Source organism: Bradyrhizobium sp. Ghvi (assembly GCF_900115265.1).
Lineage (GTDB): Bacteria > Pseudomonadota > Alphaproteobacteria > Rhizobiales > Xanthobacteraceae > Bradyrhizobium.
In genome coordinates, this window is record NZ_FOVU01000008.1 from 286,157 (window position 1) to 329,998 (window position 43,842).

Here is a 43,842-nt window from a genome sequence, read left to right on the forward strand (position 1 = left end):
GCCTGATCTGGCGCCCGAGCGCGGACGGCAGCATCTGGAGATGCTGCGCGGCGCGGCCGAAATGCAGCTGCTCGGCCGCCGCCACGAAGCATCGTAACTGATGCAATTCCATTCAAAAGTCCCTCTCGCCTACACGCAGTCGTCATGCCCGGGCTTGTCCCGGGCATCCACGTTTTTGCGGAGCGGGAAAGGCGTGGATGGCCGGGTCAAGCCCGGCCATGACGTCGGGGTAATTATATCATTTCTTTGTATAAACCAGCGGCGATTGAACTCGCTTTCCCGCTCCGCATAGACTCATCGGCGCGGCGGCCGCCAGATCCACCGGACGGCCGCCGCTTTGATCTTTCAAACGGAGTCCTCCCATGCGCACCCATTCGATCGCAGCCATCCCCGCCGACGGCATCGGCCCCGAGGTCATCTCGGCCGGCGTGCGCGTGCTGGAAGCGCTGGCCAAGCGCAGCGGCGACCTCGCCTTCAACGTCAAAACGTTCGACTGGGGCTCGGACTATTACAAAAAGCACGGCGTGATGATGCCGGCCGATGGCCTCGCCGAGCTCAAGAAGTTCGACGCGATCTATTTCGGAGCGGTCGGCGCCCCTGACGTGCCCGATCACATCACGCTGTGGGGCTTGCGGCTACCGATCTGCCAGGGCTTTGACCAATATGCCAATGTGCGGCCGACCAAGATCCTGCCGGGTGTCGCCTCGCCGCTGCGCAATGTCGGCGTCGGCGATCTCGACTGGGTGATCGTGCGCGAGAATTCGGAAGGCGAATATGCAGGGATGGGCGGCCGCGCGCACAAGGGCCTGCCGGAAGAGGTCGGCACGGAAGTCGCGGTGTTCACCCGCGTCGGCGTCAGCAGGATCATGCGCTATGCCTTCCAGCTGGCGCAGTCGCGCCCGCGCAAATTCCTGACCGTGGTGACAAAGTCGAACGCGCAGCGCCACGGCATGGTGATGTGGGACGAGATCGCCGCCGAGGTCGCGACCGAATTCCCCGACGTGACCTGGGACAAGATGCTGGTCGACGCCATGACGGTGCGCATGACACTGCATCCGAAGAGCCTCGATACCATTGTGGCGACCAACCTGCATGCCGACATCCTCTCCGACCTCGCCGGCGCGCTGGCCGGCAGCCTCGGCGTGGCGCCGACCGGCAACATCGATCCGCAGCGCCGCTTCCCCTCGATGTTCGAGCCGATCCACGGCTCGGCCTTCGACATCACCGGCAAGGGCATCGCCAACCCGGTCGCGACGTTCTGGACCGGCGCGCAGATGCTCGAGCATCTCGGCGAGAAAGATGCGGCCGCGCGGCTGATGAAGGCGGTCGAGCAGGTCTGCGCGGCCGGCGTGCTGACGCCTGATGTGGGCGGCAAGGCGACGACCAAGGACGTCACCGATGCCGTGATCGACGCGATCCACGGCTCGAACGTCTGAGCAAAACCTACTTCTTCCGCCCCGAAGTTGCCGCCGGTGGCGGCACCGCCATCGCAGCTGCGGCCGCAGGCTCCGGCGGCGTCAGGTGCCGCGGCACGATGAGCGACTGCCCCGTGGTGAGCGTTGCGTTTTCGGGCAGCGAGTTGCTTTGCGCGATCGCCCAGACCGGCACGCGATTGGCTGCGGCGATGCTCTCCATCGTATCTCCCGCACGTACCGGCAAACGCACGCCGCTGTCCCACAACTCGACCAGCGTATCGGCCGGCAGGACATAGCGCAGCGGCACCGCATCGGCCTCGGTCTGCGGCGATATGCGCGGCAGTTGCGTCACCATCTCGACGATCTGACGATGGATGTCGTCGGACTTCTCGATGTTGATATGACTGACGCGGCTGTTCTCCTTCAGATCGTAGCTCGCGTAATGGCCGCGGAAGCCGGGCAGGGCCACGACGTCGCCGCCGCCGAGCACGCTGTCGGAGAGGAAGATGTTGATGAAGCGTTCGACATTGAGCGGCACGTCATCGGTCGCATGGGCGGGGTCGATGGTGATGACGAGGCTGATCGGAATGTTCTCCTTGGCCGCCATCTCCGAGATGATCACCGAGCACAGCCCGCCCATGGAATGGCCGATCAGCACGATCGGCGCCGGGCTCTCCTTGTAGCTGGCGATGGCGCGATTGCCGATCAGCCGGCACAAGGTGAATTCGTAGACGTCGGCCGAAAAGCCGGCCTTGGTCAGCTTCTCGCTGAGCCGGTCAATGCCGGTCGAGAAGATCGGCCCCATGGCGCCGCGGAACAGGTAGATCTTCGGCGGCGGCAGCGGCTCGAATGGCGGAGCGGGAGGTGGCGGCGCCACGGTGGTCACCGCCGCGCGCTTCGACTTGGCAGGCGAAGCTGCAGCCAATCCGGGGGTCAAGGCGAGCAGCGCAACCGCCGCCCACACCACAAGTCGCCTTGGATCAGACATCAAGTCCCGCAGTCTCACGAGGGCAAGCGCCCTCCACCGCGGCGCTTAATGACCGCCGATTGGGTGGAATTTGGGGCACGGACCTGATCCGGCGCCGCGCGCCGCTTCAGTTCCTCGCCGGCGCTACCGCCGCTGCCGAGCGTGCGGCGCGCGGTGCTGCGCCGGGTGAAGCGATTGGGCCCGCCGGGCCGCGCGAGCGGGCGATCGCAGCGTCGATCTCGGCGATCACGCGGCGCTGGATCGCCTCGTTCTTGTCGATCGTGATGTGGCCGACGCCGCTGCCGCGCACGTCGACATTGTCGAGTTTGCCGCGCAATCCCGCCGCGGCCCGCACCGGCTCGCCCGGACCGTCGCCGATATAGATGTTGATGTAGCGCTCTGCGCCGGTCGACAGCTTGGTCTTGAACACGGAGTCGAGTCCGATCGCGAGCTTCACGGGAACGCCGAGGTGGTTGAGCTTGGCGATCATGTCGGGCAGCGCGGTCGCGCCCGAGGAGTGCCCGACCAGAACGATGGTCTTGAGCCGGCCGGCCTTGTAGTTCGCAGCTGCCTCATCGGCAAGCGAGGACCAGGAGACGAAGTTGGCGACCGTCACCGGGATGCCCTGCGCCTCGAGCCGGGCGCCGATCGTGTCGAGCCCGAGCGAGAAGATGTTGAGCACGCCGCGCAGCAGGTAGACATGCGTCGTCGCGGCAGCCTGGCTCGGCGCCGCCTTGGCGGTGGTCGGGCTCATGGCAATAGCTGACAGCAGGAGCAGGCAGATCGCCCACATGCGGAGAGCGAGCAACTGGCTGGCGCCGGCGGTGTGACGGCCGTTCGGTCTCATCGATTGTTTCCCTGGGGACATACGCTTCGCGATTGGCCGGAATCGTAGCCACGGCCTGCTCGCAGACGCAACAAAGAGGCGCGTGAACGGCGATCTTAACCGCAACCCGTGACCATCGCGCAACACTTGCCCGAAACCTGCCCCTGAAGGGCCTGTTTTGAGACCATTTTTCTCCAGCCGATTGCGGCGGGGCAAGGCCATTCCTATTTCAGGGCTCCGCCGGTCTTCCGCCCGCCAGAGGGCGGATTCGGCGCCCCCTCCCCACCCTCAACCGGCCCACATGTCCTCCATCATTTCCGTCGCCAATCTGTCGAAGACCTATGGGTCCGGCTTCAAGGCGCTCAAGAACGTCAATCTCGAGATCAGGCGCGGCGAGATCTTTGCGCTGCTCGGCCCCAACGGCGCCGGCAAGACCACGCTGATCTCGATCATCTGCGGCATCGCCAATCCCAGCGAGGGCCGCGTCCTGGTCGGCGGCGAGGACATCCAGAGCTCGTACCGCAAGGCGCGCTCGTTGATCGGCCTCGTGCCGCAGGAATTGCACACCGACGCCTTCGAGAGCGTGTGGGCGACGGTGAGCTTCTCCCGCGGCCTGTTCGGCAAGCCGAAGAACCCTGCGCATATCGAGAAGGTGCTGAAGGACCTTTCGCTCTGGGACAAGAAGGACAACAAGATCATCACGCTCTCCGGCGGAATGAAGCGCCGCGTGATGATCGCGAAAGCGCTCTCGCACGAACCGCAGATCCTGTTCCTGGACGAGCCCACCGCCGGCGTCGACGTCGAGCTGCGCAAGGGCATGTGGGAGGTGGTGCGCACCCTTCAGCAGTCCGGCGTCACCATCATCCTGACCACGCACTACATCGAGGAAGCCGAGGAGATGGCCGACCGCGTCGGCGTCATCAACAAGGGCGAGATCGTGCTGGTCGAGGACAAGACCACCCTGATGCAGAAGCTCGGCAAGAAGCGGCTGACGCTGCATTTGCAGGGCAAGCTCGCCGCGCTGCCCGACAGTCTCGCCCAATACGAGCTCGACCTCTGCGACAGCGGCGCAACGCTGGTCTACGACTATGACACCAAGGGCGATCGCACCGGCATCACCAGCCTGCTCAGCGACCTCCGCACCGCCGGCATCCGCTTCAACGATCTCGACACGACCCAATCGTCGCTCGAGGACATCTTCGTCGACCTCGTGAGGACGTCATGAATCACCGCGCCATCCGCGCCATCTACCTGTTCGAAATGGCGCGCACCTGGCGCACGCTGCTGCAAAGCATCGTCTCGCCCGTGGTCTCGACCTCGCTGTATTTCGTTGTGTTCGGCGCCGCAATCGGCTCGCGCATCAGCCAGGTCGAAGGCGTCAGCTACGGCACCTTCATAGTGCCGGGCCTGATCATGCTGTCGGTGCTGACCCAGAGCATCGCCAATGCCTCCTTCGGCATCTACTTTCCGAAATTCACCGGCACGATCTATGAGATCCTGTCGGCGCCGATTTCTTACTTCGAGATCGTGCTCGGCTATGTCGGCGCCGCCGCGACCAAGTCGATCATCCTCGGCCTGATCATCCTGGCGACAGCCGGCCTGTTCGTGCCGCTGCACATCCATCATCCGGTCTGGATGTTGGCTTTCCTGGTGCTGACGGCGGTGACGTTCAGCCTGTTCGGCTTCATCATCGGCATCTGGGCCGACGGATTCGAAAAGCTGCAGATGATCCCGATGCTGGTGGTGACGCCGCTGACCTTCCTCGGCGGCAGCTTCTATTCCATCGACATGCTGCCGCCGACCTGGCGCACGGTCGCGCTGCTCAACCCGGTCGTCTACCTGATCTCCGGCTTCCGCTGGAGCTTCTACGAGATCGCTGATGTCAGCGTCGCCGTCAGCATAGGCATGACGACGGCATTCCTGGTGATCTGCCTCGCCGCGATCTGGTGGATTTTCCGCACCGGCTATCGGCTGAAGAACTGAGCCTTCCGGTCATTCCGGGACGTGCGCAGCACGAGCCCGGAATGGCAGAAGATGGTTGCCTTCACTTGGCGGCCTCGAAGCCAGCGGCCTCGAGCGCAGCCACCGCCACGTCGTGGTCTTGCTGAGCGGTGCCGCCGGAGATGCCGATGCCGCCAACCACACGACCGCCCGCCACGATGGGAACACCGCCGCCCACCGGCATGACGCGCGGATGGTTGGCCAGCGGAGCTGTGGCCGGCTGAGCGACAACCTGGTTCCAGATCATCGTGTCCAGGCCGAAGGAGGCGGCAGTCCAAGCCTTGTTGATGGCCACTTCGGCGGCCAGGAACGGCGTGGCGTCGGCGCGCTCGAAGGCAATCAGGTGGCCGCCTTCGTCGGTGACCGCAATGGCCAGATTCAGGCCGATCCTGGTGGCCGCGTCGCGCGCAGCGATGCCCAGCGCCAGCGCGCTGTCGCGCGTGATGGAAGCCTTGGTTTGGATTTGGACAGCGTTGCTTTGAGCCATGATGAGGTTCCTTGTGTTGAAGTTGATGGAAGGGTGAAAGAGTTGAAGCTCAGCGCCTGGGTGCTTGTATGCGAAGCGCTTGAAATCAGAAGCCTTCGAGCACGATCTTGCCCACGGTCTTGCCGCTTTCGATCAGCGCATGCGCACGGATCAGGTTTTCCGCGTTGATGCGGCCGAAGGCGGCGTTGGCTGTCGTCTTGACGCGGCCGGAGTCGACCAGGTCAGCCACGCGCCGCAGCAGAACGCCCTGCTCTTGCATGTCGGGCGTCTCGAACATTGAGCGCGTGAACATCAGCTCCCAGTGCAGCGACAGCGACTTGCTCTTGAGTGCGATCGGATCCAGCCCTTCCATGTCGTCGATGACGGCGAGCGCGCCCTGCGGCTTCAGGCTTTGGATGATCTCTTGATAGTGCGAGCCGGTCTGCGTCAGCGAGGCCACATAGTCGACGTGCTCGATGCCGGCCGAGCGCAGCGCCTGCGACAGCGGCTTGGAGTGATCGATGACCGCGTGCGCGCCAAGCTCCAGGCACCATTCACGCGACTCCGGACGCGACGCCGTGGCGATGACGCGCAGCTTGGTCAGCTGCCGGGCCAGCTGGATCAGGATCGAGCCCACGCCGCCGGCGCCGCCCACGACCATCAGCGTCTGGCCTTCGCCACCGCCTTCGGCGATGCGCAGCCGATCGAACAGCAGCTCCCAGGCGGTGATAGCCGTCAGCGGCAGCGCCGCGGCTGGCGCATCCGAAAGCGACTTGGGCGCCTTCGAGACGATGCGAGCGTCCACGGCATGCAGCTCGCTGTTGGCGCCCGGACGCTTGATCGCGCCAGCATACCAGACGCGGTCGCCGACCGCGAAGCCACTGGCCTGCGGGCCAACGGCCTCGACCACGCCGACGGCATCCCAGCCGAGCACCTTGACCTCGCCGGCGGCCGGCGCGCTGGCGGCGCGCACCTTGGTGTCGACCGGATTGACCGAGACCGCGTGCACCCGCACGAGCAGGTCACGCGGACCGGGCACCGGCGCGGGCAGGTCCACGTCCTCGAGCGCCTTGGGCGCGTTGATGGGCAGGTTCTTGCGATAACCGACGGCTTTCATGGGCAAATTTTCCTTCCATGTCGATGGAAGGCAACGTAGATAACATTCCTACAATTGATAAGCCGGCATCTGGATGTATCACTTTCAAACAAGAATTGAAAATGTAGGCGACCTTCAGGTGCTGCTGCACACGGTCAGCGGAGGATCATTGACCGCAGCGGCGCAGGCACTCGGCATCACGCCAGCGGCGGCCAGTGCAACGCTTAAGCGGCTCGAGACTCAGCTGGGCACGCGGCTCTTCGAACGCTCCACACGTGCCATGCGGCTTACGCCGTCAGGTCAAATCCTTCTGGAGTATGCCCAGCGCGCGTTCGAGCTGCTTGCCGAGGGGGAATCCCAGCTCGATGCCGAACGCGGCGCGCTGGTGGGCACCGTGCGTGTCTCGGCGCCGTCGGACCTTGCTCGGACCGTGCTGATGCCAATGCTTGACGAGTTCTTGCACCTTCATCCCGGAGTGAAACTGGCGCTCAATGTTGGCGACCGCGTGCTCGACGTGCTGCGAGATGAGGTGGACTTGGCTATTCGGTACGGTGAGTTGAGCGACTCTCGTCTCGTGGCCCGTCCACTTTCGCTCGCGCACCCTGTCGTCAGCGCTTCTCCCGATTATTTGAGTCGTCATGGCAGGCCACGGACGCCGACAGACCTGGTGGATCACAACTGCATCTCATTCATTCGCGGCGGTCGCACGTCCAGCTCGTGGCGCTTCGGTCAGAACGGCCAGTGGACCATGGTAAGGGTCAGCGGCGACCGGATCGTGGATGACGCCTCGCTGGCACGCGAATGGGCTGTTTCGGGAGCCGGAATCATCTTCATGACGGAGATCGAACAACGCCGTGATCTGCAAAGCGGCAATCTTGTGCGACTACTGACCGAATGGGAGACAGATCCGTATCCGTTGCATGCTCTCTTACCTAGCGGGCGCTTCGTCCCCAATCGCGTTCGCGCGCTTCTGGACTTCATCGCTGGGCGCTTTGCCGAACTTCGGCGATCAACCACGGAGCACTGAAGAGAGTAGCCAGCCGGACAAGACCGCGGCGGCAATACGGGCTTCGTTCATCTTCAGTCTTAATGCGGCATGGCGGCGAAAAGCGCCTGTGGCAAGACAGCATCAACGTGCGAAGCGGCCAAATGGTTGCGCCTTTGTGACGAATTGTCGGCGTTATGAACTATGCCGCTCGCGAAAATGTCAGCACCGCCAGGACATACGCGGCACAAAGCGGCCTTGCTTACGCCCGGCTTCGCGTTAACGATGGCAGGCAGGTTAGCTTGGCAGGCCGCTGGAACGAAAGCCGGATTGCAGGCATAGTGCATGCCGGGGACGGAGAGCCGCGGTGAACAGGCCGGAGGCCAGACGTCAGATGCGTTCGTTTTTTATCGCTTTCACTTCGCTGATGCTTTTGAGCGCGGGCACCGCGCAGGCCAAGGTCGACATTACCATCGACAAGGACAATCAGCAGATGACCGTCGTGGTCGACGGCGTCACGCGTTACCATTGGCCGGTGTCAACGGGTATCCCCTCGCGTGAGACACCGAATGGCTCGTTCCGTGCGTTCCGCATGGAAGAGGATCACTACTCCAAGGAATTCGACGACGCGCCGATGCCGCACTCGATCTTCTTCACCAAGATCGGGCACGCCATCCACGGCACCGACTCGGTCGGACGATTGGGGACGCCCGCCTCGCACGGCTGCGTTCGACTGTCGCGCCAGAATGCCTCGACGCTCTACGCGCTGGTGCAGGAGCAGGGCGTGCTCAACACCACGGTGACGCTGACCGGCTCGGCACAGGTTGCACTCGCGCGCAATCCGCGCGGCCGTACCAACAATGCGGTCGCGCGCAGCCAGCAGCCCATTGACGAGCAGCAATACGCAACGTCAGGCGATCCCGTGAATCTGACGCCGCCGATGCAGCCGGCGCAGCGCTACATATCGCAGGATGACAACTACATCTATCCCGCGGACGGCAGCGACACCGGCACGCGCTACCCGGCGCCACGCCCGATCGCCCGGCCCTATGGCGCGCAGGTCTACCAGCAGGTGCCGCAGCCGACCTACGACCAGCATTACGGCCAGCAGGGCTCTTACTATCAGCCGCAGCCGCGTCAGTACTATCAGCCGCGCAATTATTACTACCAGAACTGAAATTATCATTTGAACGTGGCGCCGCCGCGTTCGACGATCTTCCGCACGGCATCGACGAAGGCGCGAGCGACCGGCTCGAGGATCTCGGGGCCGGTGGCGCCGAGATCGTCCGCGGGCGTGTGGAAGGTTTGATGGCGGCCGGCCATGCCGAAGAAATTGGTATAGCCGCTGGCACGCTCCACGACATATTGCCGGCCGGGCACGATGGGTTGAAACGACTGGACGAAACGAGCGTGGATTTCATATGCTTTTCTTTTCATTTGGGCCCGCGACGGGGATGCCGTCACGCATTGCGACAATTCTGGCCGTGCTCTCGGTTCTCACGACAGGACAAGCCATGACCGGAAGAGCGATGGCTTTCGATCTCGAGGCACACCGCGGCGGGCGCGCGCTGATGCCGGAAAACACGCTGCCGGCCTTTGCCAACGCGCTGACGATGGGCGTGGACACGCTGGAGCTCGACGTCGGCGTGACCGCCGACGGCGAGGTCGTCGTGTCGCATGAGCGCGGGCTCAATCCCGATCTCGCGCGGGATCCGAACGGCGCCTATGTCGCTGCGCCCGGCACACCTTTCGTGAAGCTGCGGTTCGCCGACGTCAGAACTTATGACGTCGGCCGGATCCGGCCCGACAGCGCCTATGCGAAGCAATTTCCCGACCAGCGCTCAGTGCCGGGCACCCGCATTCCCACCGTGAAGGAGCTGTTCGCGCTGGTTCGCAAATCCGGCAATGAACGCGTGCGTTTCAATATCGAGACCAAGATCGATCCGGATCACCCCGATGAATCCCTGGAGCCGCAGGCCTTCGTCACCAAGCTGCTGGGGGTGATAGCAGACGAAAACTTTTCCGACCGTGTCATGATCCAGTCGTTCGACTGGCGGACCCTGCTTCTTGTGCAGAAGCAGGCCCCGACCATTCCGACCGTGTACCTGACGATCCAGCGCGGCTCGGCACCGTCAGTCGCTCTCGACAAGGCGACCAGCTGGACGGCGGGCTTCAACCCGGCCGATCACGCCGGCTCCCTGCCGCGGACGATCAAGGCCGCAGGCGGCGCGGTGTGGTCGCCCTATTTCGGCGACGTCACCGCGGCGCTCGTCACCGAGGCCCATGCGCAGGGATTGCGCGTCGTGGTCTGGACGGTCAACAAGCCCGACGACATGGCGCGGATGATCGAGATCGGCGTCGACGGCATCATCTCCGACAGGCCGGACCTGCTGCGGCAGGTCGCTGGCGAAAAGGGCCTTGCGCTGCCGGCGGGGACGCCGGTCGAGCCATAGGAAGCGTCACTGCTCCCCGAACCGCAAGCGCCGATACAGCGCACCCAGGATATTGGAATAGTCGTCGGTCCAGACCCGCACCTTCTCGTCCGCGTCGGTCTCTTCCCACTGCTTGGAAGACGCGAGCCTGCCGATATCATCGGCCTCGCGCGCGGAGATGACGACGTCGGTTGAGAAGATGTAATCGGCGTCGCGGCCGGAATCCTCGTCAAAGACCCAGCTTTTGAGATCATTGGCATCGGCAATGCCGACCACGACGGGCTCGAGATCGAGATGCCGGTTGGAGACGTGCATCACCACAGCGCCGTGCGGGGCGAGCTTGTCCTTGTAGATCTTCATTGCCTCTTCGGTTGCCAGATGAATCGGGATCGCATCCGACGAATAGGCATCGACGATGATGAGGTCGTACACGCCGTCGGGCTCCCTGGCGAAGGTGAGGCGCGCATCGCCGATCACCGGCTTCAGATCCGGCAGGCAGCTCGAGATGTAGCGGAAGTTTTTCGGATCGCGCGCGGCATCGACCATGGACTGGTCGATCTCGAAGAACTTCCAGTCCTCGCCGGGCGCGGCGGCGCAGGCGAGCGTACCCGAGCCGACGCCGATCGCCGCAACCTTCAGCGGCGCCCCCTTGCGCTCCCGCATCGCGGTGATGGCCTGACCGATGCCGCCGTCCTTGTGATAATAGGTGATCGGCTCGGGCCGGCCGGTGACCGGCGTGCCGTCATTGTTGCGGAAGCGCTCGGCGCCGTGAATGGTGGTGCCGTGCATCAGCACGTGGAAATAGCCGCCCGGCGTCACCACGATCTTGTGCACGCCGAAGAAGCTGCGCACGGTGGTGACGCGGCCCTCGTCGGCCGGATAGATCCGCGTCAAGGCGAGCGCCAGCGCCACGGTGGCAAAGATCTTCCAGCGATCGGCATTGAGCGCGAGCGCCAACAGCGCCGCGAGCACGCCGACGGCGCCGGCAACCCAGACGCGGTGATCCTCGAACCAGGTCGAGAGATCGCCTGCCGCGTAAGACGGCGCAACCAGCGCCGCCGCCAGTACGGCAAGGGCCAGCCAGTACCATCTCACGATGCCAGCAAGACGCTCGCTCGCCGAGGGCCGGCACAGCGCGGCGAGCGCGACCAGGATCGGATATTCGGCGATCCAGGAGAAGGTGAATGGAGCGACGAGACCGGCAAAGAGGCCGCCGACCATGCCGCCAAACGACAGCGCGACATAGAAGCCGGTGAGATATCTGGCTGCGGGGCGGGTCCGCGCCAATTCGCCATGGCAGGCCATGGCGATGACGAAGAAGCAGAGTTGATGGCCGCCCAGCGTGAGTAGCAGATTCTGCTCGCCGCCAAAGGCGAGCAGAAAGATGACGCCCGCAATCGCGACAGGCTGGAGCATCAGCATCCATTTGTGCGGCAAGAGCGGCCGCGACTGAAACACCACCACCCAGGTGAGCAAATACAGCGACAGCGGCAGCACCCACAGCAGCGGCGCCGCCGCGACGTCAGTGGAGATGTGCGCCGTGACCGCGATGAGCAGCCCGGAGGGCACCGCGGCGAGGAAGATCCAGCGCAGCCGCGTCAATATGCCTGGAGCCGGCGTGTCTGCTTCTTCAATTCGCGCATCGGCCACCCCAATATCAGGCGAGCGCAGCAGCATCGCGCCGCAGGCCCCGATCAGCAGGATCAACAGGGCATAGCCCCCGGTCCACAGCCGGTTCTGCGCATGCAGCGTGAACATCGGCTCGAGCAGGAACGGATAGGACAGCAGCGCGAGGAAGCTGCCGATATTGGAGGAGGCATAGAGGAAGTACGGGTCGTGACCGTCAGGATGACCGGTCCGGACGAACCAGGCTTGCAGCAGCGGATTGTTGGCGGCGAGCGCGAAGAACGGCAGGCCGATCGAGGTCCCAAACAGACCTAGCAGCCAGAACGCGTAGCCGGACGCTGGCGGCTCGCCATAGGCGCTGGCGATGCCGAGCGGCAGCGTGACGAAGGCCGCGATCAGCAGCACGAGATGTACCACGACCGGGACCACGCGATTTCCGATCTGCATGAGCAGATGCGCGTAGGCATAGCCCGCGAGCAGCAGCGACTGGAAGAACACCATCGCCACCGACCACACCGCCGGCGAGCCGCCGAGCCGCGGCAGCACCATTTTCGTGAATAGCGGCTGCACCGAGAACAGCAGGAGCGCGCTGACGAAGATCGCGGCAGTGTAGATTGTCAGCAGCAGCCGGTTGCGCGGGGCGGACGGCTGCTCCGCGGCGGCGTGTTGCGCGATCGAATCCATGGGAGCTCCGGCTTACTTCCGGCGGGCGCCGGCCGCGCGCAATGGAGCACACCGCGCCTGAACGGACAATAAATGGACTCGTGATGTTGCCGCGGCGACTGCTTGCTATTAGACGGTCGTTCGGGGGGTGCAAAGCATCGAACCCGGAACCTCGGGATTCTCCGGTGCGGAAGCCCGCACCATAGTTCGCGCTTCGCGCCCCGGAATGACGGCAGACTGGGCTTGAATTTTCATGACAGATACCGACGTCGTCATCATCGGCGCTGGCCATAACGGCCTCACTTGCGCGGCTTATCTCGCGATGGCGGGCTTGCGCGTGCATGTGGTCGAGCGCCGCAAGGTGGTCGGCGGCGCCGCGGTCACGGAGGAGTTTCACCCCGGCTTCCGCAACTCTGTCGCGGCGTACACCGTGAGCCTGCTTAATCCTCAGGTCATCCGCGATCTCGGACTGGCCGAGCAGGGCCTGCGTGTCGTCGAACGGCGCGCGCAGAACTTTCTGCCCGCGCCCGATGGCAGTTATCTCCTCACCGGCGAAGGCCGGACGAAAGCCTCCGTTGCGCGGCTCAGTACGCGCGATGCCGACGCGCTCGACGGATTTTCGCGCGAGCTCGAGGACATCGCCGACGTGCTCAGGCAGTTCGTCCTGCGCGCGCCGCCGAATCTGCTCGCCAGTTTTGGCCTTGGCGCGATCCGCGAGGCCGCGAACGCACTGACGACAGCCAATATCCTGCGCGGCCTGACGCTGGAACAAAGCCGCAGCCTGCTCGATCTCTTCACCCGTTCGGCCGGCGAGATGCTGGATGAGCGGTTCGAGCACGATCTGGTCAAGGCGCTGTTCGGCTTCGATGCCATCGTCGGCAATTATGCGAGCCCTTATGCGGCCGGCTCGGCCTATGTGATGCTGCATCACGCCTTCGGCGAGGTGAACGGCAAGAAGGGCGTATGGGGTCACGCCATCGGCGGCATGGGCGCGATCACGCAGGCCATGGCGCGTGTCGCGCGGGCCAAGGGCGTCACGATCGAGCTTGATGCCGGCGTGCGCGAGGTGATCGTCGAACGCGATCGCGCCGTCGGCGTGGTGCTGGAGAATGGCAAGCCGATCCGCGCAAGATATGTGGCGGCCAACGTCAATCCAAAACTGCTCTACACGCGGCTGGTCGCGGCGGACGCCCTGCCCCAGGACTTCCTCGCCCGCATCCGCCACTGGAAGAACGGCTCCGGCACCTTCCGTATGAACGTGGCGCTCGACCGCCTGCCCTCCTTCACTGCGCTACCCGGTAACGGCGATCACCTCACTTCCGGCATCATCCTGGCACCAAGCCTCGGCTATATGGACCGCGCCTATCTCGATGCGCGGGCGCAGGGCTGGAGCCGTCAGCCGATCGTCGAGATGCTGATTCCCTCGACACTCGACGACACGCTCGCCCCTGCCGGACAACACGTCGCGAGCCTGTTCTGCCAACATGTGGCGCCGGAGCTGCCCGATGGAAAGTCATGGGACGACCATCGCGAGGAGGTCGCAGATCTCATGATCGCGACGGTGGACAGTTATGCGCCGGGCTTTGCGGCCAGCGTGCTTGGGCGGCAGATTCTGTCCCCGCTCGATCTCGAGCGGCAGTTCGGCTTGCTCGGCGGCGATATCTTTCACGGCGCGTTGACGCTGAACCAGCTGTTCTCGGCCCGGCCGATGCTTGGCCATGCCGATTATCGCGGGCCGCTGAAGGGCCTCTATCATTGCGGCTCCGGCGCCCATCCCGGCGGCGGCGTGACCGGCGCCCCCGGCCACAACGCGGCGCAGGCAATTCTGAGAGATCACCGCAGCCTGTTCGCAACCCGGGCATAGGTCTGTGGATGGGCTGTGGACAGGTCTGTTCGCAGGGCTGTGATGAAGCCTTGGAAGCCAGTCGCGCCCTGCAGGGTACAAGCGCGAACCAAGCTGTGGGAAGGGACTGGATAAGCCGGGTGCAGGGCGGTGGATGGCCGCCGAACTCATGAGAGGACAACCTGTGGACGCCGGCCGCGATAACCGCTTCGCGTCCCCCCAGAATGACGGCGCCCGCCAAGGGACATTTCCCCTGGCGGGCTGATCACCGAAAATGCCGTCTATGAAGAAAGCGGCCGCCGCCGGGAAATGGGAGGCAGAAATTACTTCAAGGAGGCGCTAATCGAACCGAACTTTTCGTTCATCGTGGTGCCCAGGCTGTTCACCACGGTGATGATCGCCAGAGCGATACCGGCCGCGATCAGGCCGTATTCGATCGCAGTCGCACCAGACTCATCGGACCAAAACTTCGAAACCATGCGCTTCAAGACTCGCCTCCATCTCCATTCAAGGGTGTGCCGGTTGGCTCCAACACCCGAAAATGTACGGGCAGACAGCCTACAATCGAGTTAAACTGGGAACCGCAACTTATATGGAAAATTGGGAGCAAAAGTTCCCAAAATTGAGCCCAACGGACCCTTATAATGCAGCCTTCCCCCACCCATCGCGCCAGCTTTTCGATCGGCACTGAAGCCGCAGCCAAGCGCGTTGTCGACGTGTTGACCGAGATCTTTTTCGAGGGCGATGCCGCAGTCGCCGCCTTCGAGCGGCCGGATGGGCAATGGGATGTCACGCTGCATTTTGCCGATGCGCCGGATCAGGCACTACTGCGCGAACTCGTTGGAAATTCAGCGGGAAGTGATGTGGCGGCCAAGCTTGCCTTCGACACGGTCGAGGCCAAGGACTGGGTCAAGGCGAGCCTGGAGGACCTCGTCCCGGTGCCGGCAGGACGCTTCGTCGTCCATGGCAGCCACGACCGCGACCGCGTGCCGCCCAACAAGCTCGCCATCGAGATCGAAGCGGCGCTCGCCTTCGGAACCGGACATCACGGCACCACACGTGGCTGTTTACTTTTGCTTGACCATGTCTTGAAACACGGGCGGCCGAAGCGCGTGCTCGATCTCGGCACCGGAACCGGTGTGCTGGGCATCGCCGCCGCCAAGGCGCTGCATCGCGCCGTGCTGGCCTCCGACATCGATCCGCCTTCGGTGCGTGTCGCGGCTGAGAACGCGGCCTTGAACGAAGCTGGCCATCTTGTGCGGGTGATCCGCGCCACCGGCTTCGCCGCGCCGGATTTTGCCAAAAGCGGCCCGTTCGACCTGGTGCTCGCCAACATCCTCGCCAATCCGCTGCGGCAATTGGCAGGACCGATGACCAGGCATCTCGCGCCCGGCGCTCGCGTCATCCTCTCCGGCCTGTTGACCCACCAGGCTCCAGCCGTCATCGCCGCTTACCGTGCGCGCGGCCTCGTGCCGCTTCGGCATCTGCGGATCGAGGGCTGGAGCAGCCTGTTATTGCGGAAACTCCCGTAGACCGTCACTCCGCCGCCGGCTTATCCTCCCGCCGCATCGCTTGTTCACCCTGCAACGCGCGCCTGGCACGACGCTCGGCGACGCGTTCGATCATGTGGCGGATGAGGCCGCGCGGCTTCTTCGGTGTCGTTGCGGCCGGAGCGCGGCGCGCCGGCGGCGAAATCTTCTCAAAGGTGAACGCTGGCATCGTGTGTCCCCTCGCCATTGAGACGAACCACTTGCTCGAATTTCCCTGTTATCAGGACGAAGCGCAACTGCCGCATCCACTACTCCACTCAATTCGAATGGAACATTTTCAAGCACAGTCCATGCCAGATGAGACGGCAATTGCGTCTACATTGCGGACTGATCTCCATGATCCTAAACTGAGGCATGTTCGAAGCACACTTCCAGACATTCGAGGAGCCCGAGGCCGGCGTCGCATTGACGGCGCGCCTGGCTGCGCTCCGTGAAGAACTCACCCGCCGCAAATTGACCGGCTTCGTCGTTCCACGTGCCGACCAGCAACAGAATGAATATGTGGCGCCCTCCGAAGAGCGGCTCGCCTGGCTGACCGGCTTCACCGGTTCGGCCGGGCTTGCCGTCGTGCTGGCCCAGGAAGCCGCATTGTTCGTCGACGGCCGCTACACGATCCAGGCGGCCAAGCAGATCGATGCCAGGGCGTGGGCGGTGGAATCGCTGATTGATCCGCCACCGGAGAGCTGGGTCTCGGCGCATCTCAAGTCCGGCGATCGCCTAGGATTTGATCCGTGGCTGCACACTTTTGCAGCAGCCGAACGACTCTCTGCCGCCTGCGCCAAGGTTGGCGCCGAGCTGGTGGCCGTCGAGAGCAATCCAATCGATGCGATCTGGCAGGACCGGCCGCAGCCGCCGGTCGCGCCCATCGCGATCCATGGCCTGCAATATGCCGGCGTCGCCGAGGCCGAGAAGGTGGCGCAGATCAAGGCCGAGATCGAGAAACTAGGCGCCGATGCACTGGTGCTTTCCGACAGCCATGCAGTCGCCTGGACCTTCAACATCCGCGGCGCCGACGTCGCACATACGCCGCTGCCGCTGTCCTACGCGCTGGTGCCCAAGGTCGGGCGGCCCACTGTTTTCATCGACCAGCGCAAGCTCTCGAACCTGACGCGCGATCATATCGAGCAGTCGGCCGATGTGCGCGAGCCCGATGCTCTGACGCCGACGCTGATGGCGCTCGCCAGCAGCGGCGCCGCAATTGCGCTCGACAATGCCACCGCAGCCGACGCCCTGAGCCGGCTGATCGCGGGCGGCGGTGGCAAGCCTTTGCGCGGCAGCGATCCGATCGCGCTGTTGAAGGCCGTCAAGAACGCGACCGAGATCAAGGGCACTCAGACAGCTCACCGCCGCGACGCAATCGCACTGGCGCGCTTCCTCGCCTACATCGATCGCGAGGCGGCAAGCGGCAAGCTGACGGAGATCGACGCCGTGGAAGCGCTGGAAACGTTCCGCCGCGACACCGGTGCGCTGAAGGACGTGTCGTTCCCGACCATCTCAGGCACCGGCCCCAACGGCGCCATCGTGCATTACCGCGTCACCCGCAAGAGCAACCGGCGGATCGTGCCCGGGGATCTCCTGCTGATCGATTCCGGCGCACAATATGAAGACGGCACCACCGACGTCACGCGCACCATGGCGATCGGCGAGCCGACGGAGGAGATGCGCGACCGCTTCACCCGCGTCCTGCGCGGCCATATCGCGATCGCGCGCGCCGTCTTCCCCGACGGCACCACCGGCGCGCAGCTCGACACGCTGGCGCGGCAATATCTGTGGGCTGCCGGCGTCGATTTCGAGCATGGCACCGGCCACGGCGTCGGCAGCTATTTGTCGGTGCACGAAGGACCGGCACGGATCTCAAAACTCGGTACTACGCCGCTGAAGCGCGGCATGATCCTCTCCAACGAGCCCGGCTATTACAAGACCGACGGTTTCGGTATCCGCATCGAGAACCTCGAGCTGGTGGTCGAAGCCAGTATCAAGGGCGCCGAAAAATCGATGAACGCGTTCGAGACGCTGACGCTTGCGCCGATCGACCGCCGGCTGATCGCGACCTCGATGCTGAGCAAGGAGGAACTCGCCTGGCTCAATGCCTACCACGCGCGTGTCCGCACCGAAGTGGGACCGGCGCTGGATGAGGCGACGAAGGCGTGGCTCGAGCAGGCTACGGCGGAGTTGACGGTCTAAATCGGTCACAAGACTGCTGCGCCTTGACGCCGCGTGCATAGCCGTATTCCGAAATGGCCATATTCGCTCGCGATGCGATGCGGCTAGTGTCCGGCATGCACGGCATGATCAGCAGGCCGCCGGAAGCGGCGACGAAGAGCATCGCAACCTCGCGCGTGGTGTTGCTGCTGCTGGTCGTCATGACCGGGATCGCGCCGATCTCGCTCTACATCCTGGTCCCGGCGCTGCCCGTGCTGGCGACGACATTCGGCCGGGACATCTCCATCGCGCAGATGACGGTGTCGCTCTACATGGTCGGCATCGCGCTATCGCAGCTCATCATGGGACCGCTGTCGGACAAGCTCGGCCGGCGCCCGGTGCTGCTTGGCGGCCTTGCCTTGATGGTCGCAGCGAGCGTCGCCTGCATCTTCGCCGAGACGCTGCCACAGCTGATCGCCGCACGTTTCTTCCAGGCGCTCGGCGGCGCCTCAGGCATGGTGATCAGCCGCGCCATCATCCGCGACATCTACGAGCGCGACCGCGTCGCCTCGATGATCAGCCTCGTGGTCGCGGCCCTGATGATCGGCCAGATGGTCTCGCCGCTCACCGGCGGCTTGATCGAGACGGCGTTCGGTTGGCGTGCGATCTTCTACGCCGTCACGGCCGGCGCGGTTGCGGTCGCCGTCGGCATCGCGATCGCGTTGCCGGAGACGCGTCGCGACCGCGCCGTCGGCAGCGGCGGCTTTCGCAACGACTTCGGCACCCTGATCAAGAGCCGCGCCTTCATCGGCTACGTGATGTGCCAGGTCCTGGCGTCCCAGATCATCTTCACCTTCGCCGGCGGCGGCCCGTACGTCGTCGTAACGCAGATGGGCCGCAGCAGTGCCGAATACGGCGCCTGGTTCGCCACGACCGGCTTTGCGTATCTGGTCGGCAACCTGCTCTGCGTGCGCTTTGCGCCGCGGCATTCGCTGGCGAAACTGATCTGGTTCGGGCTCGCCTTGCAGCTCTGCGGCAGCCTGTTGAACCTGGTCTGGAGCTTGAACGGCTGGAACGAAGCTCCAGGCTGGCTGTTCGGCACGCAGATGATCGTGATGGTCGGCAATGCCTTCGTGATGGCGAATTCCGCGGCCGGCGCCATCAGCATCCGCCCCGAAGCCGCCGGCACCGCCTCGGGCGCGATGGGCTTCCTTCAACAGGGCATCGGCGCGCTGATGTCGCAATTCGGCGCCTATCTCGGCGGCCACTCGGCTACTACGCTGCCGCTCACCTCGGCCATCCTCGCCATCTCGCTGCTCTGCGCGTGCATGATGATCTTCGTGGTGCCTCGGCGGGAGATGGTGGTGAGCGAGGCACTGATCGAGCAGGCGGAAGAGGAAGAGACAGGGATGATGTGACGCTTCCCCTCTCCCCTTGCGCGAGAGGGTGGCTCGCCGCAAAGCGGCGAGACGGGTGAGGGGTTTCTCTCCGCGAATGAATCTCTCGCAGTTGCATCCGCGGAGAGAAACCCCTCATCCGACGCTTCGCGCCACCTTCTCCCACAAGGGGAGAAGGAAGAAGAAGCTCACTCCCCGATCAGCTTCAACCACTCGTCCTCGGTCAACACCTTGACGCCGTGCTTGTTGGCGTCCGCGAGCTTCGAACCCGCGCCGGGACCGGCGACGACGAGATCGGTCTTCTTCGACACCGAGCCGGAGACCTTGGCGCCCAACCGCTCCGCGGTCGCCTTGGCCTCGTCGCGCGTCATCTTCTCCAGCGAGCCCGTGAACACCACGGTCTTACCGGCGACCGCCGAGTTGCTCTTCGGCTTCTCGGCGTCGACGATCTCGACCTCCCTGGTCAGCCGCTCGACAATGCCGCGGTTGTGGCTCTCGCCGAAATAATCGGCGATGCTCTTGATCACGGTGTCACCGATCTGGTCGAGCGCGTCCATCTCCGCCATCGCCTCCTCGTCGCCGTTGGCGACCTTGAGGCAGGCCTCGTGGAAGGCGTCCCAGGAGCCGTAGCCGCGCGCCAGCGCCAGGGCGGTGGTCTCGCCGACATGGCGCATGCCTAGGGCATAGACGAAGCGCTCCAGCGCGATTTTGCGCCGGCTCTCGATGGCGCCGAACAGATTGCGTACCGAGGTCGCGCCGTAGCCCTCGATGTCCTCGAGCTTGAGCTTCGCGTTGCGCTTCTCCAGCGTGAAGATGTCGGCGGGCTCCCTCACCCAACCTTCATCGAAGAAATACTGGAGCTGCTTCTCGCCGAGGCCGTCGATGTCGAAGGCGCGGCGCGACACGAACAGCTTGAGGTGCTCGATCTTCTGATAGGGGCAGGCGAACTCGCCGGTGCAGCGGGCACGCGAGCCCTCTTCGCCCGTCGCGGTCTCCTCGCGCGTGACGTCGGTGTGCAGCGGGCACGGGCATTTCTTCGGGAAGTGGAATTCCTTGGCGCTATTCGGCCGCTTGTCGAGCACGACATCGACGACCTGCGGTATGACGTCGCCGGCGCGCTGAATCACGACCGTGTCGCCGATCCTGATGTCGCGCCCCTCGCGGAGCACCTCGCCCTTGTTACCGATGCCCTTGATGTAGTCCTCGTTGTGCAGCGTGACGTTCTGCACGATCACGCCGCCGACGCCGACCGGCTCGAGCTTGCCGACCGGCGTGAACGAGCCGGTGCGGCCGACCTGGATCTCGATGTCGCGGAGCACCGTCATGGCGCGTTCGGCCGGGAATTTGTGCGCGATGCCCCAGCGCGGCGTGCGCGAGACGAAGCCGAGCCGCTCCTGCCAGTCGACGCGGTCGACCTTGTAGACGACGCCGTCGATGTCGTAATCGAGCTTCGCGCGCTGCTCCTCGATCGAATGATGGAAGGCGAGCAGCTCCTCGACGGAGTGACAGAGTTTCGTCAGTGGATTGGTCTTGAAGCCGCAGCGCTCGAACCAGTGGATCATGCTGCTCTGCGTGCCCTCCGGCATCGCGCTCATCTCGCCCCAGGCGTAGGCGAAGAAACCCAGCGGACGCGAGGCGGTGATGGTCGGATCCTTCTGCCGCAACGAGCCTGCGGCGGAGTTGCGCGGATTGGCGAAGATGGTGCTGCCTTCCGCCTTCTGCCGCTCGTTGAGCGCGAGGAAGGCTTTCTTGGTCATGTAGACCTCGCCGCGCACCTCGCAGATGTCGGGGATGTTGCGCCCCTTCAGCTTCTGCGGCACGTCTTCGAGCGTACGGATATTGGCGGTGACGTCCTCGCCCTCCGCCCCATCGCCACGCGTCGCCGCGGTGACCAACTCTCCGCCCTCATAGCGCAGCGACATCGAAAGGCCGTCGATCTTCGGCTCGGCGGAGAAATTGACCTTGTCGTCGTCGAGCTTCAGGAAGCGAACGATACGGCCGACGAAGTCGCGCACGTCCTCCTCGGCAAAGGCATTGTCGAGCGACAGCATCGGCACGGCGTGCCGCACCTTCCTGAAGCGGCCCGACGGCGCCGCGCCGACCTTCTGCGACGGCGAATCCCCGCTGACAAATTCAGGAAAGCGCTTTTCGATCGCGTTGAAACGCTGACGCAGCGCGTCGTACTCGGCGTCGGTGACGGTAGGCGCATCTTCCTGATAGTAGCGCCTGTCGTGCTCTTCGAGCTCGAGTGCGAGCCTGATGTGCTCGACCTTGGCCTGCGCCTTGGTAAGGTCGGCGACGTCACGAAGTGGTCTTGATTTTGCTGCTCTGGCCATGGTGCTTGGATACGACGGAGCGGGTGGCACGGTAAAGGCGTGTGGGAATCTCGTGCCCCGGACGCAGTGCAACGCCCCCGGCGATGCGAAGCATCGTCCGGTGCGGTGCGCTGCAGAGCCGGGGAGTTCTGGGTCTCGGCTCGCGCCGCGCGCGTCCGGGACACGAAGCCTAGCTCGCCGCCTTGAGCAGCCGGTCCGCGGCGGCCCGCGCCTCGGCCGTGATCTCGGCGCCGGCGAGCATGCGGGCGATTTCCTCGCGGCGGTGGTCGTCGGCAAGCGCATTGACGCGGGTGGCAACGCGCTTGCCCTTGTCCAGCGCATCCTTGGAGATCAACAGATGCTGGTCGGCGCGGGCGGCCACCTGAGGGGCATGGGTCACGGCCATCACCTGGACCTTGCCGGCAAGCCGCCCCAGCCGGGCTCCGATGGCATCCGCGACCGCGCCGCCGACGCCGGTGTCGATTTCGTCGAAGACGAGCGTCGGCGCGGAGCCGCGGTCGGACAGCACGACCTTGAGCGCCAAGAGGAAGCGCGAAAGCTCACCGCCGGAGGCGACCTTCATCATCGGACCCGGCTTGGTGCCTGGATTAGTCTGCACCCAGAATTCGACACGGTCGAAGCCTTGCGGGCCTGGCGCGGCCTCGTCCGATGTGACCTGGGTGATGAATTTGGCGCGCTCGAGCTTGAGCGGCGCGAGCTCGGCGTTGACGGCCTTGTTGAGCTTCTCCGCCGATTTCTGCCGCGCGGCAGAGAGCTTCTTCGCCGCTGCCGCATACCGCGCATCGGCCTCGATTGCAGCCTGCTCCAGCTTCTTCAAGCGCGACGCACCGGCATCGATCAGCACGACGTCGGCGGCGTATTTGGCGGCCAGTGCCGCCAGGCCATCGACCGGCGTCGAATATTTGCGCGAGGCGGCGCGCAGAGCGAACAGCCGCTCTTCGATGCGCTCGAGCTCGGCCGGGTCGAAATCGGTTGCGGCAAGCGCCGCCTGGAGATGCTGGTCGGCCTCCTCCAGCGCGTTGATGGCGACGTCGATCGCCTTCACGGCGGGCTCGACCAGCGCCGGCGAATTGACGCCGCGGCGCTCCAGCCGGCGCACCGCGGCCGACAGCGCAGCGACCGGCGAATGATGGCCGCCGACGACCTCCTGCGCCTCCCGCAGATCGGAGGCGATCTTCTCGCCCTGCATCATGGTGGTGCGGCGATGGGCCAGCGAGGTCTCCTCGCCGTCCTTGGGCGCGAGCTGCTTGAGCTCGTCGGAGGCGTGGCGCAGATAATCAGCTTCACGCGCGGCGCGCTCCATGCCGGCGCGATGCTCTTCCAGCTCGGTATTGGCGGAGCGGCGCGCGTCCCAGAGTGCTTCGACAGCCGCGACATCCTTTTCGAGGCCGGCAAAGGCATCGAGCAGGCGGCGATGCGTGGCGGCATCGACCAGCGCGCGCTCGTCATGCTGGCCGTGGATCTCGACCAGTGCGGCGCCGACCGCCTTCAGCGTCTGCACGCTGATCGACTGGTCATTGATGAAGGCGCGGGTACGGCCGTCGGCGAGCTGGACACGGCGGAGGATCATCTCCCCGGTATCGTCGAGCCCGTTTTCGGCCAGGATTTTCGTCGCGGGGTGATTCTTCGGGATATCGAAGACGGCGGTGACCTGACCCTGCTCCGCGCCATGGCGCACGAGGCCCGCATCGCCGCGGCCGCCGAGCGCCAGCGCAAAAGCATCGAGCAGAATGGATTTGCCCGCACCGGTCTCGCCGGTCAAAACCGCAAGTCCGGTGGCGAATTCGATATCGAGCCGTTCGATCAGGACGATGTCACGGATCGACAGACGCGCCAGCATGGAACCAAATTTCCTAGCCGAGACCTAGAGGCCTATCTTATTGAAGGTCCGGCTGATCCAGGACCCCTGATTCTCGCTCGGCTCGAGACCGCCGGATTTTACAAGATTATAGGCGTCCTTGTACCAGCGGCTGTCAGGAAAATTGTGGCCGAGCACGGCGGCGGCGGTCTGGGCCTCGCCGACGATGCCGATCGACATATAGGCCTCGGTGAGGCGGTAGAGCGCTTCCTCGACGTGGCGCGTGGTCTGGTACTGCGTCACGACGGCCTTGTAACGGTTGATCGCGGCGGTGTAGTCGCGCTTCTGCATGTAATAGCGGCCGACCGCCATTTCCTTGCCGGCGAGCTGGTCGCGGGCGCCCTCGATCTTGGCCTTGGCGGACGTCGCATATTCGGACGTCGGATATTTGCGCACCACCTCTTCCAGAGCGGCGATCGCCTTCTCGGTGCGGCCCTGGTCGCGATTGATGTCCGGGATCTGGTCGTAATGCGAGGCGGCGATCAGGTACTGCGCATAGGCAGCGTCCGGGCTGCCGGGATGCAGCGTGACGTAGCGGGTCGCAGCACCGATGCAGCTGTCATAGTCGCCGCCCTGGTAGGACGCGTAGGCCGACATCAGCAGCGATTTGCGCGCCCAGTCCGAATAAGGATGCTGGCGGTCGACTTCCTCGAACTTCTTGTTCGCCGCCTTCATGTCCTTCTTTTCGTTCATGAGGTACAAGCCCTCATTGTAGATCTTGTCGGCGGGCTCCTCGACGAAGGTGTCGTCCTTGTTGAGAAACTTGTCCCAGAGCGCGCCGGTGCCGCAGCCCGCCAGCGGCAAGGCAAGCACGAAAAGGGTCGCGGCCTGAAGCAGCCGACGTGTCCCGATCGGAGAAACCAAGAGATATCCGCGCGTCATACGCTGTGCCGACATGAATTTTAGACCTGACGCCCTGTGATGCGGTGCCCGCTAGCCCATGATCCCCATCATGGGCGCGAAATGTAACCGTGGTGCCTGCCACGCGACCACGTCGGTGTAACCGAAAATCGATTGTTAACCCATCGGATAGGCAGGCATTCCGCCCGGAATAAGGCGAAAACGCCGCAATCCTAGTCGATCATGGTTACCAGGAGTTTCCCGGAGAAAGGCCGCCGACCGCACTTGGCGTTCAGGACACGTCCGGCCCGTAGGCCGCGGCGATCCGGCCGCCAACGATACCGCTGCCAACCTCGACCACGGGACGCGTGGTGCGGCGGGCCGCCTCACCCTCGACCACCCGCCAGGCGGTACGGTCGGCGAGCATCGCGGTCAGGACAGCGTGGTTGAGCTTGTGGCCGCCGCGCACCGAGCGATAGGCACCAAGCAACGGCAGGCCGGCCAGCGCGAGATCGCCGATTACGTCCAGCACCTTGTGGCGGGCGCATTCATCGGCGTAGCGCAGGCCCTCGGCGTTGAGCAGTCGCTCGTCGTCGAACACGACGGTATTTTCGAAGGAGGCGCCAAGCGCATAGCCTGCGCTCCAGAGCCGGGCAACATCACCCATCAGACCGAAGGTCCGGGCACGGCCGACTTCGCGGCGGAAGCGTTCCGGATTGACATCGAAACCATAGCTCTGCTGGCCGATGACGGGATTGGTGAAGTCGATCTCGACCTCGGCGCGGAATCCATTGGCGTAGGGCCGGATCTCACCGAAGGCGTCACCCATCTTGACCGAGACCGGCTTCAAGACCTGGATGAACCGGCGCTGTGCCGGCTGGCTGACGATGCCGGCCTGATCGATGGCCGCGATGAAGGCCGCGGCGCTGCCGTCCATGATCGGTACTTCCGGACCATCGACTTCGATGATGGCGTTGTCGACACCCATGCCCCGCAGCGCAGCAAGCACATGCTCGGCGGTGGAGATCAGCGGACCGTTGCGGTCGCCGAGGACGGTCGCCAAATCGGTTGCAACGACCTGCTCGGCGGTCGCTTGGATCTCGCGGTCACATCCCTCAAGTCCGGTGCGGACAAAAATAAAACCCGCATCGATAGGTGCAGGTCCCAACGTGAGGGTGACGGGAAGACCGGAATGAACGCCAACGCCGGCCACGGTGGCTTGCGCACGAAGCGTTGTTTGCCGGCTAAATTTCATCAGGAACCGCCCCACTACGACCCATTGCGACTTATACTAGACCCGACTGATCGATTGAGATCGACCGTCCGAATCTCCGTATCCCCAAGTCACGCCCGAACCATAGTCACTGCCCTAAACAGCGCCAACTCACGCTTTTTTACCGATTGTTACCCCAAACCCGCCGTATTCGCGCCAAGGCTTAACCAAATTGCGCCGGGGATTTGGACCGATAGCGGCAGCTTTAGTGAAGCACCCAACAGGTAATTAATGATTTAAAATCAGTTGCTTGAGTGCGCAATCCGGGCATGCACGGGACAAAAGGAAAGGTCCCGGCGAGCGTCTCGCCGGGACCTTTTTGCGTCTGCCTTATTGTAACAATCCTCAGGTCGCCTGCCGCCGCAGGAAGGCCGGGATATCAAGATGGTCGTCTCCCTGTGGCGCCGGCGCAACAGGTGCGGGGCGGCCATGGGCGTCGAGGCCTTGTGGCGCTGGCCGGCGGGCATATTCCGATACCGGCTCGCTGGCGGCGATCTGTTGCTGCACCGTCCGCTGCGGCTTGCGCTCGGGCAACGCCGGCATGGCGGGACCGGCGGTGCGGGCAGCGATCGGGGCCTCGGTGTCCTCGTCACGACGGCCGAGGCCGACATTGGCGAGACGCTGGAGCAGCGACAGGCGGGTCTTTTGCGGGGTCTCCTCGTCCACCTCGCCACGGGCCTGACGAAGCTCGGCCTGGGCCGGCATCGGCAGCTCGTCGAGGCGCGGCATGCGTGGCGCGCGGGGCGGCGCACGCTCGGCCTGCGGCGGGATGAAGGTTTCCGGCGTCATCGGCTCATGCATGGCGAGCGGCGCCTGCTCAGGTTCCGGAAACAGCGTGGGCTTCTGCGCGATCGGACGCACGGTGACGTCGCCATAGGTCTGCGGCGCGGGTGCCGGCGGCACCTCTGAAACGGCAGCGGCAATGGCGGCAAGCGCGGCGCGCTCGACATTGGGGCGCGGAGCGACCGGTGCTGCGGCGGCCGGCGCGGGCGCCGGGACCTGGGCTTCCAGCTTGTGGGCGCGCTCCGCCAGGCGCTGGTTGTCGGCGCGAAGGCGCGCGGTCAGGTCGGCGAGACGGCTCTCGGCGGCGACGGCGGGAGCCGCGGGAGCCTGCTGCAGCTGTTGCGGCGCGGCATTCGCGACCGGAGCGGAGGTCGCCTGGCTGTTGCGGGCGATTGCGGCCTGCTCAATGCCGGTGGCAACGACCGAAACGCGGATCAGACCATCGAGCGCCTCGTCGAAGGTGGCGCCAACGATGATGTTGGCGTCCTGGTCGACTTCCTCGCGGATGCGGGTCGCGGCTTCGTCGACCTCGAACAGGGTGAGGTCCTTGCCACCGGTGATCGAGATCAGGAGGCCCTTGGCGCCCTTCATCGAGCTGTCATCGATCAGCGGGTTGGCGATCGCGGCTTCCGCGGCGGTCAGCGCGCGCTTGTCGCCGGAGGCTTCGCCGGTGCCCATCATCGCCTTACCCATCTCACGCATGACGGCGCGGACGTCGGCGAAGTCGAGGTTGATCAGGCCTTCCTTGACCATCAGGTCGGTGATGCAGGCCACACCCGAATAGAGCACCTGGTCGGCCATCGCGAAGGCGTCGGCAAAGGTGGTCTTCTCGTTGGCCACCCGGAACAGGTTCTGGTTCGGGATGATCAGGAGCGTGTCGACGACCTTGTGCAGCTCGTTGATGCCGGCTTCGGCGGTGCGCATGCGGCGGCCGCCCTCGAAGTGGAACGGCTTGGTGACGACGCCGACGGTGAGGATACCCATGTCGCGCGCGGTCTTGGCGATGACGGGAGCTGCACCGGTGCCGGTGCCGCCGCCCATGCCGGCGGTGACGAACACCATGTTGGCGCCCGAGAGATGATCGCGGAGCTCGTCGATGACTTCTTCTGCCGCGGCGGCGCCGACGTTCGGCTGCGAACCTGCGCCGAGCCCTTGCGTCACGGCGGTGCCCATCTGCACGATGCGCTGCGCCTTCGACATCGTCAGCGCCTGCGCGTCGGTGTTGGCGACCACGAAGTCGACGCCCTGCAGGCCCGCCGTGATCATGTTATTGACGGCGTTGCCGCCGGCGCCTCCGACGCCGAACACGGTGATGCGGGGCTTCAACTCGTGAATATCAGGAACGTTGATGCTGATGGTCATGTTTGCCTCTCGATCACGCGCGCGTGGGTTCGCCCCGGCCTGCGGCCGCGGGAGTTGGTGAAAATCGACATCTGTGGAAAGCGGTCATCAAAAGCCCTCGCGTAGCCATCGTCCGACCTTTCCGAAATAACCGCCGGTCCCTGTCCTGACCTGCTGCCGCGTATGCCGCGGTTCGACATGTTCGTGGTGAACATATTGCGGGTAGACGAGAAGTCCGGCCGGCACCGCGAACGCGGCGTTCTTCGCCTCGTTGGGCAACCGGCCAAAACCGAGCGGACGTCCGACCCGCACGGGCCGGCCGAGAATTTGCGTTCCAAGCTCGACGAGGCCGGTGAGCTGCGAGGCGCCGCCCGAGAGCACGACGCGGCCCTTGGGTTCTGCTGCGAAGGGCGAATCCTTCAGCTTGTCCCGAACCATTTCGAAGACTTCCTCGGCACGATGCTTGACGATATTGGCGATGGTGGCGCGCGAAACGATCTGCGGCAGATCCTGGTCGTCACCGGCCGTCGGCACAGACATCAGCTCACGCGAGTCCGATCCGCCGGTGATGACGGTTCCGTATAACGTCTTGATTCGCTCGGCATCGGCAATGGTGGCCGAGAGTCCGCGCGCGAGATCCATCGTGATGTGTTGCCCGCCGACCGCAAATCCGGCCGCGTGCACGAAGCGACCGCCGGAATAGACCGCGATCGTGGTGGTGCCCGCGCCCATCTCGACCACTGCGGCGCCGAGATCGGCCTCGTCGTCGGTCAGCACCGACAGCCCGGCCACATAGGGACTTGCCGCCATGGCCTCGACGTTGAGATGACAACGCTCTACGGCCAGCATCAGGTTGCGCGCCACGGTGGCGTCACAGGTGACGACGTTCATGTCGACGCCGAATTGATGTGCGACCATGCCGCGCGGATCGCGGATGCCCTTGACGCCGTCGAGCGTGTAGCCGACCGGCAGCGCATGCAGCACGGTACGGCCCTCGCCGGTGGCATGGCGCATGCCGGTGGAGGTGACGCGGCTGACGTCGGCCGGCGTCACCGCGCCGCCGCGAATGTCGGCGGCGGCTTCGACCAGCTGCCCCGCGAGCCGGCCGCCGGAGACCGACAGCAAAACGGATTCGACCCGCACCTTGGCCATTTTCTCGGCAATGCCGACGGCCTGTCGCACGGCCTGCTCACATTCGCCGAGATCGACCACCGCGCCGGCCTTCATGCCGCGCGACTGGATCTGGCTGTAGCCGATCAATTCCACCGCATGGGTGCGGCCGCGCAGCGCCTCGCTGGGCGCCGACGGTTTCAGCCGCGCGATCATGCAGGCGATCTTGCTGGTGCCAATGTCGAGGCATGCGACGAGGCCGCCGCGCTTGTGCGGCATCGGGCGCGTCTTCGGCGTCTGGGTGCGATCAAGACCGGTCATGCGGCGTCCCCGGCCTTCTTTTTCTTCTTGTCCTTGAACAGGTCCTCGCGCGCCTTGGCGGCGTCGTCGGACAGCTGCACCACCAGGCGGTCGGGCAGGCGCATGTCGATCGCGACGATGTCCTTCGAGAACAGCCTTTCGTCCTTGTCGAGCTTGGAGAGCGCAGCAAGCGCGTTGCCGACATCCTGCTCGGGCAGGCGGACGTCGAGACCGTCCTTCAACCTCAGATTCCAGCGCCGCTCACCGACATAGATCGCGGCTTTGGTCACCGAGTTCACCTGCGGATAACGGGCAAGCAGCGCCAGGAAGTCGCGGGCCTGGGTGTCGGCGCCCTTGCCGACCACGAGCGGCAGCGTCAGGAACCGACGCGAGACATAGGGCTCGAGCAGCGCACCATCGTCGGCGATGACGGAGAGCCGGCCGGCCTCCTGCCACAAGGCGAACGCCTTCCGCTCGGTGATTTCGATCATGAGCTGGCCCGGATAGAGCTTCAGCACGGTCGCATCCGCAATCCAGGGATTGGTCTTGAGCTTGTCGCGGACGTCGTCGGCATCGAGGAACAGCAGCGAGGAGCGGCCGCTGACGCCGCCGATCGCGAGGATCTCGTCCTGGCTGAGCTGCTTGCGGCCGTTGATCACGACGGAGGTGATGCGGAAGCCGGCTGAATTGGCCATGGCGTTGCGCGCGTCGCTGACGGCGGTGATGAAATCCTGGAGATGGCCGCCCTTGACTATGCCAAGAGCGCAGCTGCCGATCAGCAGCAGCACGGTCATGCTGATCCCGACCCGGCGCGGCAGATAGCGCTCGATCAGCGCGACAATGCGCGGCGGCGGCTCGCGCTCGACGAGGGCCTTGACCTTGATCTTCTGCCTGGCGGCGGCGCGCTTCTCTTGAAGTCTTTCCTGGCGCTTATCCTGCACCCACTCGCGCAGAAGCACGACCGCTCCGATAGCGGCCGCCTTCAGGTCAGCTTGGGGCCTCAGCGATCTCACAAACGACCGGGTGAGGCTTCCTGCACCATCCATTGCACGAGCTCGTCAACAGTTTGCCCGCGACACCGCGCGGGTCCTGGCGAACATGACGTCTCGGTCGTGCCGGGCCGGGTGATGGTCTTCGATCGAAGAAACCGCTCCCCTTCAAAGCGTTCGCCGGCCGGATACATCCGAAACGGCTCACGCGCCGGCAGCCAAAACGCCATATGCGCCGCCAGCGTTAACCTTCGGACGTCCTGGTAAACAAAAGGTAAAATTCGTTAACGCGGGATGCTTTTTGCCGAGGCAAGTGAGGCAGTTGCGCCACGATGTCCGGCATTTTACCGGTTTTGGCCGTCAAATTGGCCAATTTGGGCGGCCCGCCCGTTAACCAATCCTAATTATTTCCGCACCCGCCGCACGGCCAGCTCGATCAGGTCGCGGAGGAAGTCGACGAATGCGATGCCCTCGGCTTTCAGCGCCTTGGGGTAGAGCGAGGACTTGGTCAACCCCGGGAGCGTGTTGGTTTCGAGATAGACCAGCCCCTTCTCCGAGACGATGAAGTCGGAGCGGGAATAGCCAGAGCAGGACATGGCCCGGTGCGCCAGCATGGCCTGCCTCTTGAGCGCGGCGGTAACCTCGGGGGTGAAGCGGCCCGGGCAGATCTCCTGAGTCGTCGACAGCAGATATTTTGCGGCGTAATCGAAATTGCCCTCACCCGGAATGATCTCGATCGGGGGCAACGAGATGATCGAGCCGTCGGTGCGCTCCAGCACGCCGCAGGTCGCCTCGACCCCGGCGATGTAGGGCTCGATCACGTAGTCTTCGTGCTTGGCCGCATTGCGGACGGCGACGAGATCCTGCCTGGCGTTGACGAAGATCAGGCCGTAGCTCGATCCGTCGCGCGCAGGTTTTGCGATCAGCCTGCCATATTCGGCGAAAGCGTCATCGATGTCCTCGAGCGCGATGCCCGCAGGCGGCGTGACCCCACCGAGCGCGGCAAAGCGCTTGGCCGCGATCTTGTCGAAGGCGAGATGCGAGGAGGCCGAGCCGGAGCCGGTGAACGGCACACCACGCGCCTCGCACATCACTTGCAATTCGCCGTTCTCGGCGCAGCCGCCATGCAGGCTCAGCACCAGCACGCGGTCTTCCACCTTGGCCTGGTCGAGCGCCTGCGCCAGTGGAATGCCCCGCGTGCCGGGCTTGAACTCATCCTCGAAGGGCCGAGAATGTTCGAGCAGCTGCTTCGGCTGCACGAGGTGCACCTTGTCCTCGACATCCCAGAACCAGAGATCGGCCTCGGGCAGCGCCTGCTGCAACGCCTGGGCCGACGCGACGGAAACCAGACGCTCGCGGTTTGAGCCGCCGAAGAGGATGGTGGTGCGCATGTTCATAGCCCGAAATATCTCCAGTTCGTCATTCCGGGGCGCGACGAAGTCGCGAGCCCGGAATCCATTTCACCACCGTCACTGCCGCCCGATGGATTCCGGGTTCTCGCTTCGCGAGCCCGGTATGACGGTGACTATGAAACCCCGATCCGCTTGATTTCCCAGTGTAGCTCGATTCCGGAATTTGCCTTCACCCGTTCGCGCACGGTCTCGCCGAGCGTTTCGATGTCGTGCGCGGTGGCATCGCCGGTGTTGATCAGGAAATTGCAGTGCATCTCGGAGACCTGCGCGCCGCCGACGCGCAGGCCGCGGCAGCCGGCAGCATCCACCAGCTTCCAGGCGGAATGGCCGGGCGGATTCTTGAAGGTCGAGCCGCCGGTCTTTTCGCGGATCGGCTGCGCCGTCTCGCGGTGATTTTGCACTTCGGCCATCCGCGCGCGGATCGCTTCAGTGTCCCTGATCTCGCCGCGGAAACGCGCGGAGGTGAAGATGATCGAGGGATCGACGCCGCTGTTGCGATAGACGAATTTCATGTCGGCATTGGAAAAGACGTGCTTGGTGCCGTCGCGCCCGACGCCGCGCGCCTCGATCAGCACGTCCTTGGTCTCACCGCCATTGGCGCCCGCGTTCATGCGTAGCGCGCCGCCGATGGTGCCGGGAATACCGAAGTAGAACTCGAGCCCGCCGATATTGGCAGAAGCCGCGACCTCGGCGACGCGCTTATCGAGCGCAGCCGCGCCGGCGGTGACGACATCGCCGCCCGCAACGGCCTCACCAAAAGCGCGCGGCGAAAGGCGGATCACCACGCCCGCAATGCCGCCGTCGCGCACAATGAGATTGGAGCCGACGCCGACGACATAGACGGGAATGTCGGGTGCGAGATGCGCGAGGAAATAAGCGAGATCGTCCTCGTCCGCTGGTGTGAACAGCACCTGCGCCGGCCCCCCGACGCGAAACCAGGTCAACTCGGCCAGTGATTGGTTCGCAAGCAGCCGGCCGCGCAACTCCGGCATCGCGGCTTTGAGAGCGGGGGTGATGTCGAGAAATCCCACCGCCCTACCCCAGCGCCTTCAATTGATCCGGCAGCGCATAGGCCCATTGCGTGATGTTGCCGGCGCCGAGACACACGACGAGATCGCCCGACTTGGCCACTCCCTTAACGATGCCCGCAAGCTCCGAGGCTGTCGGCAGCGGGATCACCTCGCGGTGGCCGTGCGCGCGCAGGCCCGCGACGAAATGATCGCGATCGATGCCGTCGATCGGCGTCTCGCCTGCCGGATAAACATCTGCAGCGATCACTGTATCGGCGTCGTTGAAGCAGGTGCAGAATTCCTCGAACAGCGATTGCAGACGGGTGTAGCGATGCGGCTGCACCACGGCGATGATCTTGCCGTTGGTGGATTCGCGCGCCGCCTTCAGCACCGCCGCGATCTCGACGGGGTGATGACCGTAATCGTCGATCACGGTGACGCCGTTCCATTCGCCTGTCTTGGTGAAGCGGCGCTTGACGCCGCCGAAGCCGGTAATCGCCTTGCGGATCGCATCGTCCGACACGCCGAGCTCGCGCGCGACCGCGATCGCCGCCGTGGCGTTCGAGGCGTTATGACGCCCCGGCATCGGCAGCATGAGATCGGCGATCTCGTGCACGGCGCCGGTCTTGCGATCGCGGAACGCGACCTTGAACTTCGATCCGCCGCCCATCGGAGTGAGATCGAGCAGCCGCGCATCGGCTTGCGGATTTTCGCCGTAGGTGATGATGCGATGATCCTCGATCTTGCCGACGAGGCTTTGCACCACGGGATGATCGATGCACATCACGGCAAAGCCGTAGAACGGCAGGTTCTCGACGAAGTGCCGGAAGGCGTCCTGCACGGCATCGAACGTCTTGAAGTGGTCGAGATGCTCGGGGTCGACATTGGTGACGATCGCGACGTCCGTCGGCAGCTTCAGGAAGGTGCCGTCGCTCTCGTCGGCCTCCACCACCATCCAGTCGCCGGCACCGAGGCGCGCGTTGGAGCCGTAGGCGTTGATGATGCCGCCGTTGATCACGGTCGGATCGAGCCCGCCGGCATCGAGCAGGGTTGCGACCATCGTGGTCGTCGTGGTCTTGCCATGGGTGCCGGCGATCGCGACGCAGCTCTTCAGCCGCATCAGTTCGGCCAGCATCTCGGCGCGGCGCACCACGGGAATGCGCCGCTCACGCGCCGCCATCAATTCCGGATTGTCGCGCTTGATCGCGGTGGACACGACGACGACCTCGGCGCCATCGATGTTCTCGGCCTTGTGGCCGACCGAAACCTTCGCGCCTTTCTTGCGCAGACGGTCGAGATTGTAATTGTCCGACGCGTCCGAGCCCTGCACGGTATAGCCAAGATTGACCAGCACCTCGGCGATGCCGCTCATGCCGATCCCGCCGATCCCGACGAAGTGGATGGGTCCGATCTCGCGCGGCAGTCTCATGTGGTTTCCTTGGGGTCATCGTCCGCGAAGGCGGACGATCCAGTATTCCGCGACGCCTGAGATTCAAATCAGCTGCGTCGTGTACTGGATGCCCCGCTTTCGCGGGGCATGACAAGGGGCTTTTTTGACCATTCGGGGGCGGAACAGGCTCAGATTCCCGCGACTTTGACCACCAGATCGGCCAGCCGCTCGGCGGCGTCGAGCCGGCCTGCCCTTTTCGCCGCGGCAGCCATCGCAGCGAGGCGCACCGGTTCGGCAGCAAAGCCGGAGATCTCGGCAGCGAGGCGATCGGAGGTGAACTCGGTCTGCGGGATGCGGATGGCGCCCTCGACCTTGGCCAGCACGCCGGCATTGGCGAACTGGTCCTGGTCGATCGAGCCGGGCAGCGGCACCAGGATCGAGGGTCGGCCGATCGCGGCAAGCTCGGCCACCGTGCCGGCGCCGGAGCGCGATACCACGAGATGATTGGAGGCAAGCCGCGCCGGCAGATCCGTGAAGAATGGCGCCAGCTCGGCCTTGATCTTGAGCTTGTCGTAGACCGCGCGCACGCGGCTCATGTCCTCGTCGCGGACCTGCTGGGTCAGGATGAGCCGCCCCCACAGCGCGGGCTCAAGCCGCTCGATCGCACCGGGCACGATGTCGGCCATGATGCGCGCGCCCTGGCTGCCGCCGATGACGAGCAGGCGGAGCGGGCCATTTACTTCGGGGGCGGCGTAGGGCACGGCGGCAGCAGCGAGAACCGCCGGCCGCATCGGTGTGCCGACTGTCGTGGTTTTGCCCGCGAGCGCGGGATCACGGTCGAGCACGCCCGGCAGTGACGTCGCAATGGCTTGGACACGGCTCGACAAGAACCGGTTGGCGCGGCCGAGCACGGCGTTCGCGTCGTGGATGATCCCGGGCACGCCGGCGAACTTCGCCGCCAGCAGCGGCGGCAATGTCGGATAACCGCCGAAGCCGACGACAGCGGCCGGCTTCAATCGCTTGATCAGGCGATAGGCCGACAGCGTGCCGGTGGCGAGCGTCAAGCCGGCATAGGCGATCTGCAGCGGATTACGGCCGCGCGCGGTCTCGCTCGCGACGACGTCGATCATGTCCTTGCTGAACAGCCCGCTGTAGCGCAGCGCGCGCTCATCGGTGACGAGGCGCACGCGAAAGCCGCGCCGGATCAATTCGACGCCGAGCGCCTCGGCCGGAAACAGATGGCCGCCAGTGCCGCCCGCGGCGAGAAGAATCAGGGGGGATGGATCCATGGTGGCCGTATTTACAGGGAAAGGCCGATCATTGCGAGCCAGCTACGGCTCTGCGCTCCGCTTGTCCGGGACACGAGACCATCAAGCGTAGCTGCGCATCGCGTCGGCGCGGCCGCTGGCCTCGACCTCGGTGCGTGGACGCAGCCGCGTCAGCGCCAGCATCATGCCGACCCCGTAGGCCAGCGAGACGATCGAGGAACCGCCGTACGAAATGAACGGCAGCGTCATGCCCTTGGCAGGAATGAGCTGAAGGTTGACCGACATGTTGATCGCCGCCTGCACGCCGAACAGGATCGCTAGCCCGGAGGCCGCGAAGCGCGAGAACATGTCCTCATTGGCATAGGCCCGCGACAGCGTGCGGATCACGACGAAGGCGAACAGCGCCAACATGGCAAGACACAGGATGATGCCGAACTCTTCGGCCGCGACCGCGAACACGAAGTCGGTGTGGCTGTCCGGCAGGCTGCGCTTTGCGATGCCCTCGCCCGGCCCGAGGCCGAACCAACCGCCGTTGTAAAAGGCTTCCATCGCGGTATCGACCTGGAAGGTGTCGCCGGAGGCCGGATTCATGAAGCGCTTGATGCGGCCAGCCACGTGCGGGACGAACAAATAGGCGCTGAACAGGCCGGCCGCGCCGAGGCCCGCCAGGCCAAAGACCCAGATCATGCGCATGCCCGCGATGAAGAACAGCGAGCCCCAGACCATCAGGATCAGCATGGTCTGGCCGAAGTCCGGCTCCATCACCAAGAGCGACACCAGCATCAACAGCAGCACCAGCGCCATCGAGGTCGCCGGCATTTCCGGCCGCTTGGTCGATTCCGCGAACAGCCAGGCAGCGATGACGACGAAGGATGGTTTGGCGATTTCGGAGGCCTGGATGTTGACGCCGATGAGCGTGATCCAGCGCCGCGAGCCCTTCACCTCGGGGCCGATGGCGAGCGTCACCACGATCAGGATGATGCTGACCGCGAAGATGATCAGCGCACTACGCCGGATCGAGCGCGGCGACAGGAAGGACACCCCGATCAGCACCAGAAACGACGGCACCAGGAACATCACGTGACGATTGAAGAAGTGGAAGGGATCGAGCCCGATGCGGGTCGCGACCGGCGGGCTCGCCGCCAGCGACAGTATGACGCCGGTCAGCATCAACACCAGGATCGCGCCGAGCAGCGGCTTGTCGACGGTCCACCACCACTCGGTAAAGGGGGTGCGTTCTTCACGGGAGAGCATGGGCGGCCGCTTTCGGACAGAGGTCCGTCCATTGGTCGCCGAGGTTGGTTACCGGGGGGTTAAGGGAACGGATGAAGTTTTCGCCAGTGCGTGCCCCGGACGCAGCGCAGCGTCCCCGGCGATGCGAAGCATCGTCCGGTGCGATGCGCTGCAGAGCCGCGGCCCACCGCCTCCCGGGTCCCGGCTCTGCGGAGCGTCACTTCGTGCCGCACCGCGTCCGGGACACGAGAGCCCTATTCGTAATAGATCGCGACATCCCCCGCGCGCTGATCGCGTTTGTCGACCTGGCTTGGCTCGGGGATGAAACCGATCCTGACCGCCCGCTCGCTGCTCCAGGCAACGACCACCTCGAGATGTCCGCGCACACTGACAAAGGTCGGCGTGCTTTCGGGCGAGAACGTCCGGCCGCGCGCCACGACGCTGGCTTGCGTGCTGTCCGGAACTGACGCTCCGCATGTCTTCCAGACCACGACGACCAGTTGACTGCCGCTCGGGGACGCAAACGCACGCTGGCGAACGACGCGGCATGCGCCAAGTCCGCTCATGACGTTGTCGATGAGGACAACACAGAGGAAGCCGACCGGAACAGCAAGAGCGACGACAAGTCCGATCCAGCGTCGCCGCAACATCCTCACACCACCGGCTTCACACCCGGCAGCGCCTGCACCAGCTCGCGGAACCTGGTGCCGCGGATTTCGAAGTTGCGGTACTGGTCGAACGACGCACAGGCCGGCGACAGCAGCACGACGGCGTCGGCGAGGTCGGACGCTTCGGCATCGCGCGCCGCGTGCTCGACCGCGACGTCGAGCGTCTGGCTGATCTCGTGCGCGACTTCGCTGCCGAGCGTTCCGGAAAATTCCTCAGCAGCCTCGCCGATCAGATAGGCCTTGCGGATGCGGGGGAAGAAGCCTGTCAGGCCAGTGATGCCGCCCGCCTTCGGCTTGCCGCCGGCGATCCAGAAGATGTCGGCGAAGGACGACAGCGCGTGCGCGCTGGCATCGGCATTGGTGCCCTTGGAATCATTGACGAACAGCACGTTGCCGCGGCGGCCGACCTGCTCCATGCGGTGCGCCAGGCCCGGAAAGCTGCGCAGGCCATTTTGCAACACGTCCTGGCTGATACCCATCGCGAGTGCGGCGGCGGCGGCACACGCCGCGTTCTGCGCATTGTGCAGGCCGCGCAGCGAGCCGATGCCGCCGAGCGTGGCGATCTCGCTGCGCGCGCCGCCCGAGGTGCGCACGATGGTGCCGTGCTCGACATGAATGCCTGAAGCCAGCGGGTTCTTGACGGAAATCCGCACGACGTTCTTGCCGGTGCGGTCGAGCCGGTCCGCGATGTCGCGGCAATAGCCGTCATCGACGCCCACGATCGAGGTGCCGTTTGTCTGCACGTTGGCGACGAGGCGCTCCTTTACCGCTGCATAGTGCGCGATGGTGCCGTGACGATCGATGTGATCTTCGCTGACGTTGAGCAGGATGCCGACGGACGGGTCGAGCGAGGGCGTGAGGTCGATCTGATAGGACGACATCTCGATAACGTGGACGCGGCCCATCCGCGGCGGCTCCAGCGAAAGGATCGCGGTGCCGATATTGCCGCCCATCTGGGTATCGTAGCCGGCGACCTTCGTCAGATGCGCGATCAGGGCCGTCGTGGTCGACTTGCCGTTGGTGCCGGTGATGGCGACGAACGGCGCGTCCGGCGCATGACGGCGGCGCTCGCGGCAGAACAGCTCGATGTCGCCGATCACCTCGACGCCGGCCTCCTGCGCCTTCAGCACGCTCCAGTGCGGCACTGGATGAGTGAGCGGCACGCCGGGCGCGAGCACGAGCGCGGCGAATTTCGCCCAGGAGACATTGCGCAGATCCGCGGTGACGAAACCGGCCTGTGCCGCCTTGGCGACGTTTTCGCCATTGTCGTCGGCGGCGATCACCTCGGCGCCGCCGGCCTTCAGCGCGTGGCAGGAGGCGAGCCCCGAGCCGCCGAGGCCGAACACCGCGACCGTCTTGCCGGCGAAGGATGTGACCGGGATCATCGAGATACCGTCAGCGCAGCTTCAGCGTGGAGAGGCCGGCGAGCGCCAGCATCACCGAAATGATCCAGAAACGAATCACGATCTGCGGCTCGGTCCAGCCGAGCTGCTCGAAATGGTGATGGATCGGCGCCATGCGGAAGATGCGCTTGCCCGTCAGCTTGAACGACACCACCTGCACGATGACGGAGACCGCCTCCAGCACGAACAGCCCGCCGATCACCGCAAGCACGATCTCGTGTTTCACCGCGACAGCGATCGAACCCAGCATGCCCCCGAGCGCGAGCGAGCCGGTGTCGCCCATGAAGATCGAGGCCGGCGGCGCGTTGAACCAGAGAAAGCCGAGCCCGGCCCCGAGCAGAGCGCCGCAGAGCACCGCAAGCTCGCCGGTGCCGGCGACATATTTGATCTGGAGATAGTCGGCGAACACCGCGTTGCCGGCGAGATAGGCAATCATGGCAAAGCTTGCGGTCGCGATCATCACGGGCACGATGGCGAGGCCGTCGAGACCGTCGGTGAGGTTCACCGCATTGCCGGCGCCGACGATGACGAAGGCGCCGAACACGACGAAGAACCAGCCGAAATGCAGCACGGTGTCCTTCAGGAAGGGAATCGTCAGCGCGGTCGACGCTGGATCACGGTTCAGCCGCACCAGCGCATAGCAGGCGGCCAGCGCGATGATCGCTTCGATCAAAAGGCGCAGCTTGCCGCCGAACCCGCTCGTGGTCTGCTTGGTGACCTTGAGGTAGTCGTCATAAAATCCGACGAAGCCGAAGCCGAGGGTCACCGCCAGCACGATCCAGACATAGGGGTTGAGCGGATTGCACCACAGCACGGTGCCGACCGTGAGGCCGGACAGGATCATCAGCCCGCCCATGGTGGGCGTGCCCTTCTTGGCCAGATGCGATTGTGGGCCATCGGTGCGGATCGGCTGGCCCTTGCCCTGGCGGATGCGCAGGTGATCGATGATCCAGGGCCCGAACAGGAACACGAACAGCGCGCCGGTGACGATGGCGCCGCCGGTGCGGAAGGTGATGTAGCGGAAGACGTTGAGAACGGTGCGCACCGCACCGACGCCCGGAAATGTGTTGGAGAGGTCGATCAGCCAGTAAAACATTCAGACGGTCCTATGGCGCCTTTCGCACGCGGCCTTCGCCTGGCCTCAACGTGTCTCACGCGCATTCGCTGGTCTTGATCATGGGGTCGAGCGACCTCAAGAAACCGAACGGCGGCGCGCCGCAAAGGGTGGGATTCGGGAACTGCGCCTTCCAAGCAGTTTACGCCTTTGCCTGCAAGGCGGCCACTAGGCCCGGCACAAACTTGTTGACCCAGAACATCTTCTTGCTGCCCTTGACAACCACGACATCGCCTGCCTTCAGCAGGCTAGCTACCTCGCCCGCCTTCAGTGTGGCGGGATCGTCGTGCCAGCCGAGCCCTTTGCCGGATGGAAGCACCTCGTAAAGGTGGCGCATCAGGGGGCCGACGCAATAGATGCCGTCGATGCCGTCGAGATGAGCGGCGAGCGCGGTGTGGTAGTGAGGTGCGTTCTCGCCAAGTTCCAGCATGTCACCGAGCACCGCGATGCGGCGGCCGCCGCTCGTGTTGCGGGCCTGAAGGCTCTGCAGCGCAGCCGTCACGCTCGCCGGATTGCCGTTGAAGCTGTCGTCGATCACGGTGACACCGCCGACCGCCTGCTCCACGCCGCGGCCGGTCATGATGCCGACGCGCTCAAGCTTGATCGCAAGCGTCGCCACATCGAGATGGGCGGCATGAACAGACGCAAGGGCAGCAAGCGCATTCTGCACCCGGTGCGGCGCGCCCGGCGTCAGGCTGAAGGCGATCTCCTTCTTGCCGACGCCGGCCACGACCTGCCAGCTCTCGCCGTGCGGCGCGTGCGTGACCTCGTGCACTTCGGCCTTCTCGCCGAAGCGCACCACCTTGCCTTTCCAGTCAGGCGCCTTGATTCCAGCCGGCAGCACCAGCACGCCATCCTCAGGCAGGCCGTGCGCGATCGACACCTTCTCGCGCCTGATGGCATCGAGCGAGCCGAGCTTCTCCAGATGTACCGGCTGGACGTTGACGACCAGCGCGACCGTCGGCCGCGTCAATTCGCTGAGCCGCGCGATCTCGCCGGCCTGGTTCATGCCCATCTCGACGACCCAGAGGCTGGCGTCGGGTCGCGCATTGCACAGCGTCAGCGGCACGCCCCAGAAATTGTTGAAGCTCGAGGGGCTCGCATAGGCATTGGGATAGGCCGCGAGGAACTCCTTGGTGCTGGTCTTGCCGGCGCTGCCGGTGAGGCCGATCACCGGCCCTTTGAAGCGCGCACGTGCGGCGCGCGCGAGCCCCCAGAGGCCGTCGATCAGCGTGTCCTTCACGACGATCTGCGGAACGCGGATGCCCGCGATCTCGTGCGGCACGATCATCGCGACCGCGCCCGAGGCTTCCGCCTTATCAGCGAACTCCCAGCCGTCGCGCGCGCTGGCGAAGGCCGAAACGAAACCGCCGCTCGGCGTGCCCGATAGCGCCACGAACAGGCTGCCCGGCTTCACCAGGCGGCTGTCCTGCGTGACGAAATCGATCGTGGTGTCCGGGAATGATCCGGTCGCGCCCAGCACGCGCGCCACCTCGGCGACCGTCCATAATGGCCCGCTCATGCGTCCCTCGATGCCAATGCGGCGGCGACCGCCTCGTGATCACTGAACGGCAGAACCTTGCCGCCGACGATTTGGCCGGTCTCGTGCCCCTTGCCGGCGACGAGCAGCGCATCGCCCTCTTCGAGCTCCTCGATCGCGGCGCGGATCGCGGCGGCGCGGTCGCCGATTTCGCGCGCGCCCTTGGCGGCGGCGAGGATCGCGGCGCGAATGGCTTCCGGCTTCTCGCTGCGCGGATTGTCGTCGGTGACAATGACGCGATCGGCATTTTGAGCGGCGATCTCGCCCATGATCGGCCGCTTGCCGGCATCGCGATCACCGCCGGCGCCGAAGACGACGATCAGTCTGCGCCTGGCGTAAGGGCGCAGCGCTTGCAGCGCCTTCGCCAGCGCGTCGGGCTTGTGCGCGTAGTCGACGAAAACAGGCGCGCCGTTGCGCTCGCCGACGCGCTCGAGCCGGCCCTTGGCGCCTTCGAGATGCTCGAGGCTGGCAAACACGTCTGCCGCATCGCTGCCGGTGCCGATGGCAAGGCCGGCCGAGACCAGTGCGTTCTCGATCTGGAATTCGCCGACCAGCGGCAGCCGGACCGCATGGGCCCTGCCACGATGTTCGAGCGAAAGCTCTTGCGAGAAGCCTTCGACCGCGGCATCGACGAGACGAATGCCCTCGCCTGCCCCATCGCCGTTGCGGCCCACCGCCATCACGTGCAGACCACGTGCCTTCGCGGCATCGATCGCTTCCGCCGAGCAGTCATGATCGGCCGAGATCACGGCGGCGCCACTGGGCGGAATGAGCTCCCGGAACAGCCTGAGCTTTGCCGCGAGATAGTGCGCGACGGTCGGATGATAATCCATGTGGTCGCGCGACAGATTGGTGAAGCCGCCGGCGGAAATCCGCACGCCATCGAGGCGGTATTGATCGAGGCCGTGCGAGGACGCCTCGAACGCAAGATGCGTCACGCCCTCGCGCGCGATCTCGTCGAGCTGGCGATGCAAGGCTATCGGATCCGGCGTGGTCAGCGAGCCGTAGACGGTACGCTTCGGTGAGACGAGGCCGATGGTGCCGATGCTGGCCGAAGCATGGCCCAGCCGCTCCCATATCTGGCGGGTGAACGCGGCGACCGAGGTCTTGCCGCTGGTTCCGGTGACTGCGGCAATGGTCGCAGGCTGCGCCGGGAAAAACCTTGCCGCAGCCAGCGCCAGCGCGCGGCGTGGGTTGGCGACAGCGACGAAGGCCACCTTGCAGCCGTCAGGCGCGTGATCGCCGACCACGGCTACGGCGCCGGCGGCAACGGCTGCATCGATGAACCGCGCGCCATCGGTTTTGCTGCCTGATAGCGCGAAGAAGAGATCGCCCGGCTTGACCACGCGGCTGTCGAGCGCAACACCTGTTACATCGAGCGCCGCAACAGCGGGCTCTATTGCGGCATCATTGCCTAGAAGTTCACGCAGCTTCATGGTCTTCCGGTCGACATGCCGCGCCAGAGAGCCGAATCGTCAGGAAAAGCCGAATCAGCACCGGCGATGGCCACCCGGATTGATTACTGGGTTGTCCTGGATGCTGCAAGAATAAGGCGGTCCGCAGGCGGCAGGTCGTAGCGCGGCTCGATGCCGAGAAGCGGTCCGATACGGGTGATGACGTTGCCCGCCGTCGGAACGGCGTTCCAGCCCGAGGTGATGAAACCGTAGGTTTCCTTCAGTGGCTGCGGCTCGTCCAGCATGATCAGGAGCTGATATTTCGGCTTGTCCGCCGGCAGAATCGCGGTGAATGCCGTCAGCACCCGCTTCTTGGCATAACGGCCGTTGACCACCTTTTCCGCGGTGCCGGTCTTGCCGCCGATATAATAGCCCTTCACGTCCGCCTTGCGCGCCGTGCCGATTTCGGCGTTCAGCCGCATCAGGAAGCGCATCTTGTCCGACGTCTCGGGCTTGATCACGCGCTTGGCGATCGCCCGCGCCTCCTCCTCGGAGCGCTTGAGGAAGGTCGGCGGAATCAGAAGGCCGCCATTGGCGAGCGCGCTGACGCCCATCACGGCCTGCAGCGGCGCGACCGCGATGCCGTGACCGAACGCGATGGTGATGGTGTTGAGATCGCCCCAATGCCGCGGCACGATCGGCGAGGCGCTTTCCGGCAGCTCAGTGCGGAGCCGCTCGAGCTGGCCCATCTTGCGCAGGAACGCCTTGTGCGCTTCCACGCCCTGCGACAGCGCAATTCGCGCCGCGCCCACGTTGGAGGAGAAGGTGAACACCTCCTTCATGTTGAGGAAGCGGCCCTTCGGCTCGTCGTCATGGATGGCGAACTTGCCGTAGTGCAGCGGCCCGCGCGCATCCCACAGCGAATCGAGGCCGTATTTGCCGGTGTCGAGCGCCATCGCGAGCGTGAACGCCTTGAAGGTCGAGCCCATCTCGTAGACGCCTGTGGTCAGGCGGTTGATGCGATCAGGGTCGTGGGCTTCCTTCGGATTGTTCGGGTCGAAATCCGGAACCGAGACCATGGCCACGATCTCGCCGGTGTTGACGTTGGTGACGAGGCCGGAGGCGGCCTTGGCGTGGAATTTTTCCTTGGCCTTGAGCAGCTCGTCGCGCA

The 43,842-nt window shown here is 64.9% G+C and carries 37 protein-coding genes (1 of these 37 running past the window's edge); 10 read left to right on the forward strand and 27 right to left on the reverse strand.

Annotated features, from left to right (window positions below; genetic code table 11):
- A protein-coding gene (locus BM374_RS27880; RefSeq protein ID WP_092299769.1) for a LysR family transcriptional regulator crosses the window boundary here: on the reverse strand, positions 1 to 112 show its start. It extends 806 nt beyond the left edge of the window; 112 of the gene's 918 nt are visible here — the first part of the coding sequence; the start codon lies at positions 110 to 112; the stop codon falls past the left edge of the window.
- Positions 113 to 362: 250 nt separating this feature from the next.
- Here BM374_RS27880 and BM374_RS27885 point away from each other — a divergent pair, with 250 nt between their 5' ends.
- Positions 363 to 1,436 carry a tartrate dehydrogenase gene (locus tag BM374_RS27885; protein WP_092299772.1) on the forward strand — a complete coding sequence of 358 codons (1,074 nt, stop codon included), beginning with the start codon at positions 363 to 365 and terminating at the stop codon, positions 1,434 to 1,436.
- Between the two features lie 7 nt (positions 1,437 to 1,443).
- Here BM374_RS27885 and BM374_RS27890 read toward each other — a convergent pair whose 3' ends face one another.
- Entirely contained in the window at positions 1,444 to 2,403 is a 960-nt protein-coding gene (locus tag BM374_RS27890; protein ID WP_092299775.1) for a LysM peptidoglycan-binding domain-containing protein, read from the reverse strand.
- A 106-nt stretch (positions 2,404 to 2,509) separates the two neighbouring features.
- Entirely contained in the window at positions 2,510 to 3,229 is a 720-nt protein-coding gene (locus BM374_RS27895) for a hypothetical protein (RefSeq protein ID WP_092299778.1), read from the reverse strand.
- Positions 3,230 to 3,509: 280 nt separating this feature from the next.
- On the opposite strand from BM374_RS27895, the gene BM374_RS27900 reads away from it, so the two are divergent.
- Both BM374_RS27900 and BM374_RS27905 read left to right on the forward strand, forming a co-directional pair.
- On the forward strand, positions 3,510 to 4,433 hold the full coding sequence (locus tag BM374_RS27900; protein ID WP_092299781.1) for an ABC transporter ATP-binding protein: 924 nt from the start codon (positions 3,510 to 3,512) through the stop codon (positions 4,431 to 4,433).
- Positions 4,430 to 5,191 (forward strand): ABC transporter permease, encoded by a 762-nt coding sequence (locus BM374_RS27905; RefSeq protein WP_092299784.1) that lies wholly within the window; start codon positions 4,430 to 4,432, stop codon positions 5,189 to 5,191. The genes BM374_RS27900 and BM374_RS27905 overlap by 4 nt, the downstream gene beginning before the upstream one ends.
- 61 nt (positions 5,192 to 5,252) lie before the next feature.
- On the opposite strand, the gene BM374_RS27910 is transcribed toward BM374_RS27905, so the two are convergent.
- Positions 5,253 to 5,696 (reverse strand): GlcG/HbpS family heme-binding protein, encoded by a 444-nt coding sequence (locus BM374_RS27910; protein WP_092299787.1) that lies wholly within the window; start codon positions 5,694 to 5,696, stop codon positions 5,253 to 5,255.
- A gap of 85 nt (positions 5,697 to 5,781) precedes the next feature.
- Positions 5,782 to 6,792, reverse strand: coding sequence for a zinc-binding alcohol dehydrogenase family protein (locus tag BM374_RS27915; protein ID WP_092299790.1), 1,011 nt, complete (start codon positions 6,790 to 6,792; stop codon positions 5,782 to 5,784).
- A gap of 73 nt (positions 6,793 to 6,865) precedes the next feature.
- Between BM374_RS27915 and BM374_RS27920 the strand changes: the two genes are divergently transcribed.
- Together BM374_RS27920 and BM374_RS27930 are read left to right on the forward strand one after the other, a co-directional pair.
- Positions 6,866 to 7,798 carry a LysR family transcriptional regulator gene (locus tag BM374_RS27920; protein ID WP_092299793.1) on the forward strand — a complete coding sequence of 311 codons (933 nt, stop codon included), beginning with the start codon at positions 6,866 to 6,868 and terminating at the stop codon, positions 7,796 to 7,798.
- A gap of 352 nt (positions 7,799 to 8,150) precedes the next feature.
- Entirely contained in the window at positions 8,151 to 8,933 is a 783-nt protein-coding gene (locus tag BM374_RS27930; RefSeq protein ID WP_177248568.1) for a L,D-transpeptidase, read from the forward strand.
- A gap of 5 nt (positions 8,934 to 8,938) precedes the next feature.
- Here the strand turns inward: BM374_RS27930 and BM374_RS27935 are convergent, their stop codons facing one another.
- Complete coding sequence (locus BM374_RS27935; RefSeq protein WP_143270253.1) at positions 8,939 to 9,193, reverse strand: hypothetical protein; 255 nt, start codon at positions 9,191 to 9,193, stop codon at positions 8,939 to 8,941.
- A gap of 77 nt (positions 9,194 to 9,270) precedes the next feature.
- Between BM374_RS27935 and BM374_RS27940 the strand changes: the two genes are divergently transcribed.
- Positions 9,271 to 10,209: a glycerophosphodiester phosphodiesterase gene (locus BM374_RS27940; RefSeq protein WP_244552711.1), complete on the forward strand. Its 939-nt coding sequence runs from the start codon at positions 9,271 to 9,273 to the stop codon at positions 10,207 to 10,209.
- A gap of 6 nt (positions 10,210 to 10,215) precedes the next feature.
- On the opposite strand, the gene BM374_RS27945 is transcribed toward BM374_RS27940, so the two are convergent.
- The gene (locus BM374_RS27945) at positions 10,216 to 12,498 is read right to left on the reverse strand and encodes a spermidine synthase (RefSeq protein WP_092299805.1); all 2,283 of its coding nucleotides are present in this window, start codon (positions 12,496 to 12,498) and stop codon (positions 10,216 to 10,218) included.
- Between the two features lie 232 nt (positions 12,499 to 12,730).
- On the opposite strand from BM374_RS27945, the gene BM374_RS27950 reads away from it, so the two are divergent.
- Positions 12,731 to 14,341, forward strand: coding sequence for a phytoene desaturase family protein (locus BM374_RS27950; RefSeq protein WP_092299808.1), 1,611 nt, complete (start codon positions 12,731 to 12,733; stop codon positions 14,339 to 14,341).
- A gap of 302 nt (positions 14,342 to 14,643) precedes the next feature.
- On the opposite strand, the gene BM374_RS27955 is transcribed toward BM374_RS27950, so the two are convergent.
- Positions 14,644 to 14,799 (reverse strand): Flp family type IVb pilin, encoded by a 156-nt coding sequence (locus BM374_RS27955; RefSeq protein ID WP_092299811.1) that lies wholly within the window; start codon positions 14,797 to 14,799, stop codon positions 14,644 to 14,646.
- Positions 14,800 to 14,964: 165 nt separating this feature from the next.
- Between BM374_RS27955 and BM374_RS27960 the strand changes: the two genes are divergently transcribed.
- Complete coding sequence (locus tag BM374_RS27960) at positions 14,965 to 15,852, forward strand: 50S ribosomal protein L11 methyltransferase (RefSeq protein WP_092299814.1); 888 nt, start codon at positions 14,965 to 14,967, stop codon at positions 15,850 to 15,852.
- A 4-nt stretch (positions 15,853 to 15,856) separates the two neighbouring features.
- On the opposite strand, the gene BM374_RS27965 is transcribed toward BM374_RS27960, so the two are convergent.
- Complete coding sequence (locus BM374_RS27965) at positions 15,857 to 16,039, reverse strand: hypothetical protein (protein ID WP_092299817.1); 183 nt, start codon at positions 16,037 to 16,039, stop codon at positions 15,857 to 15,859.
- A gap of 185 nt (positions 16,040 to 16,224) precedes the next feature.
- On the opposite strand from BM374_RS27965, the gene BM374_RS27970 reads away from it, so the two are divergent.
- Together BM374_RS27970 and BM374_RS27975 are read left to right on the forward strand one after the other, a co-directional pair.
- A complete protein-coding gene (locus tag BM374_RS27970) occupies positions 16,225 to 18,054 on the forward strand; it encodes an aminopeptidase P family protein (RefSeq protein ID WP_092299820.1) in 1,830 nt (609 codons plus the stop codon).
- 95 nt (positions 18,055 to 18,149) lie between these two features.
- Positions 18,150 to 19,430 (forward strand): multidrug effflux MFS transporter, encoded by a 1,281-nt coding sequence (locus tag BM374_RS27975; protein ID WP_092299949.1) that lies wholly within the window; start codon positions 18,150 to 18,152, stop codon positions 19,428 to 19,430.
- A 167-nt stretch (positions 19,431 to 19,597) separates the two neighbouring features.
- Here BM374_RS27975 and ligA read toward each other — a convergent pair whose 3' ends face one another.
- From ligA to BM374_RS28065, 18 genes are all read right to left on the reverse strand, one after another.
- Complete coding sequence (gene ligA / locus BM374_RS27980; protein WP_092299823.1) at positions 19,598 to 21,745, reverse strand: NAD-dependent DNA ligase LigA; 2,148 nt, start codon at positions 21,743 to 21,745, stop codon at positions 19,598 to 19,600.
- 169 nt (positions 21,746 to 21,914) lie between these two features.
- Complete coding sequence (recN, locus tag BM374_RS27985) at positions 21,915 to 23,585, reverse strand: DNA repair protein RecN (protein ID WP_092299826.1); 1,671 nt, start codon at positions 23,583 to 23,585, stop codon at positions 21,915 to 21,917.
- 24 nt (positions 23,586 to 23,609) lie between these two features.
- The gene (locus BM374_RS27990) at positions 23,610 to 24,500 is read right to left on the reverse strand and encodes an outer membrane protein assembly factor BamD (RefSeq protein WP_092299828.1); all 891 of its coding nucleotides are present in this window, start codon (positions 24,498 to 24,500) and stop codon (positions 23,610 to 23,612) included.
- A gap of 235 nt (positions 24,501 to 24,735) precedes the next feature.
- The gene (gene lpxC, locus BM374_RS27995; RefSeq protein ID WP_092299830.1) at positions 24,736 to 25,698 is read right to left on the reverse strand and encodes a UDP-3-O-acyl-N-acetylglucosamine deacetylase; all 963 of its coding nucleotides are present in this window, start codon (positions 25,696 to 25,698) and stop codon (positions 24,736 to 24,738) included.
- Between the two features lie 363 nt (positions 25,699 to 26,061).
- Positions 26,062 to 27,861 carry a cell division protein FtsZ gene (ftsZ, locus tag BM374_RS28000; protein ID WP_092299832.1) on the reverse strand — a complete coding sequence of 600 codons (1,800 nt, stop codon included), beginning with the start codon at positions 27,859 to 27,861 and terminating at the stop codon, positions 26,062 to 26,064.
- Positions 27,862 to 27,948: 87 nt separating this feature from the next.
- Positions 27,949 to 29,271 carry a cell division protein FtsA gene (gene ftsA / locus BM374_RS28005; protein ID WP_092299834.1) on the reverse strand — a complete coding sequence of 441 codons (1,323 nt, stop codon included), beginning with the start codon at positions 29,269 to 29,271 and terminating at the stop codon, positions 27,949 to 27,951.
- Positions 29,268 to 30,296, reverse strand: a complete 1,029-nt coding sequence (locus BM374_RS28010) for a cell division protein FtsQ/DivIB (protein ID WP_092299839.1) — start codon at positions 30,294 to 30,296, stop codon at positions 29,268 to 29,270. Before BM374_RS28010 ends, ftsA begins: the two co-directional genes overlap by 4 nt.
- Positions 30,297 to 30,643: 347 nt before the next feature.
- Positions 30,644 to 31,630: a D-alanine--D-alanine ligase family protein gene (locus BM374_RS28015; RefSeq protein ID WP_177248574.1), complete on the reverse strand. Its 987-nt coding sequence runs from the start codon at positions 31,628 to 31,630 to the stop codon at positions 30,644 to 30,646.
- Between the two features lie 134 nt (positions 31,631 to 31,764).
- Positions 31,765 to 32,682: a UDP-N-acetylmuramate dehydrogenase gene (murB, locus tag BM374_RS28020; RefSeq protein ID WP_092299845.1), complete on the reverse strand. Its 918-nt coding sequence runs from the start codon at positions 32,680 to 32,682 to the stop codon at positions 31,765 to 31,767.
- 4 nt (positions 32,683 to 32,686) lie between these two features.
- Positions 32,687 to 34,090: a UDP-N-acetylmuramate--L-alanine ligase gene (gene murC, locus BM374_RS28025; protein WP_092299848.1), complete on the reverse strand. Its 1,404-nt coding sequence runs from the start codon at positions 34,088 to 34,090 to the stop codon at positions 32,687 to 32,689.
- A 149-nt stretch (positions 34,091 to 34,239) separates the two neighbouring features.
- Positions 34,240 to 35,340 carry an undecaprenyldiphospho-muramoylpentapeptide beta-N-acetylglucosaminyltransferase gene (gene murG / locus BM374_RS28030; protein ID WP_092299851.1) on the reverse strand — a complete coding sequence of 367 codons (1,101 nt, stop codon included), beginning with the start codon at positions 35,338 to 35,340 and terminating at the stop codon, positions 34,240 to 34,242.
- Between the two features lie 81 nt (positions 35,341 to 35,421).
- Positions 35,422 to 36,573, reverse strand: a complete 1,152-nt coding sequence (gene ftsW / locus BM374_RS28035) for a putative lipid II flippase FtsW (protein WP_092299854.1) — start codon at positions 36,571 to 36,573, stop codon at positions 35,422 to 35,424.
- A gap of 233 nt (positions 36,574 to 36,806) precedes the next feature.
- Positions 36,807 to 37,202, reverse strand: a complete 396-nt coding sequence (locus BM374_RS28040; RefSeq protein WP_092299857.1) for a hypothetical protein — start codon at positions 37,200 to 37,202, stop codon at positions 36,807 to 36,809.
- 2 nt (positions 37,203 to 37,204) lie between these two features.
- Positions 37,205 to 38,605: a UDP-N-acetylmuramoyl-L-alanine--D-glutamate ligase gene (gene murD / locus BM374_RS28045; RefSeq protein ID WP_092299860.1), complete on the reverse strand. Its 1,401-nt coding sequence runs from the start codon at positions 38,603 to 38,605 to the stop codon at positions 37,205 to 37,207.
- Between the two features lie 10 nt (positions 38,606 to 38,615).
- Positions 38,616 to 39,719, reverse strand: coding sequence for a phospho-N-acetylmuramoyl-pentapeptide-transferase (gene mraY / locus BM374_RS28050; RefSeq protein WP_092299863.1), 1,104 nt, complete (start codon positions 39,717 to 39,719; stop codon positions 38,616 to 38,618).
- A 160-nt stretch (positions 39,720 to 39,879) separates the two neighbouring features.
- Positions 39,880 to 41,259, reverse strand: a complete 1,380-nt coding sequence (locus BM374_RS28055) for a UDP-N-acetylmuramoyl-tripeptide--D-alanyl-D-alanine ligase (protein ID WP_092299865.1) — start codon at positions 41,257 to 41,259, stop codon at positions 39,880 to 39,882.
- On the reverse strand, positions 41,256 to 42,713 hold the full coding sequence (locus BM374_RS28060) for a UDP-N-acetylmuramoyl-L-alanyl-D-glutamate--2,6-diaminopimelate ligase (protein WP_092299868.1): 1,458 nt from the start codon (positions 42,711 to 42,713) through the stop codon (positions 41,256 to 41,258). Before BM374_RS28060 ends, BM374_RS28055 begins: the two co-directional genes overlap by 4 nt.
- An 83-nt stretch (positions 42,714 to 42,796) precedes the next feature.
- Positions 42,797 to 43,842 (reverse strand): peptidoglycan D,D-transpeptidase FtsI family protein (locus BM374_RS28065; RefSeq protein WP_143270254.1); only part of this gene is annotated, 1,046 nt, incomplete at its 5' end.

Bases quoted from the DNA above. Each gene is read 5' to 3' on its own strand.
- BM374_RS27885 (WP_092299772.1), top strand. From the start codon at position 363: ATGCGCACCCATTCGATCGCAGCCATCCCCGCCGACGGCATCGGCCCC.
- BM374_RS27890 (WP_092299775.1), bottom strand. From the start codon at position 2,403: ATGTCTGATCCAAGGCGACTTGTGGTGTGGGCGGCGGTTGCGCTGCTC.
- BM374_RS27895 (WP_092299778.1), bottom strand. From the start codon at position 3,229: ATGAGACCGAACGGCCGTCACACCGCCGGCGCCAGCCAGTTGCTCGCT.
- BM374_RS27900 (WP_092299781.1), top strand. From the start codon at position 3,510: ATGTCCTCCATCATTTCCGTCGCCAATCTGTCGAAGACCTATGGGTCC.
- BM374_RS27905 (WP_092299784.1), top strand. From the start codon at position 4,430: ATGAATCACCGCGCCATCCGCGCCATCTACCTGTTCGAAATGGCGCGC.
- BM374_RS27910 (WP_092299787.1), bottom strand. From the start codon at position 5,696: ATGGCTCAAAGCAACGCTGTCCAAATCCAAACCAAGGCTTCCATCACG.
- BM374_RS27915 (WP_092299790.1), bottom strand. From the start codon at position 6,792: ATGAAAGCCGTCGGTTATCGCAAGAACCTGCCCATCAACGCGCCCAAG.
- BM374_RS27920 (WP_092299793.1), top strand. From the start codon at position 6,866: ATGTATCACTTTCAAACAAGAATTGAAAATGTAGGCGACCTTCAGGTG.
- BM374_RS27930 (WP_177248568.1), top strand. From the start codon at position 8,151: ATGCGTTCGTTTTTTATCGCTTTCACTTCGCTGATGCTTTTGAGCGCG.
- BM374_RS27935 (WP_143270253.1), bottom strand. From the start codon at position 9,193: ATGAAAAGAAAAGCATATGAAATCCACGCTCGTTTCGTCCAGTCGTTT.
- BM374_RS27940 (WP_244552711.1), top strand. From the start codon at position 9,271: ATGACCGGAAGAGCGATGGCTTTCGATCTCGAGGCACACCGCGGCGGG.
- BM374_RS27945 (WP_092299805.1), bottom strand. From the start codon at position 12,498: ATGGATTCGATCGCGCAACACGCCGCCGCGGAGCAGCCGTCCGCCCCG.
- BM374_RS27950 (WP_092299808.1), top strand. From the start codon at position 12,731: ATGACAGATACCGACGTCGTCATCATCGGCGCTGGCCATAACGGCCTC.
- BM374_RS27955 (WP_092299811.1), bottom strand. From the start codon at position 14,799: ATGGTTTCGAAGTTTTGGTCCGATGAGTCTGGTGCGACTGCGATCGAA.
- BM374_RS27960 (WP_092299814.1), top strand. From the start codon at position 14,965: ATGCAGCCTTCCCCCACCCATCGCGCCAGCTTTTCGATCGGCACTGAA.
- BM374_RS27965 (WP_092299817.1), bottom strand. From the start codon at position 16,039: ATGCCAGCGTTCACCTTTGAGAAGATTTCGCCGCCGGCGCGCCGCGCT.
- BM374_RS27970 (WP_092299820.1), top strand. From the start codon at position 16,225: ATGTTCGAAGCACACTTCCAGACATTCGAGGAGCCCGAGGCCGGCGTC.
- BM374_RS27975 (WP_092299949.1), top strand. From the start codon at position 18,150: ATGCACGGCATGATCAGCAGGCCGCCGGAAGCGGCGACGAAGAGCATC.
- ligA (WP_092299823.1), bottom strand. From the start codon at position 21,745: ATGGCCAGAGCAGCAAAATCAAGACCACTTCGTGACGTCGCCGACCTT.
- recN (WP_092299826.1), bottom strand. From the start codon at position 23,585: ATGCTGGCGCGTCTGTCGATCCGTGACATCGTCCTGATCGAACGGCTC.
- BM374_RS27990 (WP_092299828.1), bottom strand. From the start codon at position 24,500: ATGTCGGCACAGCGTATGACGCGCGGATATCTCTTGGTTTCTCCGATC.
- lpxC (WP_092299830.1), bottom strand. From the start codon at position 25,698: ATGAAATTTAGCCGGCAAACAACGCTTCGTGCGCAAGCCACCGTGGCC.
- ftsZ (WP_092299832.1), bottom strand. From the start codon at position 27,861: ATGACCATCAGCATCAACGTTCCTGATATTCACGAGTTGAAGCCCCGC.
- ftsA (WP_092299834.1), bottom strand. From the start codon at position 29,271: ATGACCGGTCTTGATCGCACCCAGACGCCGAAGACGCGCCCGATGCCG.
- BM374_RS28010 (WP_092299839.1), bottom strand. From the start codon at position 30,296: ATGGATGGTGCAGGAAGCCTCACCCGGTCGTTTGTGAGATCGCTGAGG.
- BM374_RS28015 (WP_177248574.1), bottom strand. From the start codon at position 31,630: ATGCGCACCACCATCCTCTTCGGCGGCTCAAACCGCGAGCGTCTGGTT.
- murC (WP_092299848.1), bottom strand. From the start codon at position 34,090: ATGAGACTGCCGCGCGAGATCGGACCCATCCACTTCGTCGGGATCGGC.
- murG (WP_092299851.1), bottom strand. From the start codon at position 35,340: ATGGATCCATCCCCCCTGATTCTTCTCGCCGCGGGCGGCACTGGCGGC.
- ftsW (WP_092299854.1), bottom strand. From the start codon at position 36,573: ATGCTCTCCCGTGAAGAACGCACCCCCTTTACCGAGTGGTGGTGGACC.
- BM374_RS28040 (WP_092299857.1), bottom strand. From the start codon at position 37,202: ATGTTGCGGCGACGCTGGATCGGACTTGTCGTCGCTCTTGCTGTTCCG.
- murD (WP_092299860.1), bottom strand. From the start codon at position 38,605: ATGATCCCGGTCACATCCTTCGCCGGCAAGACGGTCGCGGTGTTCGGC.
- mraY (WP_092299863.1), bottom strand. From the start codon at position 39,719: ATGTTTTACTGGCTGATCGACCTCTCCAACACATTTCCGGGCGTCGGT.
- BM374_RS28055 (WP_092299865.1), bottom strand. From the start codon at position 41,259: ATGAGCGGGCCATTATGGACGGTCGCCGAGGTGGCGCGCGTGCTGGGC.
- BM374_RS28060 (WP_092299868.1), bottom strand. From the start codon at position 42,713: ATGAAGCTGCGTGAACTTCTAGGCAATGATGCCGCAATAGAGCCCGCT.